General features: G+C 53.1%; 41 protein-coding genes (2 of these 41 only partly in view). 15 read left to right on the top strand and 26 right to left on the bottom strand.

Going from position 1 to position 57,671, the window contains the following annotated elements:
* Positions 1-941: the 3' portion of a M28 family metallopeptidase gene (locus Q4E93_RS30665; protein WP_303591761.1), read on the top strand. 520 nt of this gene lie to the left of the window's left edge; the window shows 941 of its 1,461 coding nt (coding positions 521-1,461); its start codon lies beyond the left edge, outside the window; it ends in the stop codon at positions 939-941.
* A gap of 22 nt (positions 942-963) precedes the next feature.
* On the opposite strand, the gene Q4E93_RS30660 is transcribed toward Q4E93_RS30665, so the two are convergent.
* Positions 964-3,240, bottom strand: a complete 2,277-nt coding sequence (locus tag Q4E93_RS30660; protein ID WP_303591760.1) for a penicillin acylase family protein — start codon at positions 3,238-3,240, stop codon at positions 964-966.
* A gap of 83 nt (positions 3,241-3,323) precedes the next feature.
* Here Q4E93_RS30660 and fdhD point away from each other — a divergent pair, with 83 nt between their 5' ends.
* Together fdhD and Q4E93_RS30650 are read left to right on the top strand one after the other, a co-directional pair.
* A complete protein-coding gene (gene fdhD / locus Q4E93_RS30655; protein ID WP_303591759.1) occupies positions 3,324-4,148 on the top strand; it encodes a formate dehydrogenase accessory sulfurtransferase FdhD in 825 nt (274 codons plus the stop codon).
* 14 nt (positions 4,149-4,162) lie between these two features.
* Entirely contained in the window at positions 4,163-6,472 is a 2,310-nt protein-coding gene (locus Q4E93_RS30650) for an FdhF/YdeP family oxidoreductase (RefSeq protein ID WP_303591758.1), read from the top strand.
* 59 nt (positions 6,473-6,531) lie between these two features.
* Here the strand turns inward: Q4E93_RS30650 and Q4E93_RS30645 are convergent, their stop codons facing one another.
* Complete coding sequence (locus Q4E93_RS30645) at positions 6,532-8,070, bottom strand: S10 family peptidase (protein WP_303591757.1); 1,539 nt, start codon at positions 8,068-8,070, stop codon at positions 6,532-6,534.
* An 89-nt stretch (positions 8,071-8,159) separates the two neighbouring features.
* Positions 8,160-10,670, bottom strand: a complete 2,511-nt coding sequence (locus tag Q4E93_RS30640; RefSeq protein WP_303591756.1) for a phosphocholine-specific phospholipase C — start codon at positions 10,668-10,670, stop codon at positions 8,160-8,162.
* Positions 10,671-10,852: 182 nt separating this feature from the next.
* Between Q4E93_RS30640 and Q4E93_RS30635 the strand changes: the two genes are divergently transcribed.
* Positions 10,853-11,245, top strand: coding sequence for a response regulator (locus Q4E93_RS30635; protein ID WP_303591755.1), 393 nt, complete (start codon positions 10,853-10,855; stop codon positions 11,243-11,245).
* A gap of 3 nt (positions 11,246-11,248) precedes the next feature.
* Here the strand turns inward: Q4E93_RS30635 and Q4E93_RS30630 are convergent, their stop codons facing one another.
* On the bottom strand, positions 11,249-12,151 hold the full coding sequence (locus Q4E93_RS30630) for an SMP-30/gluconolactonase/LRE family protein (RefSeq protein ID WP_303591754.1): 903 nt from the start codon (positions 12,149-12,151) through the stop codon (positions 11,249-11,251).
* Between the two features lie 116 nt (positions 12,152-12,267).
* Between Q4E93_RS30630 and Q4E93_RS30625 the strand changes: the two genes are divergently transcribed.
* Positions 12,268-12,867: a GDSL-type esterase/lipase family protein gene (locus Q4E93_RS30625; protein WP_303591753.1), complete on the top strand. Its 600-nt coding sequence runs from the start codon at positions 12,268-12,270 to the stop codon at positions 12,865-12,867.
* Positions 12,822-13,592 carry an esterase family protein gene (locus tag Q4E93_RS30620; RefSeq protein WP_303591752.1) on the top strand — a complete coding sequence of 257 codons (771 nt, stop codon included), beginning with the start codon at positions 12,822-12,824 and terminating at the stop codon, positions 13,590-13,592. Before Q4E93_RS30625 ends, Q4E93_RS30620 begins: the two co-directional genes overlap by 46 nt.
* Positions 13,593-13,598: 6 nt before the next feature.
* On the opposite strand, the gene Q4E93_RS30615 is transcribed toward Q4E93_RS30620, so the two are convergent.
* Positions 13,599-14,507 (bottom strand): SAM hydrolase/SAM-dependent halogenase family protein, encoded by a 909-nt coding sequence (locus tag Q4E93_RS30615; RefSeq protein WP_303591751.1) that lies wholly within the window; start codon positions 14,505-14,507, stop codon positions 13,599-13,601.
* A gap of 190 nt (positions 14,508-14,697) precedes the next feature.
* Between Q4E93_RS30615 and Q4E93_RS30610 the strand changes: the two genes are divergently transcribed.
* The 5 genes from Q4E93_RS30610 to Q4E93_RS30590 all read left to right on the top strand — a co-directional run bounded on the left by Q4E93_RS30610 (position 14,698) and on the right by Q4E93_RS30590 (position 20,921).
* The gene (locus Q4E93_RS30610; protein WP_303591750.1) at positions 14,698-15,099 is read left to right on the top strand and encodes a hypothetical protein; all 402 of its coding nucleotides are present in this window, start codon (positions 14,698-14,700) and stop codon (positions 15,097-15,099) included.
* A gap of 68 nt (positions 15,100-15,167) precedes the next feature.
* The gene (locus tag Q4E93_RS30605) at positions 15,168-16,097 is read left to right on the top strand and encodes a hypothetical protein (RefSeq protein ID WP_303591749.1); all 930 of its coding nucleotides are present in this window, start codon (positions 15,168-15,170) and stop codon (positions 16,095-16,097) included.
* Positions 16,098-16,239: 142 nt separating this feature from the next.
* Positions 16,240-19,494, top strand: coding sequence for a S41 family peptidase (locus Q4E93_RS30600; RefSeq protein WP_303591748.1), 3,255 nt, complete (start codon positions 16,240-16,242; stop codon positions 19,492-19,494).
* Between the two features lie 54 nt (positions 19,495-19,548).
* A complete protein-coding gene (locus tag Q4E93_RS30595; RefSeq protein WP_303591747.1) occupies positions 19,549-19,821 on the top strand; it encodes a MoaD/ThiS family protein in 273 nt (90 codons plus the stop codon).
* 17 nt (positions 19,822-19,838) lie between these two features.
* Positions 19,839-20,921 carry a WD40/YVTN/BNR-like repeat-containing protein gene (locus Q4E93_RS30590; RefSeq protein WP_303591746.1) on the top strand — a complete coding sequence of 361 codons (1,083 nt, stop codon included), beginning with the start codon at positions 19,839-19,841 and terminating at the stop codon, positions 20,919-20,921.
* A 184-nt stretch (positions 20,922-21,105) separates the two neighbouring features.
* Here Q4E93_RS30590 and Q4E93_RS30585 read toward each other — a convergent pair whose 3' ends face one another.
* The 7 genes from Q4E93_RS30585 to Q4E93_RS30555 form a co-directional block, all read right to left on the bottom strand.
* A complete protein-coding gene (locus Q4E93_RS30585) occupies positions 21,106-23,532 on the bottom strand; it encodes an ABC transporter permease (RefSeq protein ID WP_303591745.1) in 2,427 nt (808 codons plus the stop codon).
* 77 nt (positions 23,533-23,609) lie between these two features.
* Complete coding sequence (locus tag Q4E93_RS30580; protein ID WP_303591744.1) at positions 23,610-24,062, bottom strand: lipocalin-like domain-containing protein; 453 nt, start codon at positions 24,060-24,062, stop codon at positions 23,610-23,612.
* 61 nt (positions 24,063-24,123) lie between these two features.
* The gene (locus tag Q4E93_RS30575) at positions 24,124-25,470 is read right to left on the bottom strand and encodes a M28 family metallopeptidase (RefSeq protein ID WP_303591743.1); all 1,347 of its coding nucleotides are present in this window, start codon (positions 25,468-25,470) and stop codon (positions 24,124-24,126) included.
* A gap of 59 nt (positions 25,471-25,529) precedes the next feature.
* Complete coding sequence (locus tag Q4E93_RS30570) at positions 25,530-26,570, bottom strand: DUF4097 family beta strand repeat-containing protein (RefSeq protein ID WP_303591742.1); 1,041 nt, start codon at positions 26,568-26,570, stop codon at positions 25,530-25,532.
* A gap of 79 nt (positions 26,571-26,649) precedes the next feature.
* Positions 26,650-27,567 carry a hypothetical protein gene (locus Q4E93_RS30565; protein ID WP_303591741.1) on the bottom strand — a complete coding sequence of 306 codons (918 nt, stop codon included), beginning with the start codon at positions 27,565-27,567 and terminating at the stop codon, positions 26,650-26,652.
* An 87-nt stretch (positions 27,568-27,654) separates the two neighbouring features.
* The gene (locus Q4E93_RS30560; RefSeq protein ID WP_303591740.1) at positions 27,655-29,184 is read right to left on the bottom strand and encodes a M56 family metallopeptidase; all 1,530 of its coding nucleotides are present in this window, start codon (positions 29,182-29,184) and stop codon (positions 27,655-27,657) included.
* A gap of 3 nt (positions 29,185-29,187) precedes the next feature.
* The gene (locus Q4E93_RS30555) at positions 29,188-29,637 is read right to left on the bottom strand and encodes a BlaI/MecI/CopY family transcriptional regulator (protein ID WP_303591739.1); all 450 of its coding nucleotides are present in this window, start codon (positions 29,635-29,637) and stop codon (positions 29,188-29,190) included.
* 93 nt (positions 29,638-29,730) lie between these two features.
* Between Q4E93_RS30555 and Q4E93_RS30550 the strand changes: the two genes are divergently transcribed.
* Together Q4E93_RS30550 and Q4E93_RS30545 are read left to right on the top strand one after the other, a co-directional pair.
* Positions 29,731-30,612, top strand: a complete 882-nt coding sequence (locus Q4E93_RS30550) for a hypothetical protein (protein ID WP_303591738.1) — start codon at positions 29,731-29,733, stop codon at positions 30,610-30,612.
* Entirely contained in the window at positions 30,602-31,204 is a 603-nt protein-coding gene (locus Q4E93_RS30545) for a hypothetical protein (protein ID WP_303591737.1), read from the top strand. Before Q4E93_RS30550 ends, Q4E93_RS30545 begins: the two co-directional genes overlap by 11 nt.
* A 28-nt stretch (positions 31,205-31,232) precedes the next feature.
* On the opposite strand, the gene Q4E93_RS30540 is transcribed toward Q4E93_RS30545, so the two are convergent.
* The 14 genes from Q4E93_RS30540 to Q4E93_RS30475 form a co-directional block, all read right to left on the bottom strand.
* Positions 31,233-34,523: a family 43 glycosylhydrolase gene (locus Q4E93_RS30540; RefSeq protein ID WP_303591736.1), complete on the bottom strand. Its 3,291-nt coding sequence runs from the start codon at positions 34,521-34,523 to the stop codon at positions 31,233-31,235.
* Positions 34,489-36,663, bottom strand: a complete 2,175-nt coding sequence (locus Q4E93_RS30535) for a DUF2961 domain-containing protein (protein WP_303591735.1) — start codon at positions 36,661-36,663, stop codon at positions 34,489-34,491. Before Q4E93_RS30535 ends, Q4E93_RS30540 begins: the two co-directional genes overlap by 35 nt.
* Positions 36,663-37,955, bottom strand: coding sequence for a histidinol dehydrogenase (gene hisD, locus Q4E93_RS30530; protein WP_303591734.1), 1,293 nt, complete (start codon positions 37,953-37,955; stop codon positions 36,663-36,665). The genes Q4E93_RS30535 and hisD overlap by 1 nt, the downstream gene beginning before the upstream one ends.
* 26 nt (positions 37,956-37,981) lie before the next feature.
* On the bottom strand, positions 37,982-39,142 hold the full coding sequence (locus tag Q4E93_RS30525; protein ID WP_303591733.1) for a glycoside hydrolase family 172 protein: 1,161 nt from the start codon (positions 39,140-39,142) through the stop codon (positions 37,982-37,984).
* A 13-nt stretch (positions 39,143-39,155) separates the two neighbouring features.
* Positions 39,156-40,310, bottom strand: coding sequence for a glycoside hydrolase family 172 protein (locus Q4E93_RS30520; RefSeq protein ID WP_303591732.1), 1,155 nt, complete (start codon positions 40,308-40,310; stop codon positions 39,156-39,158).
* A gap of 8 nt (positions 40,311-40,318) precedes the next feature.
* Positions 40,319-42,448, bottom strand: coding sequence for a hypothetical protein (locus Q4E93_RS30515; RefSeq protein ID WP_303591731.1), 2,130 nt, complete (start codon positions 42,446-42,448; stop codon positions 40,319-40,321).
* Entirely contained in the window at positions 42,445-43,653 is a 1,209-nt protein-coding gene (locus Q4E93_RS30510; RefSeq protein WP_303591730.1) for a hypothetical protein, read from the bottom strand. The genes Q4E93_RS30515 and Q4E93_RS30510 overlap by 4 nt, the downstream gene beginning before the upstream one ends.
* 3 nt (positions 43,654-43,656) lie before the next feature.
* Entirely contained in the window at positions 43,657-44,469 is an 813-nt protein-coding gene (locus Q4E93_RS30505) for a glutamine amidotransferase (RefSeq protein ID WP_303591729.1), read from the bottom strand.
* A 7-nt stretch (positions 44,470-44,476) separates the two neighbouring features.
* A complete protein-coding gene (locus Q4E93_RS30500) occupies positions 44,477-46,270 on the bottom strand; it encodes a sodium:solute symporter family transporter (RefSeq protein WP_303591728.1) in 1,794 nt (597 codons plus the stop codon).
* Between the two features lie 8 nt (positions 46,271-46,278).
* Complete coding sequence (locus Q4E93_RS30495) at positions 46,279-47,472, bottom strand: glycoside hydrolase family 172 protein (RefSeq protein WP_303591727.1); 1,194 nt, start codon at positions 47,470-47,472, stop codon at positions 46,279-46,281.
* A 37-nt stretch (positions 47,473-47,509) separates the two neighbouring features.
* Positions 47,510-49,318: a RagB/SusD family nutrient uptake outer membrane protein gene (locus tag Q4E93_RS30490; protein ID WP_303591726.1), complete on the bottom strand. Its 1,809-nt coding sequence runs from the start codon at positions 49,316-49,318 to the stop codon at positions 47,510-47,512.
* A 20-nt stretch (positions 49,319-49,338) separates the two neighbouring features.
* Positions 49,339-52,485: a SusC/RagA family TonB-linked outer membrane protein gene (locus tag Q4E93_RS30485; RefSeq protein WP_303591725.1), complete on the bottom strand. Its 3,147-nt coding sequence runs from the start codon at positions 52,483-52,485 to the stop codon at positions 49,339-49,341.
* A gap of 151 nt (positions 52,486-52,636) precedes the next feature.
* The gene (locus Q4E93_RS30480) at positions 52,637-53,665 is read right to left on the bottom strand and encodes a LacI family DNA-binding transcriptional regulator (protein WP_303591724.1); all 1,029 of its coding nucleotides are present in this window, start codon (positions 53,663-53,665) and stop codon (positions 52,637-52,639) included.
* Between the two features lie 65 nt (positions 53,666-53,730).
* Positions 53,731-54,417, bottom strand: coding sequence for a DUF1345 domain-containing protein (locus tag Q4E93_RS30475; RefSeq protein ID WP_303591723.1), 687 nt, complete (start codon positions 54,415-54,417; stop codon positions 53,731-53,733).
* Between the two features lie 113 nt (positions 54,418-54,530).
* Here Q4E93_RS30475 and Q4E93_RS30470 point away from each other — a divergent pair, with 113 nt between their 5' ends.
* Together Q4E93_RS30470 and Q4E93_RS30465 are read left to right on the top strand one after the other, a co-directional pair.
* Entirely contained in the window at positions 54,531-56,717 is a 2,187-nt protein-coding gene (locus Q4E93_RS30470; RefSeq protein ID WP_303591722.1) for a xanthine dehydrogenase family protein molybdopterin-binding subunit, read from the top strand.
* Positions 56,714-57,671, top strand: partial view of a M1 family metallopeptidase gene (locus Q4E93_RS30465; protein WP_303591721.1) — the 5' portion only. The gene runs 587 nt beyond the window's last position; 958 of the gene's 1,545 nt are visible here — the first part of the coding sequence; its start codon is at positions 56,714-56,716; its stop codon lies beyond the right edge, outside the window. The genes Q4E93_RS30470 and Q4E93_RS30465 overlap by 4 nt, the downstream gene beginning before the upstream one ends.

Here is a 57,671-nt window from a genome sequence, read left to right as displayed (position 1 = left end):
CCCTGATCTCGCGGGGCGCGGCTGCCGTGATCTTTATTGCCGACTCCCTGGCCGAAGGCGGCTGGGCGCTTAACAACTCTTATTTCAGCCGGGGAAGCTACGATATCCCCGGAGGTCCGAACGAACATATTCCTCCCAGATCCCCCATATTATGGCTCCATCATGATGCACTGGATTGGATACGGCAGCCGGGCCTCTCCCTGCATGCCTCCCTCTACGTCCAACAATTCGAATACCCCTCCGTCAATGTGATAGGCATGATACCCGGCACAGATCCCTCCCTTTCCAAAGAATATGTCCTTTTCAGCGGTCACCAGGACCATGACGGCATCCACCCCTTCCCCGGCACAGACTCCATTTACAATGGGGCGGATGACAACGCCAGCGTCAGCGTGGCATTGCTGGCGATCGCCCGGGCCTTTAATAAGGCGCCCGGCCGAAGGTCCGCCCTCTTCGTTTGGCATGGGGCCGAAGAAAGAGGACTATTGGGCTCCCGGTGGTATGCCGCACATCCTACTGTACCCGCATCTGCCATCACTGCCGTGCTCAACGGCGATATGATCGGTCGCAACACGGGGGACAGCGCCGCCTTGCTGGGCGTAGTCCCCCCACACCGTAATTCCACCGACCTGGTCAAAATGGCGCTTTCGGCCAACCAGCAAGGGCCCCGCTTTCTCCTCGACACCACTTATGACAAGGCTTCCCATATTGAAGGCTGGTATTTCCGCAGCGATCATCTCCCTTACGCCCGCGCCGGCATCCCCGCGCTTTTCTTTACTTCGCTGCTACACCCGGACTATCATACGCCCCGTGACGAAGCCAGCCGCATCGACACGAAAAAGGTCGCCAGGATCGCAGAATGGATGTATAGGACGGGATGGACAGTAGCCAATACGGATGCCCGGCCGGCGGTAGATCCGGGCTTCAGGCTGGAGCGGTAATTATTTCAGCCCCTTTTAAGCCCTATTCCCCGCCCGGCCGGTAGCTTTTTTCCACGTTCTTCAGCACGTCTTCTTTATAGAAAAGGACTTCCTTGAAATGCCCGCTCAGGTAGCCCTCCGCCTGATCCGAGAAATGCGGGGAGGCAGGGTTGCTGCTCTCTCCCCCCGTCACGATGGTCCTTGCATGCAACCGCTTCCCAAACTCCACGGCAGCGATAAAACTATTGCCCGAGTAGGCATACCTTTTTTTCACACGGGCCATGACCCTGCTTTGCACCGAAGGCAACGCCCCAAATGCTGACGGCACCAATCCTACAGGCAGGCTGGGGCGCCCATCATCATAAGTCTCCGCGATCTCACCGGTCAACCGCTGATAGCGGCATACTTCTCCCCATTCCACTTTCCAGCTGCCATACCTTTCCGTCAGGTCAGCTACCACAGCCAGCAGTTCTCGCAATTTTTGATCGGGCGTAACATTCCGGATCTCATAGTTCACATTATTCACTGCATACGAACCATCCTCCGGCAACTTTGCAACAGGCGCATATTTTGCCATTGCTGTCCCCCATTCAATAGCCAGCGTGGTGGCAACAGAATGAACGCCGGATCGCCTGTCCCATCCTTTCAATGTATCGATCGCCTCCTTTACAGATGCCTTATCCGCATCGCCCGCAGCCTCATACGCTTCGAACAGATCAGGCAACAGCCTGTCAAAGGCCGTCAGGTAGCTGTCATAGCCCTTTGCGATAAGACTGTCCAGCGTAAACCCCTTTGCCGAACCCAGCAGCCGGACGGCATTCAATGCCCTGAAATTCTCCCCGTCAGGTGCCATATAATACGGATAGTCCCGCCGGCTGGGACTGCTGCTCCCTGAAAGACTAAAGGGAGTGGAATTACAATTCTGCATCCACCCGGTGGCGGGATTATACACATGCACGATCTCGTCCAGCTCATGAAGCCCCTTCCATTCGGTGCCGGATATAGAGCCGTCTACAGGTTGCGACCAGTCATAGGCCGTATCCCTGCGAGGCATAAAGTTGCCATGCCAGTAAGCAATATTCCCCTGATCATCTGCATACACCGTGTTGTTCGTCGTATTAGCCCGGAGGTCCATTGCCTTCTTATATTCACCAAAGCTTTTTGCCTTCGTGATCAGCCACGCCTCCAGCAAAGCATTCAGACTACGGTTATATTCTTTCAGGCTCAGCCATTTCCCTTCTCTGCTGGCAACCACAGGTCCGTGATGGGTATATAGCCCTGTGAATGGTTTCGACAGGAGCTGCTCGTCCTTCTTATACCATACGGTAAAAGGCTTGCTGCTCACAGTCCTCGATCCGCCTTCATATTCATATATCCAACCCTGGCCTCCCCTGCTCACCTTCTCCCGGTATAGATCGGCAACATCCGCATAGCTCGAAGTATGCATCCAGCCACAGTGCGCATTGAACCCCTGGTAAATGAAGAATTGCCCCCAGGTGACGGCGCCGTAGGCATTCAACCCTTCCTCGCTCACCAGGTGTACCTCCATCCGGAAATAATAAGGGACATGCGGATTGATATACAGCAGTGCATTCCCGTTTGCCGTAAGCGCCGGTGCAATGGCAAACCCGTTGGAACCATGCTCCTTTTCATCCTCCTCCGATGGCCCGGGTTCCGGCTCCTGCTTCGATGGCAGTATCCCCCGGTCCTCCAATACCATTCTTTCAACAGCAGAAACATGCTCGACCTTCTTTGGCCTGAGCGCGCCGGGCGCCCCATACTTATTATAAAACGCCCACACCTCATCCGCCTTCACACCGCCCGTGCTGGTGGCGGATACGCTCCCATCCGTGAACATAAGCGCATACCATGGCTCCCAATGCCGCAACACCAATGGCTTCACCCCCGGATGTTTATAAAGATAATAGTTCACGCCGTCCGCAAATGCATCCAGCAACGCATGCATCCAGGCAGGGCTTTTCTTATAGTCCGCCACAGCCTGGGCGCTGTCATAGATCAGGCGCATCATCACGTCATTATGTAAAAAAGATTCCCCGTATGCCTCCGCCTGCCGGCCCAGCATCTCCAGGTAATTCTTCTCCACCCTGCGGAAATCTTCCTCGCATTCAGCATACATCAACCCGAATACAGCCGACGCATCCGTCTTACCATAAATATGTGGAATACCCCATTTGTCGCGTATGATCTGCACCTGGCGGGCTTCATGTTCATAACGCTGCACCTCTCCGGCGGAAAAGTCCTGGGCAACACCGGAATAGGCCGCCAGCAGCAACATCCAGAAAGGGATGTGTTTTCTCATGCCGCCAAGATACTTATTTCTTTTTACTCCGCCTCCTGTCCGATTCCGGTTCGGACGGCAGACTTTTTGCATAACTTTACCCCATGACGCAATCACCGGGCATCGCCCACTTACCGATACAAAAGATACGGGACACAGGTGTCCTGGATGCCATCGACGAACTGGCGATCGAAGAGCCGCTGGAGATCCGTCTTCAACACGGTCCTGCGGCAGATCGCCGGGAACAGAGCATTTCCATCACCATGCGTACGCCCGGCCACGACGTACAGTTGGCAACGGGTTTCCTGTTCACGGAAGGCATCATCCCTGACGCCTCCGCCATAGACATGGTCTCGACCTATACAGCCAACTCCATACTCGTCAGCCTGCAAAAGAATATAGCCCTCGACCTGGGGAAATTACAACGCCATTTTTACACCACCTCCAGCTGTGGCGTCTGCGGAAAATCTTCCCTGGAAGCCCTGCGAACGGTCTGTCCACCACCTTCAGGGGCAGATTGGCAAATCGATCCGGAGACCATTCACCTCCTGCCCGCACAGCTTCGCCTGCAACAAGAGCTGTTTAGCTCCACAGGCAGCCTCCATGCCGCGGCCCTCTTTCACAAACAAGGAGATTACATAACGTTAAAAGAGGACATTGGCCGTCACAATGCCCTGGACAAGCTCATTGGGTCCAGCCTGCAGGAAGACATGCTCCCTCTTTCCAACCATATCTTATTGTTGAGCGGACGGGCCTGCTTCGAACTGATACAAAAGGCAGCCATGGCTGGTATACACGTAGTCGCAGCTGTCGGCGCCCCTTCCAGCCTGGCCGTCCAGCTGGCGCAGGAATATAATATGACCCTTATCGGCTTCCTGAGGGACCAACGCTTTAATATATACGCAGGGGCCCACAGGGTCCGGATCTGAATAAACCAATAGACATGTCCGAAGAGAAAGATCATCCCGAAAAAGCAGAGAGCCCCGATCAGCTAACCAACCTCCACACCGGCGATGTCAAAACAAAAGCCGTAGGCCTTCCCGCCATCGTGGCCAGCTTCCGGTATGCCATCGGTGAAGCAGGCCTTGCCAGAGGATTGAAAGCCCTCGCAAAGGTCAACCAGAAGAATGGCTTCGACTGCCCCAGCTGCGCCTGGCCCGACCCGGACGACGAACGCTCCGGGATTGCCGAATATTGCGAGAATGGCGCCAAGGCCATAGCCGAAGAGATCACGACCAAAAAGCTCACAGGAGACTTCTTTGCCAATAATTCCGTCTCCGCCCTTTCAGAACTGTCGGACTACCATCTGGGCAAACAAGGACGGATAGCCCAGCCGGTGTATCTTCCCAAAGGAGCTGGCCATTACCAGCCTGTCTCCTGGGACGAAGCATTCCAAAAAATAGCCGCATCCCTCAATTCCCTGGCTTCACCCGATGAAGCCATCTTCTATACCTCCGGTCGCACCAGCAACGAAGCAGCCTTCCTCTACCAGCTCTTCGCACGCGCCTTCGGTACCAACAACCTCCCCGATTGCTCCAATATGTGCCATGAGTCCAGTGGGGTCGCCCTCACCGAGACCCTGGGCCTCGGTAAAGGTTCCGTAACCCTGGACGACCTTCACCAGGCTGAGGTCATCATCATCATGGGACAGAATCCAGGCACCAATGCCCCCCGCATGCTGACAGCCCTTGAAAAAGCAAAGAAGAATGGCGCAAAGATCATTTCCATCAATCCCCTTCCCGAAACAGGATTGATGGCCTTCCGCAACCCCCAGCATGTAAAAGGCATCCTGGGCAGCGCCACCCCGCTCACCGACCTGTTCCTGCAGATAAAGCTCAACGGCGATATGGCCCTCCTGCAAGCCATCGAGCTTCTCCTCTGGCTCGACGAGGAAAGATCGCCCGGCTCCGTGTTCGACCATACATTCATTCAACAGCACACGGAAGGTTACGACGCCTTTATCCAACACCTGCAGCGGGCATCCCTTCCTGACCTGGCTGCCGCCTGTGGCATCAGCATTCAGCAAATAGGAGAAGCCGCCGCTTTCCTGAAAGACAGCAGGAAGATCATCGTTTGCTGGGCCATGGGGCTTACCCAACACAAAAATGCAGTGGACTCCATAAAAGAGATCGTCAATCTGCTCCTGCTGAAAGGCAGCATCGGCAAACCTGGCGCAGGCACCTGCCCGGTACGCGGCCATAGCAACGTACAGGGCGACCGCACCGTAGGTATTTGGGAAAGCCCAACGGAAAAGTTCCTGGATGCCATTCAGGAGACGTTTGGTTTCCCCCCGCCCCGCCGGCACGGCTACGACGTGGTCAATGCCATCAAAGCCATGCACGAAGGCAAGGCAAAGGTCTTTTTCGCCATGGGCGGCAACTTCCTTTCAGCCACCCCCGATACCCTATACACCGCAGAAGCCCTTCGCAGATGCCGCCTCACCGTACATGTCTCAACCAAGCTCAACCGCAGCCACCTGATCCACGGTGAAGAAGCCATCATCCTGCCCTGCCTCGCCCGCAGCGATAAAGATTCCATGAATGGCGAAGACCAGTTCGTATCCTGCGAGAATTCCATGGGCGTCGTCCAGGCATCCAAAGGGATGTTGTCCCCCGTATCCAGCCAACTGCTGAGCGAACCCGTCATTGTCTGCCGGCTGGCTAAAGCCACCCTCGCGGGGAAGCCCCCCATCGACTGGGATAAATATCTGCACCATTACGACGCCATCCGCGCCGACATCGAAAAGACGATCCCGGGCTTCGAAGCATATAACAAAAGAGTACGGGAACCAGGCGGCTTCTACCTTCCCAACGCACCCCGTGAAGGGAAATTCACCACACCATCCCAGAAAGCACAGTTCAGCATCGTTCACCCTGACCATATTACCCTGGCCCCGGGCGAGCTCATGATGATGACCATCCGAAGCCACGATCAGTTCAATACCACCATTTACGGAATGGACGACAGGTACCGGGGTATTTACAATGAACGAAGGGTTATCTTCCTCAATGAAAGGGACATGCATGAACAAAACCTCCAAAAAGGCGATATTGTAGACATCACCAGCCATTACAACAACGTCGAAAGGATCGCTCACCGCTTCATCGTCGTCCCTTATTCCATCCCGGCCGGATGCGCAGCCACCTATTACCCGGAGACCAATGTCCTGGTCCCCATCGACAGCGTGGCGGAAAAAAGCAATACGCCGGTGTCAAAACTGGTGATCATCCGTCTGACAAAGGAAATCCAATAATAAAACGACGCGGCGCCTAAAAAGGCGCCGCGTTTGAACATTTATGTAAATCCTAAATTCTAATACTTAGCCGGTTCCCCCGGCTTTGGCAGCGAAGCCTTGATAAACTTCCTCAGATTTTCCGTGGATGAAGCCAGGTCCGGCTTCCGCAGATACATCATATGCCCGCTGCGATATCCCTCCCAATGCAGGCGATCCTTCAGCTTCCCGCTGGGGTCCAGCTGCCAGAGGCTGTACTTCGCATTGAAATAATCACAGGCCCCATCATAATATCCCGACTGTATCAGCAAATGCATAAAAGGGTTCTCCGCAATAGCCTGCCGGAGATTCTCACCCGTATGATCATTCTGGTTATTCCAGGGTCGCACAGGTCCGAAAAGATAGTACTGAAGATCCGTCTTATAATGCAGCTCTTCACGCAGGTACACATTCATCGCCGGCATGAAAGCATGATTCCAGGAATTGAGCTCCGCATTATAATCAGGCCCTTCTCCGGCATCCTGCATATCCAGACCGCGATAGCGCGAATCCAGCCTGCCCACCGTAAATCCCTTGTCCCTCAGCAGCTCCTTCCAGAAAAAATTCGCAGGCACGATCAGATTAGACTGCAAAAGGAATCTTTCAGACAACCCCGTATAACGCGACATCTTCACCGCCAGCTCTTTCTTCTTAGCCTCCTCCAGGAATCCGCCTTTTGCCAGGGCAGGTATCAGCTCATTCACGGTAAAATCCTCCACCTCCGGCAGCATCTCCGTAAGATCCTTTTTCTGCAGGTCGGCCGGTAGGGCTTTATGGTACCAGGCCGTAGCCGCATAATAAGGCACTCGCAGCGATGCCTTCACAAACTCGCTCCTTTCGATCCCCAACTCAGTAGGGGACACCAGCACCACGCCGTTCAGGTACATCCATTGCGCCTCCTGTAATTCCAGCGCAAGCCCCGACGCCCGGGTCGTCCCATAGCTTTCACCGATCAGGAACTTGGGGGAAGCCCACCGGTTCTTACGTGACACAAATGTCGCGATCCACTGCGCCAGGTATTTGATATCTTCATTCACCCCAAAAAAACGGGAAGTAGGAATGTCCTTGCTCACCGCACGGGAAAAGCCCGTATTCACCGGATCGAGATAGACGATATCAGCCACATCCAGGATAGAATTCGGATTCTCCTTTACGCCATAAGGCTGAATGGGAAAACCTTCGTCGTCGATATTCAGCCGGCGGGGGCCCGTATAACCGATCTCCATCCAGACGGAAGGAGTACCGGGACCTCCGTTAAAAGAGATCACCAGGGGCCGCGCAGCACGGTCCTTGACATCCGTACGTTCGTAATAAGTATAGAAAACCCCGGCAACAGGCTTGCCCTCTTCATCCCAGACAGGCATGGCGCCGGCCGTGGCATCATAAGGAACGCGCACGCCACCGATCGTGACCTCCGCATGCGTGATGACGGCAGAATCGATATTCAACGCCCGGCTTCCAACAGGCAGCTTTTCCACCGGAGGAGTAGGAGGAGCAGAAGGGGCGGCATTCCTTTGTGCATGGACGTTACCCCATCCGGCCATCGTAAGCGTAATTAGCAGTATACGGAATTTTCTCATATGTCTGTTTGACTCCTGCGAATATAAGGCATACTGAAAAACAACCCTTCATGTAGGCAAATATTAATCCCGGCTCACCATATATTAACCTACCCCATCGCGGGATCGCTGATACTATCCTTCCCGGTCTCTATCCTCCCGGCATATCTCCTCTCATACCCGTCGAATCCTTCTATCAGGACGCTGAGATCATACCACCCCGACTGCGCGCGCGCATCCAGCATAATAGAAGGACTGCCGCTCTCCGTTCCGCCTGCGCCCAGCTCTCTGGTTCTCAACTTGACGCCATAAGCATTATCCCTCACCTGGACCTTATAACCACGTCCCCCATCCGTATTCACGACGCGAAGAATGAGGCGGCCAGTCAGCCGCTGATCCTGGTTGAATTCATAATCCAGGTTGAAGACTACGGGCGGATCATCCTTGCTGCCCGCAAATGCCCGGTAAAAACCATTGGGGCCATGCACCCTGAGATCATATTTGCCATCTGTGAAAAGCCCCAGCGAAACATCATCCGTCAGCTGGTCTCCCGCGGCAACGGCATAATTCCTCACCGCCCACTCCTTACCACGAATATAGGCGGTGAAAGGACTGCCCGCTGAATGGTCGCCAAATGCCAGCTTGTCTGCATGCAGGTTAAGCGCAAGGGCATTCCTCTCTTCATTCAGATCAGCTTCGGCATATAGCTCATAAGGCAAGGCGCACGAAGGACGTGTACCCTTTTCCTGACCCGGCATCAGCGTCGATGCAGATCGGTCCCGCCGGATTTGCTCGATATCTTCTTTGGTCAGCTGCTTATATCCCGCCGGTAATTGCCGGAACTTCGCCTTATGGATGCCTTCCACCAGCTCGTTCTTCGCCAGGGGCTTCGGCGTCGGTATCCTCTCCCCATTATAAGGTCGGAACACGGAAGTAAGATCTCCGCACACTGTCCGTCGCCAGGAGGAAATATTAGACTCCACGATCGTCTTGCCGCTTTTATGACTGAGGAATTTCTCCATGAATTGAAGGATGGAAGTATGGTCGAACACCTGGGAGTTGACAAACCCGCCCCTGCTCCAGGGCGAGGCGATGACCAACGGCACACGATAGCCCAGACCGATAGGACCGCTCCTGGCATCTTCAGCCTTACAACGCTGCAGGTCCTGCTCCCGCGTCACCCACTCCACTCCCGTATCGATATTTTTAGACACCTTGCCCGTATCCTGCCGGGAAGGATCAGGCGCCGTAAAAGGAGGTACATGGTCGAAATAGCCGTCATTCTCATCATAGCAAAGAATGAAGATCGTCTTCTTCCAGACTTCGGGATTATGCGTCAGAATATCCAGCACCTCGGAAACATACCATGCCCCATACCAAGGAGAGCCGGGATGATCGGAGAAGTTCGCAGGCGGCACCAGCCACGACACCGTTGGCAGCTTGCCATTCCGCACATCCTGTCTGAACTGGTGCAGGACATCGCCCTTGGGCACCTGCATCTCCCGGGCGTTGTCACCGTCCTGGTAATGCAAGGTGGTCAGATTATGAAAATACAGGTCCTCGCTGTTACGGGTGAACGCCCTGGTATGCAGCGACTGCTGCCTTGGCGTCAGCTTATCGTAATGATCAGGAGTGATATGCTTTTGTTCCTTTTTCAAGACCTCTAAAGCCGATTTCTTTTCTTCCAGCTTTCTCTTCAAAAGATCATCGGAAGGCGACGCATCCGCCTGCTGCTGCAGCTCCGCCACCTCCTTGGTCGCCTTCTGTATCAACACGGGGATAAATGGCATATAAGCACGCGAGTACCGGACATTATATTGGGTAAACCACTCCAGGGGATTGTCCGTAAAATTCGCCAGCCAGTCTTCTTCCTCACCTTTGAAGGCAGGATGCAGACTGATCTCATTCTGGTAGACCCGCCAATCGATGCCATGGTCCTCCAGCCGCTCGGGAAAAGTGGTCCAGGATGCCTCTGTCCCATAATCTGTGTCCTCATTGCGTACCCGGGCCCGCGTAGCAGCATCTTGCTGGTCCCGGATCGTGCCTGTCCACAAATAAAGCCGGTTGGGAGTGGTGCCCGTCAAAGAAGAACAGAAGTTCTGGTCGCAGACGGTGAACGCATCCGCCAAAGAATAATAAAAAGGGATATCCCTCCGGTCATAATAACCCAGGGTCAACGGCATATGCTCGTACTCCCTGTTACCCGAAGGCTTTGCCTGCAGCCATTTATCGTACCTGCCCTCATTGCGGGCGTCAATTTGATTACTCCAGGAATGTGGCAGAGACCCCATCCAGGTGGCATTGGTATCTTTTATATCAAGGCGGAAAGGAGCATAGGTCTCCCCCGCTGCATTGGTCTGCAGCCATACAGGATTGCCGTCCGGCAGCTCAATGGCCCGGGGATCATGATAGCCCCGCACCCCCCGTAAAGCACCATAACAATGGTCAAAACTCCGGTTCTCCTGCATGAGGATCACCACATGCTCCGCATCCAGCCAGGTACTGCCCGTCGGCGGGTTGATGGCAAGGGCTTTCTGTATCGAAGCGGGCAGCACCCCCGCAATACCGGTGGCGCCCGCAATCATGGCCGCTTTTTTGATGAATTCTCTCCGACTATCCATTGTTTGGTAAGGGTTGTTAATGGGTAAATCTATGTAAAATAGCGCCAATACACACCATCCAGCAAATTATAGGTATTAAACAAATGTAAATTATACGAATGTCAGCCACAAAATCCGTGGAATTATTTCCACATTTTCCCGGGAATCAAAAAAATCACGCCCATTAAAAACATTTTGAACGGATGAAATACACCAACATTTTACTGGTAGACGACGATATGGATGACAGGATGCTTTTCCAGCAAACCCTGGAAGAAATAGATCCGGCCATCCGTGTGCACGACGTGGAGAACGGTCTTGACATGGTGGACTGGCTGAACAATTGTTCCGATAATGACCTCCCCGACCTGGTGATCCTGGATCAGATCATGCCGAAAATGACGGGTAAGGAAAGCCTGATTTTTCTAAAGGAAACCCCCCGGTATAAGTATATACCAGTTATTCTTTACTCGACTTTCCAGATGAAAGACTTTTTACATTCCTGCCGGGAGTTGGGCGCGCTGGACGTTGTCGCCAAGCCTGATACCATCCAGGCCTATCGCAATATGATCGAGCAGTTCATATTGGCCGTCTGATGTTTATTCGACACCTTTCACCCGCATCGGCAGCACATAGATGGACTCGACCGCTGTGATGAAAAGGTCCTTTTTGTCCCTTCCGCCAAAACAGAGGTTGGAGGCCGACTTCACGGAGACGGGAATATGTGCGATCTTCTCGCCGGCAGGGCTGAATACCGTGACGCCATTGCCCGTCAGATAAAGATTACCCCGCTCATCCAGCGTTATGCCGTCGGAACCCATCTCCGCAAACAGCTGCCGGTCGCTCAGCGTGGCATCCGGGTTGATCCGGTACCTATATGTCTTTTTGTCTTGTATATCAGCCACATAGAGAAATTGGCCGTCGGGCGTCCCGACGATCCCGTTAGGTCTCACCAGGTTGGCTGCTACTTCCACCGCCTGGTCCTTCCCCTCCGGCAGATAATATACCTTCATGCCGTCGATATCCGGCTTTGTTCGCGTCCAGTAAGGTCGCTGATAATAAGGGTCCGTAAAATAAATGCCCCCCTTCCGGTCGATCCAGACATCATTCGGGCCATTCAGCTGATGCCCGCCAAGATCCTTCATCAACACCCGCACTTTCTTACCAGGACTGATAGACCATAGCTCCCCCCTCTCATCAGCGCAAGTCACCAGGTTGCCCTTCCGGTCGAAATAAGTGCCGTTGCTTCGACCTGCACTATCCAGCCACAACGTCAGCCGCCCCTTTACATCGTATTCCCATATCTTGTTATTTGGCTGGTCCGTAAAAAAGACATTCCCCTTCCGATCCACAGACGCCCCCTCGGTAAAGCTGAACTGACTGGCGATCAGCCGGGGGACAGCCCCGGGAACAACCAGCGTATCCCTGTCGAAAAAATCCGTCTGGGCCCGCACCGCAAATGCAGCAGCCATAAAGGCAATGGCAAGAAAGTAATGCTTCATGTCATAAAGCTATAAGATATTCCGTCTCGCCGCGCCTGTTATTTTATTTTTATCAATTCAACTTTCTGTCTTATATCGCCTGCCCATCATTAAATTTGAAGGACCAAAGCCCCCCCATGATCTGGTACGAAAATGAAGTACAACGCTTAGAGAAAGAAAAAACCGCTCTGGAATACGAGCCAAAAATGGTATTTTACGGCAGCTCGTCCATCAGGCTCTGGGAAACCCTCTATGAAGACTTTAAGGAGTATTCGCCTGTGAACCTCGGCTTCGGCGGATCAACGCTCGCCGCCTGCGTCTGGTTCTTCGAACGACTGGTCACCGGCTATCGCCCCCAATCCATTCTACTCTATGCAGGCGACAACGACCTGGGCGATGGCAGACACCCCGAAGAAGTATTCATCTTCTTCCAGCAGATGGTAGCCCTTACCCGGCTGCATTTCGGAGATATCCCGCTGGCTTTCATTTCTATCAAGCCCAGCATTACCCGGTGGAACATTGTCGACAGCATTCGCTATACCAATACTCTTATTGAGAACGAGATCCGTAAACAAGGTAACAACCTGCACTACATCGACATCTATCATAAGATGACGGACAAAGCTGGCTATCCTAAACGAGAATTCCTTGACCCGGATGGATTACACATCAGCGAGAAAGGCTATGCTTTATGGAAGGATATCATACAACAACACCTGTCCGCCTTCATTCGATGAAAAGAGAATATCATAAGTGGTACAGCCCGGCCTTACAGCGGGAAATGGAATTGCTGGTCTTCGGCGAAGGCGGCGAGCCCATCCTGTTCTTTCCAACAAGGACAGCTCATTTCTACGATTACGAGGACTGGCTTGTCATAGACGCGCTAAGCCGCAAGATCGAAAGCCGCAAGATCCAGGTATACTGTCTCGACAGCATTGATAAGGAAAGCTTTTACGCCAGGAATGTCCCTCCCCCGGATCGGATCCTCCGCCATCTCCAGTACGAACAATACCTGCTGCGGGAAGTGGTCCCCCTTGTAAAACAGAAAAACCCCTCCCCCACCCTGGTGGCCGCAGGCTGCAGCCTGGGCGCCTACCATGCCGCCAACCTCGCTTTCAAGTACCCTTCGCTGTTCCACAAAGTGGTCGGGCTAAGCGGTCGCTACGACCTGACCACGTCCATGCCGCATTTTGAAGACCTGTTCGAAGGCTATCGCGATGAGAATATCTATTACAATATGCCCGGGCAATTCATCCCCAATCTGTACGACGAGCATTTGATCCGGCTGCTGAAATCGCAGGAGATCATCTTTGTGGTGGGGGAACATGATGTTTTCCTGGATAATAACCAGGCCCTTAGCAACGCTCTATGGAGTAAAGGTGTTTGGAATGCGCTGCACCTCTGGGACGGAGAATCCCATAAACCACGTTACTGGCGGCACATGGTGCAGCTCTACTTGTGATAAGCCTTATTTTTTCGTCACCTCCACGCTCCATTCATTGCCGCTGGCAATCTTATTGACTTCCGCAAAGCTCCCCTGGTTAAGCGCAAAAGAAAGTTGCAGCAAACTGTTCAGATAGACCAGTGGCTTACCCACGGCCACAGCCCCGAATGTAGCGCTGTAAGGCATGTCCCCCTGATAAACCATTTGTCCATTGTGAAAGATCTTTACGGACATCAGCTCCCCAAATGCGACATGCAGCTGCTTAAAAAGATCGTCAGGTATGTTCGTCCAGATATTTCCATATTGTACATCCAATACGGGTATCGTTCCCCTGATCACTTTCCCGTTCAACTCGGCTTTTTGATAAGGAATGCTTACCACTTCCTGTTTGGCCAGCAGGGGCCCCACCTCTTCAAAGGTGATTGCGCCGGCAGCAAGCCGGGCTGCCGTATAGGCATACACATCACGTCCATGAAAAGTATAGGACTTCTGCGAATCCCGGCGACGGTTGACAGCTTCGTTGATCTCCCGGATCTCTCCGATCCCAAGCGCCTCGGCCACCAGCGTCAGCGTGCCATTGTCAGGCGTTACGATAAACTGTCCCGTCCGGGTCCGTAAGACGACGGACTTACGATCCGTGCCCACACCCGGATCAACGACAGATACAAATACGGTTCCGGACGGCCAGTAAGGTACGGTCTGCCGCAAACGATAGGATGCCTCCCATATATTGTAGGCCGGGATCTCGTGCGTAAGATCAAATAATTTCAGATCGGGGGACACCCCCATGGCCACCCCCTTCATCTCGGACACCGCACCATCTTTCAGCCCGAAATCCGACTGGAACACCACCACCTTGCTTTGAGCTTCCACTCGGACAGCCCAGAATATCAGTACCACCGGCAACAGCATGACACTAATGAATTTTCTCATATACGATCGCATCTATTTGTGCAAATGTAACACTTTCAACGTTTTCGGGCTTCCCGTCCCCCCGGATTTCCAAACACTTCGCCTCCGCCGGTTTGTTAACGGGTCGTTAACCGGCAAACTGGATTAAATTTTTATTAAAAGGATTCGTCATACCTGTGATTGAATTTCATTTTTAACTAAAATCAACCACATGAAAAAGATCACGATGATGGCCATGGCCGTACTATTCTTTCAAATGATCGCCAGCGCTCAAAGAACGCCTCACACACGTCATGATATCCACCATGACAGAAAGGATATCAGGCACGACAAGAAGGACATCGCTTCAGATCGCAAGGATATCCACCAGGATAAAAAAGACATTGCCGGAGACAAAACAGACCTGCAACAGGATCGCAAGGAAAGGAATGCGGACCTGAAAGCACATGATTACAAAGATGCCCGGCAGGAACAAAAAGACATCAACAGCGATAAAAAGGACATCAACGGGGACAGGAAGGACCTCCACCAGGACAGGAAAGACCTCTCTAAAGATAAAAAAGACCTGCACAAGGACAAAAAGGACCTTCAAAAAGATAAGAGCTCAAATTAATCCCAATGCCCCTGACAGCGCTCTGTCGGGGGCATGTTTTTTATATCGGGAATATAACATCTAACCTTATGCGTAAAACATCCATTACCATTGCATTCCTGACCTCCGTCATATCCCTGCGGGCCCAGGACGAAAGACAACTCCCGGCAACTCCTTCAGATTCACTGCATGTCGCTGCAACCACCGACTCACTGTCGAAACATCACCGCCATACCTATCTGGAAGCTACCCTGGACTACCAAAACAACAACGTCTACATGGGACGGAAAGATTCTGCCGTACTACCCTATTTTACACCGGGCTTGAGCTATTATCATAAGTCCGGTTTCTATGCCACGGCATCCGCCGCCTGGCTAAAAAACGCCGACATCAGCCGCATAGACCTCGTAACCATCGCATCGGGCTTTCGTTTTTCCGCAGGTAAATACGACGGGGACTTTACAGCATCCAAGTACTTTTACAACACCCAAAGCACCAGCGTCACATCGGAGATCCAGGCATCCATGTCCTACTCTTCCAGCTATGACCTCGGATGGATCAGAACGACGCTCTCAGGTCAGCTGAACATGGGGAACAATACGGATATGGAAGCTTCCCTGGGCATGGAACATAGTTTCGACCTTATGGATGACGCCCTTGAAATAACACCCACCCTCACCGCCAATGCAGGTACCTTGAACTATTACAGCAACTACTACAAGACCCGGAGGTTTAACAGGAAAAATGCAAAAAAAGCCGTATCCGGCACCGTAACGATCACTGGGACGGTGGTGAACCCCTCTGCATTCAAGGTCCTGGACTACGAGGCAAGTTTGCCCATTTCTTTCACCGCAGGTAAATGTACTTTCAGCGCAACACCGGCCTTTTCCATCCCCGTCAACCCTGCTCGAATTAACCTGCAATACGCCTATTCCACCGGCGCCACCGCCCTCCGCCAGCACGTGGAAAAAATAGAGAACACCTTCTACTGGACACTGGGCGCTGCCTACCGCTTTTAACAGGGGCCGGCGCCAGACGCCGCCCCTCTTCACCCCTTTCCACACATCCCTGATTTACCCGCTTTGGACCTATTCCCCGCCCGCATATTTCCTATTTTCACCTAAATTGTCCATCTATCATCAGCCATCAAACTTCATTACTATGCGAAAGCTCGTTTTAACCCTTCTTACTGCTACAGCCATCGCCTCATCCTTACATGCCCAGATCAATGCAGCCCTGCTGCGTTTCCCCGACGTCTCCGCCACACAGATCGTATTCACCTACGCCAATGACCTCTGGATAGTCCCGAAAGAAGGAGGGAAAGCACAGCATCTTAGTTCCCCGGCCGGAGTGGAGGCCTTTCCCAAATTCTCCCCCGACGGTCGTACCATCGCCTATACAGCCGACTACGACGGCAATAATTCCATCTATACCATCCCCTCCGAAGGAGGTCCCGCAACACGCCTCACCTGGCATGGCTCCCCGGAAAGAGTGGTCGGCTGGTATCCGGATGGGAAACACCTCCTGTTTGCCTCCGGCAGGGAAGCCGGACGGGAACGTTTCGACCAGTTCTTTAAGATTGACGCAGCCGGAGGCCCGGCTCAAAAGCTTCCCCTGCCCTATGCAGAGTTCGGCACCTTGTCCCCGGACGCCAGCCAGGTCGCCTTCACATTTAAGTCGCAGGTATTCCGCAACTGGAAACGCTATAGAGGCGGATGGAACGGACAGATCCATCTATTCAACCTGACCAATTATTCCTTCGAGAATATATCCTCCACCGATGCCGATGACGAACTCCCCATGTGGCACGGCAACAGCATTTTCTTCCTGTCCGACCGCGGACAGGAAAAAAGAATGAACCTATGGGAATATAACATCTCCTCCAAAGCGTTTACACAAGTCACTAACTTTACAGACTACGACGTCCACTATCCCTCCCTGGGACCACAGGACATCGTCTTCGAATACGCCGGTAAGCTCTACCTGTACAATCTCTCCTCCCGCAAGTCGGCGGAAGTGCCCATCCAGGTGGTCACCGACCTGCCCGCCCTGCGCCCCACCATCCAACAGGTAGAAAAGCTCATGACTAACTTCCAGCTTTCCCCCGACGGCAAACGCGCAGTGATAGAAGCACGGGGAGACATCTTCTCGCTGCCAGCGGAAAATGGTGCGGTAAAAGATCTCACCCAATCCTCGGACGTGTCGGAAAAATTCCCCGCATGGTCACCCGATGGAAAATACATCGCCTATTGGAGCGACCGCTCCGGTGAATACGAGCTCACCCTGAAAGAGACCACAGGTGACGGCAGCCAGGAGAAAAAGCTCACCTCCTATGGTCCTGGCTACAGGTACAACCTTTACTGGTCCCCCGATAGTAAAAAGCTGGCCTTCATCGACAAGGCCATGAAGATCTACATTTACGACAGGACAACCAATCAGACCACTTACATCGATCATGGTCTGCGGATGTTCGAAGGCAACCTGCAGGGATTCTCCCCCAGTTGGTCCGCCGACAGCCGGTGGCTGGCCTATGACCGCGACCTCGCCAATGGACACAGGGCCGTATTTATTTATGATTATACGAATAAAGCGCTGCACCAGGCCACCAGCGGCTACTACTCCAATGCCAATCCCGCTTTCGACCCCGGAGGTAAATACTTGTTTATCACGACCAGCCAGTCCTTCAACCCGGTGTACAGCGACATGGATAACACTTTTATCTATCCTAACTCGACAAACCTGGCAGCCATCGTGCTGAAAAAAACCACCCGCTCTCCGCTCTATCAGAAAGATGACACTGTCGCATTACAACAGGAAGAAGCTCCCACTCCGGCAACGCCTCCCGCCGCACCGGCGGCAGCCGCAAAGGCAAAACCCAAAGTAACGCCGGTTGACATCGACCTGGATGGACTGGAGTCCCGCGTCATCCTCCTGCCGGTGGATGCAGGCAATTACGGAAATGTCTATGCAGTCGAAGGCAAGGTCATCTACCAGAAATTCCCCAACGCGGGCTCCAATGATAAAGAAAAGCCCATCCTGTTCTATGACCTCGACAAACGTAAGCAGAAGACCATCACGGAAGATGCCGGCGGCATGGTGCTCTCCGCCGACGGCAAACACATCCTGGTCCTGAAAGACGGCGGGGCTTACATCATCGCAGTTGACGAGAACCAGAAGCTGGACAAGCGGTTACGGACAGCCGAAATGCAGATGTGGGTCGATCCCCGCAAAGAATGGCGCCAGTTGGTGACGGAGACCTGGCGGTTGGAAAGGGATTATTTCTATGACCCCGGCATGCATGGCGTGGATTGGAATAAGGTAAAAGAAAGATACCTGAAAATGCTGGATGGCGCCGTCACCCGCGAAGAGGTCGATTTCATCCTGGGGGAAATGATCGGCGAGCTCAACGCGTCCCACACCTATCATGGCGGCGGCGTGGGAGAAACGCCCAAACGCGCCGCAGTAGGCTATCTCGGCGTAGACTGGGAGGTGGATGGCGAACACTATAAGATCAAAAAGATCATAAAAGGAGCCCCCTGGGATGCAGAGGTGCGGTCACCCCTCAGCCTGCCGGGCATGCAGATAAAGGAAGGAGACTACATCCTCGCCGTCAATGGAGTTCCGCTGACGACAAAGGCGGAACCTTACGCATTGTTCGGTAACCTCGCCGGCAAACCCGTCGAGCTGACCTACAACAGCAGCGCCTCCTGGACGGGAACGCACACAGCGCTGGTACAGACGTTAAGCGACGAATCGAGACTGCGCCACCTCGCATGGATCGAGCACAACAGACAGCAGGTGGACGAAGCTACTGGCGGCAATGCCGGCTATATCTATGTCCGCAGCACAGGTCTCGACGGACAGAACGAGCTGATCCGCCAGTTCAGCGCCCAATTGGATAAAAAAGCCCTGGTGATAGACGAACGCTTCAACAGCGGTGGACAGATCCCGGACCGCTTCATAGAAATGCTCGACCGCAAACCCCTCGCCTTCTGGGCCACCCGCGACGGCGTCAACTGGAGCTGGCCACCCTCCGGCAACTTTGGCCCCAAAGTCATGCTGATCAACGGATGGAGCGGATCAGGCGGCGACGCATTCCCCGACTATTTCCGTAAAGCCGGCCTGGGCCCGCTCATCGGCTCCCGCACCTGGGGCGGCCTCATCGGCATCAGCGGCGCCCCTCCCCTCATCGATGGAGGTAATATCACCGTCCCCACCTTCCGCATGTTCAACCCCGACGGCACCTGGTTCAAGGAAGGTCACGGCGTCGACCCCGACATCTCAGTGCCGGAAGACCTCACCCAGGGCGCAAAAGGCATGGACAATCAATTGGATCGGGCGATCAAAGAGATCAACGACCTGTTAAAAAAGAAGGGATTCACGCCACCCGCAAGGCCGGCGCCAGAGTCAAGATAAGAGAATATTATGTAGCTTAGTAGTCCATATACGGCGCCACCCAAAATCATTGCAATGCCAACGGTAAAATTTACCCCCGCGCTAAAGCGATTTTTTCCCGGTTTGAAAAACACGCCGGCTAAAGGGGCTACGCTGGCTGAGATCTTAGGTGAACTGGAGCTCAATTATCCCGGCGTCCGCTCCTATCTGCTCGATGAACAGGGGCACCTGCGAAAACATGTCAATATCTTCATTGACGGCACGATAATAAAAGACCGTACCGCTTTAAGCGATCTGTTTACTGAGAACAGCGAAATATACATCATACAGGCTTTATCAGGAGGGTAACTTAAAACGTTAAACTGATGAGATCAACATTGCTTTTAGGCACCCGCAAAGGGTTTATTGCCTATCATACGCAAAACAATTATTGGCAGATAGAGAATATCTCGTTCGAAGGCATGCCGGTTTCCATCGCGTACGCCGATCCCCGCAACAGCACCTGGTGGGCCTGCCTCGACCACGGGCATTGGGGCGTCAAGCTTCACCGCTCGAAAGACAGGGGTAATACATGGGAGGAGGTAGTGGCTCCCGCATACCCGGAAGGAGAAGAAATTAAAGATGGCCTGCCGGCTGCCACCCGCTATATCTGGTCAATGGCGCATGGTGGTAAAAACTTTCATTCAAAATTATGGGTAGGCACCGATCCCGGCGGTTTGTTCCTCAGCGAAGACGGAGGGGATAGTTTTCAGCTGGTGGAGTCATTGTGGAAACATCCCACCCGTAAAGAAGGCTGGTTTGGCGGGGGCCGCGATCAGCCAGGCATTCATTCTATTGTAGTAGATCCGCGGGATGAGAACCATATTCACGTTGCCATCAGTTGTGCCGGTGTATTCGAGACCGTAGACGCCGGAAAAACATGGGAAATACGTAACAAAGGTTTAAGAGCCGACTTCCTTCCCGATCCGGCTGCTGAAACAGGACATGATCCGCATATTCTCGTGGCTGCGCCGACCAACCCCGATATACTCTGGCAACAAAATCACTGCGGCATCTTTCGTTCCAAAGACGGCTCAAAAAGCTGGGAGGACGTAAGCCAGCCACAAGGCCCTGCCCGGTTCGGTTTCGCTATTGCTGTTGCGGACGACAACCCCGACCAGGCATGGGTCGCTCCTGCCCATAGTGATGAGAACCGCACCGCCATCAAGGGCGCCCTGAGCATTTGCCGCACCGACGATGGTGGCAAAAGCTGGAAAGATTGTAGGAATGGCCTGCCCCAAAATGCGTGTTTCGATATCGTTTACCGCCATGCGCTGGCCAACAGCGCTGACAATGTAGCATTTGGTACAACCACAGGTAATTTATTTTTTTCACCGGACAGGGGCGAAAGCTGGCAGGTGCTCAACAACTATCTGCCAATGATATATTCGGTTCAGTTTGCAGATTGAGATCTTACAATTTGGGCCTTTGCATATTGTAGAGAATCCTTCGATATAAATTCCGCTATCTCATTAATATCTTTAATTGCTCTGGGAGACCAGATTACTTTAGCCATTTCTTGAGTCTTTTCTTCGCTTCTTCAGTACTTAGGTTGCAGCAAATTTCGTACAATTTACAAAAAATAATGGCAATCTACTCACTCCTCAAACTCCTCACCGGATTCGCCAACGCCGCTTTAAAAGCCTGAAAACTAATTGTAAACAACGCAATCCCCCCAGCCAACACAGCCGCCAGGCCAAACACCTGCCACCCTATACTGATCCTGTAAGCAAAATCCTCCAGCCACCGGTGCATCGCCCACCATGCAAAAGGAAAAGCGATCAACGCTGCCACCAAAACCAGGACCAGAAAATCCCTCGACAGTAAACTTACAATATTTGCCACCGTAGCCCCCATCACCTTCCGTATCCCGATTTCCCTCGTACGCTGCTCCGCCGCATACGCCGCAAGCCCAAACAATCCCAGGCAGGCAATGCAGATAGCCAATAACGAAAATGACAATGAGATCCCTCCCATCCGTCCTTCCGCCTTGTACTGTGCATTGAAATCATCATCCATGAAAGAATAGCTGAAAGGCTGTCCCGGCGCCATCGACTTCCATTTATTTTCTATCTGCGAGATCAGACGAGGAATATTTTCGCCCCGTACCCTCAATGCCAGACTCCCTCTATCTTCCCGCATGTACAGCGCCATCGGCGTCACCACTTCCCTGAGACTGTTGAAATTAAAATCCTTCACGACGCCTACAACATGCCATTCCCGGATTTTTCTGGTCTTTATATCATCCACTTGATAAAGCCTGGCCCCGAGTGGATTCCCTGTTCCCAGCATGCGCGCCGTCGTACTATTGATGAGGATCCCGTTGGAATCCGTAAGAAAGGACCGTGAAAAGTCGCGCCCCTGCTCCACATGCATACCCAATACAGAAACGTAATGCTCATCCACTGGCCAGGTTTGCATGAGGATCGCATCCCTCTGGTCCAAAGCCGGCGTGCGAAAAAAAGCATCGGAGTTACGGTCGGAAGCCGTAGGCAGAAAGCCTGTCATCGTGGCGCCAGCCACACCCGGCATCTTCAGCAGGTCCTCCCTGAAAGCCCTGGCCTGCGAACCCAATGGGCCCAGCGTTCCCAGCACCAGCACATGGTTCCGGTCATATCCCAGGTTCTTACTCCGGATAAAACCCAGCTGCTGATAGATCACTGCAGTCCCCACAATGAGGAATATGCTGACGCCAAATTGAAAGATTACCAGCGCATTGCGCAGCCAGCCCGTCTTAAAGCCGGCGCTGAGGTTGCCTTTCAGCACGGCGATAGGGCGGAATGCCGACAGGAAAAAGGCCGGATAAGATCCCGCCAGCAATCCCACCACCACACCTAGTATCAATAATGAGGGTACCAGCCAGGGCCTGGCTAAAAAACCAAGTCCGATTTCCTTTCCCGCCAGCTGATTGAACCAGGGCAGCATCAGGGCGGCTATACCCACCGCCAGCAACAGCGCCATAAAACTAATGACCGTGGACTCCACAATGAATTGTATGATCAGCTGTCTCCGCAGCGAACCCATCACCTTCCGGACCCCCACTTCCTTCGCCCTGCTGGAGGACCTGGCAGTGGAAAGGTTCATAAAGTTGATGCAGGCGATCAGCAGGATAAAGGCGGCAATGCCGGAAAATATATACACATACTGGATATTGCCATTGGCATTCAGTTCCGACATTCGGTTGCTGTGCAGGTGAATGGAGGTGAGGGGTGTAAGCGAAAACCTAAGGATCCCGCCGCTTTTTGAAAAATCCTTCATATCCAGGTTGACCACGTGCTTTAGCAAAGGGGCCATATATTTTTCCACCATCCCCGGAAGCTTGGTCTCCAGCCTGACAGCATCAGCTCCTTCTTTCAATACGATATAGGTGTTATAGTTGTGGCTTAGCCATTCATCCGTTGCCCTGCTGGACTTCAGCTGCAGCATGGGCAGAAAGATATCATAGCGAAAGTGGGATTGTGATGGCATGTTACGGATCACGGCCGTCACCTTGTATTGAATGCTGTCATTGATCACCAGGATACGCCCCGCTACATCGACCCGGTTAAAATACTTCCTGGCGATCTTCTCAGTGATCACTATGGAATGAGGAGTGTTAAGCGCCGTTCGGGCATCCCCGGAGAGCAGGGGCATCGTAAACACATCGAAGAACGATGAGTCCGTATAGATCACGCCTTCCTCACGGATATTCATACTACCCTTCCGCACCAGCAGGCTGCTGGCATAGCGAAAGCGGGTATACTGCTGCACCTCCGGATAGTCCTGTAGCATGGAAGGACCCGCCAACGGAGGCGCTACTGCCAGGAACATGTGGTTGCCGCCAAATTTTATTTCCGCGTCCAATCGGTAAGTGCGGTCAGCTTTGACATTCCATTTGTCAAAGCTCAACTCATCCGTCACATACAGGACGATCAGCAGACAGGTGGCCAGCCCGACGGCGAGGCCTAGAATATTGATAGCCGAAAAGCCCTTGCTTCTCCATAAGTTACGCAGCGCCGTCTTGAAGTAGTTTTGGAACATAGTGGAAGGTTATCCACCTGTGACGTTTATGCCGTAATAAAGGTTACACAACGCCCCCTCATTATCTCTTCATCAGATCATTTTCTCAGTTTAAAAACATACTCCAGAAAGCCCGGGGTTATCCCGTTATACAAAGTGGGGCGCTGGTGACTGAATACAAACGTAGTATCTGTTAAGGTAACAATTTTGCATTCCTCGGGCTGTGACGGAACATGCTCATTCACCAGGGTAAAGGCGGTGTCGCCATGTAATCTATAAGTACCGCTCTCCCCGATAGGAGTGACATCGGGAGCCAGGTTTTCCACCCAGGTAAAGTTGGTATTGAACTGAAAATAGTAATAAGACGGTTCCGTGTAGACAGTGCCGTCATTGATAGCCTTCCCCGTTGAGTCTCGTGGAATGACAGTCACTGTGATTATATTCCACTTGCCTGTTATTTTCTTAGCCTGGGGGGAGGGCATACCCGGATCATCCCTTCTGCACGCCGCAAAAGCCGTAACAAATAAGATGGGAAGGAACATTATCTTCATATAGCACCTTTTAGTAAGTGCAGAACGATCCCTTTTTACAAAACGTTGCCTCGGCCCATACTTATCGTCCCGGCACCGGCACCACCGGCAAACTTTCACTACCCCCTTCCGACACCGCCTGCACTGCAAAAAAATAATTATCCTTCGAGAACGGAAGCTCCATCTCCATGGCCGTCGTATAAAATTTCTTCTGCCATACAGCACTGGTCGTCTCCCGGACAAGTACAAAATAACCCTTAGAAACCCCATTCACAGGCGCCTTCCAGCGAAGCAGCGTGCTATTCGTAAGATTCCTCACTTCGATTGCCACATCGACAGGCACACCGGGCGCCTTGGCCAGGTTCGCAAGAACAGCAAGATTAACCCCCGTATTCCTACGCAGGTATTCAAAGTCCATGAACTCCGGCAGGTCGCCATACACAACACCGTTTTCGGTCCTGACGTCCTGGTGCTGGTGGTTGAAATTCTCATTCATTTCCGTGATCCGGACGGCAGCATAGCCATTATCCACATAGGGGATATGATCGCCGCCCCGCAGAAAACGATCGGGACGATACACCATCATCACAGTGAGGTTATCTACATACCGCTCACCCGTCTCTTTTACATAACGGGCCAGCTGCCGGGCTTTCCCGTCATTCTCCAGTCCCAGCTGGCGGATCGTTTTAGACTGCTTGTCCAGCTCATAGGCAGGCAACCCTTCGCTGAAGACCCGCACCCGCGTGTTGTCGATGATATGGGTCTGGTTGCTATTGTTGCTGCCGATAATATCATTGTTCAACACAGCCGCTATATTCCAGTTGGCAGCCTTCGCCTTCTTAGCCATATAGGTAGACCCCAGGAGCCCTTGTTCCTCGCCGCTTACGGTCACGAAGATGATGGTAGCCGGGAAAGCATGCCGGCTCATGATACGTGCGCATTCTAATACCGCCGCGCTGCCGCTGCCGTCGTCATTGGCTCCCGGTGCTTCGCCCACCCCGTCCAGGACATCCGTGCGCCGGCTGTCGAGATGCCCGCTGATGATAAAGATCCGGTTATCATTGGGATCGGTGCCCTTTAAAGTGGCTACAGTATTGCCCAGGTTGATATTGCTTTTCACACGGTTGCCGTCAGCGACATAGATGGTGGTGTCGACAAAGGCAGACAGCCGTCCCGCTGATCCCACGGCAAATTGATTGAATTTGGCCAGCACCCAGTTACGGGCGGCGCCGATCCCTGCTCTACTGTCCGTGGTGGAGCTGACGGTGCTGCGCGTCTTGAATGACACCATAGCCTTGATATAAGCCTGCAGGCTGTCCGCATTGACCTCTTTCACCATCCGCTCGATCTCTGGGTCTCTATTGACGATAGTTTGTCCATCACAGGCACACCCGATACATACCGCTCCGATAAAAATGAGTTTCTTCATGACCTAAATGTAAAAAACCGGGCGTTAGCCCGGTCATTCACATGCAACTATCTCTATACTTATTTAAAAGTTAGTGTCACGTCTCCGCTGCTGTTACTCACTTTCACAGGTATCCCACCCCCGTTCATTGCCCCATCGATATGCTTCTCGTCGGACTCTCCTTTGAAATTGGTCAGAGTGTTGACCCGGACCTTGTCCCCGGAGATCCGCAGGTCCATTCCCTTGCCTTGCGGCAGCTGCAAACTGACATTGCCGCTGGAATTAGTGAGATCCAGAAACTTACCCATCTCCTTAAGACTTACGTTGATGTCTCCGCCGCTGGTGGATGCACTTAAGCTGCAGGTAAGGTCCGTTAGACGGATATTGCCGCCCGAGGTGCTGGCATGCAATTCGCCATCGATCTCTTCACCCCTGACAGTACCGCCGGAAGTGGTAGCCCGTATTGTCCCTTTCAACAGCCGGAGCTTCAGGTCACCGCCGGAAGTGCCAAGATGCAGGTTCCCTTCGCAATGCGTAGCTTCGATGTTGCCGCCACTGGTCACCAGGTCGATCTCGCTCTTGGAATCCGATATGTTCACATTACCCCCCGAAGTCTTTCCGGTGATCCTCCCCGTAAGCTGGTCGATATCCAGGTTACCGCCACTGGTCCTGAAATCCTGGGTGCTTCCCGAGAGCTTTTTCAATGAGATATTTCCGCCGCTGGTCCGCAGGATGGTAGTGACGCTCTCAGGTGCATAGATCTTGAAAGATATGCTGAGGCTTTTATTCCAGTTGATATTGCGCTTGGGACGGGCGATGGCTCTTACCTTATGATCATCCGTGCTGACAGTGAGGTCGAATTGCTCCTCCAGCCGCCGTCTGGCATCTTCACCACTGAGTTCTTCCCCATGATTGCCTCGTACATAGACTTCCACCCTTGCTTCCGCATCCGGCACACCGGACACGTAAATATTACCTCCCGAGGTCTCCGCCGTCACCTCCCTGATAGACAAGCCTGCAAGGGATTTCTGTAAATAAGGTCGTGTGCCGCCGGAAGGGGATTGAGCCGCTACTGCCAGGATCTGTAGACCGGATAATATTAAGAGGGATAATTTTTTCATGATCGCAACATTTATTTCCCTAAAGTACACTCCCCTGTCCAAAATGTTGCATACTTTCCGAAAATTCCCTCTTCATCCCCTACTGCTCCACCTGGCCGATCCGCATCGTCCCATCATGGAAATGAATACTATATCCCTCCTTTTTAATGAATTTTGCCTTGAATTTCTGGTGTAGCTCATCGGACTGTTTCTTCCCATTGACATAGAATACGGATTCATCCAATTGAAGGGACCTGACACTTTTTTCATCCGGGACAAGGCCTTCTCTTACCACTTCCGCTTTTAGGCTTTTCACCAGGGCCTTGTCCTCTTCAGCCTGTATCTTATCCCGTTTTGCCTGTTCCATATCCCTTGCAGCTTGTTCCCGATCCCGCATGGCCTGCTCCCTGTCCTTCCCGGCCTGCACCCTATCCCTGGCTGCTTGCTGCACATCCCGCTCGGCCTGCTGTTTATCCCGCACAGCCTGTTCTGCGTCCCTTTCCGCCTGGTGCTTATCGCGTGCCGCCTGCTGCGCGTCCTGTTCGTACTGATGCTTTTGCTTCTCGGCCTGCTCGGCATCCCTTTCCGCCTGCTCCTTATCCCGTACTGCCTGTTCGGCATCTCTCTCAGCCTGCTCCTTGTCCCGCTCCGCCTGTTTCCAGTCCTCCACCGCCTGTGCCTTGTCCTGCTCGATCTGCGCTTTCAATTTCTGTACGAGCCAGTCATACACGTAGAAGCTGTCGGTGGGCACCGGCTTCCCATTGACATACAAGCTCGCTATCTTTCCATCACTGAGAACCATATTGTACAAGGCCTTGCTCTTATAGGTGACCATCGTCTGCGGTGGCTTCACCGAAGAATCCTCCTCTATATTGAGATATTCATGCTGCACGCTCCCGCTCATCGCGCGGGGACGGGCGGCGCTGGCCCGGTGGGCGGGCTGCTGCGCATGCGCAGTTAAGGTCAAAGAGAGGACTGCCAGGGCTAATGCGCCCCGGAATAAAATTGTCTGTTGCATGTTGCTTTAAATTTTTAGGTTAACAATAGGGCAATACGATCCCCTTCACTTCCGGAGTGATTTTTTGAAACTTCATGTATGTATTAGCTAATATCCCCTATGTGTATCCGTGACCTGCTCAGCATAGGTGGCCCGACGTGCACTCGTGGCCTGATGCGGAGCCTTCGGCTGAACAGGATTTACTCCGGCAGCATCTTTTGCCGCCTGCTGCCTGTCGAGCATGGCCTGGTGGACGTCCCGCTCAGCCTGCAGCTTATCCCGGATGGCCTGCTCCGCATCCAGCTCGGCCTGGTGCTGGTCCCGGTCCGCTTGCGCTTTGTCTCTTTCTGCCTGCTCCCTGTCACGTATAGCCTGCTGCGCATCCCTTTCTGCCTGCGCTTTATTCATAACGATCTGCTCAGCATCCCTTGCCGCCTGGTCTCTGGCCTGTTGCCGGTCTTCATCCAACTGCTGTACCTGGGTCTCCCGGGCAACGATCACCGCAGCCTGCAGGGGTATGGTCTTCCTCACCGGCCTCTTTTTATTCACCGCCCGCCGTTCCATTTCTTCCGCCGGTTCCTTCTCATCAATAGTCACTTCATGCCCCGGAACCGCCGCCGGAGTGCCGACGATGACCCTGTTGGTTCCCCGTGGCATTTGCGCCGCTAACGCCCTCCCCGGAGATCGATCGGCGGCCGCCACCAGCAACGAGACAACGGCAAAGCTCATGACCAAAAATATTTTCTCGGTAGTATCCAATGTCTTGTTGGTATTGTGCGCAATACGGGAGACCCTTCTCAACAGCTGGCTCTTTCTGGCCGGGAAAGCAGTAGCCAGCTGCGCCATACGGAGATCATATTCCTTAAAATCGATAAGGGCCCGGATGAACTGCACCCGGTCGCGGGTACAGGCGATCGCTATGTCGTCACAGCAGTTTTCCCTTTCATCCCGCAGTAAGGCAGACATCCAGAGAAAACCCGGGTTAAAGAACAATAGATTGCCAGCTACATGCTGCAGGAAATTGATAAGGTAGTCGTTCCGGCGGATATGAGCCAGCTCATGCAGCAGCACAGCTTCTATCTCCCCTTCAGGCAAGCCGGTCAGCAACCCCAGTGGCATAAAGATCACAGGCCGCCAATGTCCGGCGACCAACGGCATCTTCACGATCCTCGATTCCACCAGTTTTACCACCTTTCTGATACCCAGCTGCCGGCTGAGATCTTCCACCTTCTGCTGCCAGCCCGCAGGCGCCGCACTAATGCCATAATGCCTGAGCCTTTGCGTATACAGTAGGCTGCCCAGCATCCGCAAGGACTTCACCATAAAGACAAACAACCAGGCCCAAACGATCGGTACCGCATGTTCCGAACAATAGCCGGCCAAAGCCACCGTCCATTCCCTGGCCCCTCCCACGAAAACCACTGCACCAGGAGCAACAGCCTCCCCGGTTACACCCCTTTCATACAAAAAAGTACCGGCGCAGGCAAGCAGGAACAACAGGAACAGTCCGCACATTATATTATAGCGTATAGCCGCGCTCGACCGCTGCGTCAGCAACATCACCACACCCGTGGCCATGGCGAAAAGCAAACCCTGCCAGAGGGAATGGACCAGCGTCCAGCAGATGGCTTGTATCATATATTATTTCTTTTTTTCAGCTTTACCCAACTTGTCCACTTTCCCCTGCTCGTCCACCTTCTCCATCTTATCCAGGAGCTCCCGCAGCTGCTGCAGGTCCTTCTCGCACGTCTTCTCGTTGCCCAATAAGGCCACCATCATATTGCCCACGGAACCATGATACAACGTGTCGATGACCCTGTTCAGCAACTGCCCCTTAGTCCCCCTCTCCTCCAACGCCGCACGATAAATATGCTTCATGCTCGATTCATCCCTGGACAACATCCCCTTCTCAGTCATCAGCTGCATCAGCTTCAACGTGGTAGTATACTGCGCCGCCTCCTTCCCCTCGTTCAGGGCATCATGTACAATTCGTACGGTCGAAGGCCCTTGCTGCCACAACACCTGCAATACCGCCAGCTCGGCTTTCGTAGGCTCCTGCCCTTCACCCCCCTCCTTCTTAAATCTTTTCATATCCCTAAGGTACGTAAAAAAACGTACGTTAAAAATTATTAGGAACTTTTTTTGAAAATTTGCTACCTCAGAGGCACCGACTATATTCGCTTGATGAAAAGGCCTCTTTTCTCCCTGCTCTCCGTCTTACTCTTTGCGCTCACCACCTTGGGAGAACCCGGCCACTCCACCCAACAGGAAGCGCTTGCATTCCTCCAGGAATTAAAATTGCCCGACTCAAGCATTTACTGGCCCAATGCCCGGTCCCGTTTATTCATGGAAAACCTCCGCCACAACGTCCAATACCCCCTCAGCATGTACCAGGGCAGTAACACGAATTTTTGCGGCTATGCAGCCCTCTCCTACCTGCCCCTCAATAACGATCCGCTCCAATATGTGAAATTCATGGCTGCCCTGTTCCTGGAAGGCAAGGCCACCTGGGGCAGGATCCATTTTGATCCCGCTCCCGAAGTAATGCGGGCCGCCGGCACCCTCCGGTTCAAAGGCGTCCTGGATATCCATCCCGCCGACCAGATGTGGTTCCTTGTCCTGGCAGATCACTTTAGAAGCTACCTGAATTTCTTTTTCCGGAAGTACCATGCAGGCTCCGAAGATTCTTTTTGGGCAGCATGCAACCTGGGCAAGTTTAATCGCATCGTCACCCGCCTGCTGGGCTATAAAATAAGGGCCGTCGGCTCAGACCTGATCCGGCCCGGCATAAAAGACCTGTACGCCTACCTCCAAAAAGCCATACAGGCAGGCACCACCTTCCTCTATGTCAACAACACCTACCTGCACGTAAAAAATCATGATAAATCAAAGTTCGGCTTCCCCACCCACTACATTGTATTGTCGGACATCCAAATGAAAGACGACATCTTCACCATCATCTACTGGGATTACGGCGGCAGGACCCTCCGGCAGGTAACACCGAAATTTTTGAAAAAGATCCTCTATGGAGTCACCTACACTTTAAACAATGGCCATGAGGAATAAACCAACCCATATCCTTCTGTACGCCGCCTTCGCATTGCTCGCATGCGCATGCAAGACCATGAACATATCCCGGTACTACCGCTACCACCAGTCCGTCCTCGACAGCATCGAGCTCGTATATAAGCAATCATACAAGAACAAACCTTTCTCGATCGAGTTCACCGATCGCGCCTTCGACCGCGTGTCGTTGGAACTGACGACAGATACCCTCACCTACATCTACGAATTCTGGGTGGGGGAAGACCGTATGAAGGATACGCTGAGAAAATATGGATTCGACATCCAGGTGGTCAACAATCTCATTACCAATATGCGCTCCGTGGATTGCACCTGGATCAATAACCTGGATTACTATACGGACGAACGCAAGCATTCGCTTGTCTACGTCACCCTATGGCCGCGCGCATTCAACTTTCCTTTCGTCAACAAGAAATATTACATCCTCACCTACTTCCCCCAGCCGCAATATTTCGATAGCGACGGCAACCTTCTGATGGGCCGCAAGCTTCGCCGCATCCGTAAGATCAACGCGGAGGTCTTCCGCCGCATCAATGATAAAGTATGCTATACCCTTTCTGCCAGGTTCCGGTAATACCGCAGGGGGATCGTTATTGTCTTAACTACTTCACCACAGGCCACCCCTTCTCATACGCCACGGGACTTATCATCAGTACCCTCCCGGCCGGCTTCACCGGCCCCGCACCCGTAGCCACCGCATGATATGCCATATACACCCGCCCCTTCTCATCCCGGAAGATGGAATTATGCCCCGGAGCCGTCCATTCACCGCTCTTCTCCAGTATCACGCTGCTCCCGCCGGCATTTGTTTGCCCCAATCGTTCAAATGGCCCAAAAGGATGCCTGGACCGTGCAACCATGACAGCATAATTCGCCGATGCCCCGCAGCAATTGTCCCCCGAATAATATAAATAGTAATATCCGTTTGCATAATCTATCCAGGTGCCTTCCACCAGCTTGTCATATTTTCCCTCCTGGCCAGGATATAGCACCGCCACCGGCTTACTGCCCCGCTTGAAAGTCTTCCAGTCATCGCTCAGTTCCTGCACCTGGATAGGATGAAAGTCCGATCCCCAATACAACAGCTTCTTCCCGCTTTTCGGATCGATAATAGCGCAAGGGTCGATATCCTCAAACGCCTTGCCGCTGATCAGCGGTATTCCCGTATCTGTAAAAGGTCCGGCCGGGCTGTCCGCAAACGCCACCCCAATACACTTCCCCGTACTGTCGGTCTTACTCTCCGCCGAATAATACATCACGTATTTTTTCAGCCGCGGATCATAGATCACATGCGGCGCCCAATAATCCCTGCTGGCCCAGGCAGCGCCTGCCGGTAAAGCATCCCCCATATCTTTCCAATGCGCCAGGTCTGTCGAGGTGGCTAATTGTATATGGGCATACTTCCCGTTGACCACCGTATTGGTGGCATACCCATAGTAAGTATCCCCCACCCGTATCACGGTGGGATCGGGAAAATCATGGTTCAATACAGGGTTCACTGCAGGCACACTGTCATTGCTGAGCTCATTGCGCACAACCCGCAGCTCAGGGCTTTTTTTCCACTCCATCGGCGCCAGGAACAAACCTTTCTTGTCCCAGCCGGTATTCGAGATCCACCAGCCCTCTTTCTCATCATAGATAACCTCCGCAGCATGGACAGGCAGCGTGCAAACCAAATTTTCCCTGGGAAAATTTTCAGGGTCGGCAGACCAATATACATCCGTCTGGTTGTACTTCGTAATAGCCCGGCAGATGAACAGGTAAAATATCCCCTTCCGCTCGACTACAAAAGGACTTTCAGTATCCCCGCCCCAATCCATTCCATAAGGCTGCACATGTACGATCTTCGGCCCGCTCCAGTGCGTGAGGTCTGGTCCCGTCCTCACCGCCACCACACTCCGGTGATCCACCTCGTTGAATGTCCGGCTATAGTAGTAATAATACTTGCCCTTATATTTCATTACATAGGAATCCCGCGCATGCCCGGGATCACTGAACAAAGGATTCAATGGATGTCGCTCCCAGCTATTCAGATCCGGGCTCGTCGCCAGGCACAGCTGCCCCCAGGAAGCATAGTTGGGCGCATCCTTTTGCATGTTGCCTGTGTTGTAGAACATATAGAATGAATCCCTCTCCGGCACGACATGTGGCGCCCACAACACCCGCTCTACACCTTCCCTGGCCGTCATAGCATATCCATGGTCTTCCCACTTCCCCTGTCGAAGTGTTCCCGCCGTAATGTGAAAGAACTTCGTCTCCCCTTCCCAGGGCCTGACAGGATGATGGCCGATGATGCCATATGCATGCCAGCTCCCATCCTTCCCCTTCACGAACGTATGATCATTGGTATACCACGTTGTATCTTCAGCACGCCGCGTTTCATTAGGGTCAAAAATATGCGTGAACGCCCCGGTAATGACAGGTGTTTCATAATAATGCTGCTGCGTCATCGCCGCCTCCCCCATCGCAGGATATGCATTTTCCACCGGCCACCTATCCGTACGGAAGGGTGCCAACGGCAGACCCTCCTTACTGAAAATATTACCCATGGCTGTATTGCTGAACCCATAACGGACAGCCACCGGCCGCTTGACAGCCGCGCTCTTCACAATGATCCTGTCATTTTCCACTACGGCCTCCGCCGGATGGAACACGCTGTCTTCCCCAGCTACATACAGCTCCGTCACCTGTTTGCCCTTTACCATCAATCCCCGAAGCGCATTGTCCACATACACGGTAACCCTGTCCCCTTTGACTCGCCAGTCCCGAAACAAAGGGCTGCGATAAACACTCCCCTGCTGGTGATAGGTCCGGGCCAACGCCCAGTCAGCGAGCCTCCATCCTACATCATGCTTATCCGAAGGATGAACATTCCCGACATCCGTCACCAGGTCCGTGGTTACCACCATACCTACATTGTCATACGCCATACACGCTGCCTGCGCCTCACGCATCAACGCCCCTACATTGGCAAGCCGATACCGGAATGGAGCTACCTGCACATAATAAAAAGGCAGGTCCCTGGCCCATGCCTTCCGCCAGCTGTTGATCAGGGCCCCAAACAGCCGGGGATATACGCCCGCCGTCATCGTATTGTTCTCTCCCTGGTACCAGATGACTCCCGCCACCGTATAGGGTGTAATGGGCGCGATCATGGCATTGTAAGCATACCCGGGCAAATGCGGCACCTGCCCATTGGGCAATACTTTCATTGCCGCCTCCTTCAACACTATATCGCGGTTGATCACGCTGTCTGGCGTCCACACCTCCGCGGAAGACCCCGACCAGCAGGACTGGATCAGCCCGACGGGAACATGCAGCGAATCATGCAGCCGCTGCCCAAAGAAATAAGCCACTGCGCTAAAACTCGGCAAACTATTGCTGTCACACATCTCCCACGTTCCACCACAATCGTTCTGGGGCACGCTGGCAGATGATTTAGGTACTTGAAAAAGCCGGAGCCCCGCAAGATGTGCCCTGGCATATTCAGCCTTGACGTCCTGCAAACCCCACTGACCGCACATCTCCATATTGCTCTGACCGCCGCAAACCCACACTTCGCCGATCATGACATTCGATAGAACGATATCATTTATCCGGATCGTATAAGGCCCGCCCGCCGCAGGCGTCCGGATGGACAATGCCCATTCCGCATTTCCCGTCACCGTCACTGCCGGATAGGTCTTCTCATCCCACGACGTAACAATGACCACCCGCTCATTAGGCTCTCCCCATCCCCAAAGCCTTACCTCGCTTCCCTGCTGCAGGACCATATTGCTCCCCAACACGGCAGGCAGCCGTACATTGCCATAGGACGAAAATGCAATAAACACTAACAATAGGGCAGGCCACGACCTGTTATTGGCCGCCCACCGTAAAATTTGGTATAACATAGCTATATACATCATATTTTAATTCACTCCAGCAGCTTTGCTTTGGAAAATCATGCCCCGGATACAGCTGCTGTTGATCCGGCAAACACTTTATCCGTATCTGGATCGATGACAACCCCTTCGTCAGCCGGGCCGGTATAAGGAACTCGTCATCACGCAGCTGCCGGTTGGAAGTCTGCACATGGTACCCCCGCTTACCCAGCTCTTCCCGGGGCCCCGAATACATACATGTATTGGACCCCGCCAGGTACCACACCCCCGCAAGTTTCCACGCTGCGCCTGCCCTGACATATACTTCCGCCGTTTGGTTGGGATAACTATAATCCAATGTTCTGCGCAACAACACCCCCTCATTCGCTGGTTGCAGCCTGGCCCTGAACTCCGATACACCACTGGTATGCCTCCCATCCTCCTCCTGCGCGGGATAGACCTCTGCACCCACGTTGTAGCCGGGGATCTTACGCACATCATAACCCCAGGCGCCCCGCGGCAAAGAATCCGGCCCCCATTCATACCGGGAGACCACCTTTTCCACTGGAGAGGCATCCGGTGAATGATATCCATGGGCCGCTTCATCTGCCACATTTCCGACATCGATGGAATCCGTCTTGACCAGGGAGGGGGCCGGCAGCCCGTACCAATAGCTGACAGCCTCATAATGCTCGCGGGATACATTCTCGCTATGCTCAAAGCGGATCTGGGCACGCTTGCCAAATGGCATCAGGTCCGCCATGAGAAATCGGTACCCGGATTGAATAAGATCCTTTTCATTCACAGCCGACCGCTTGTCTTTCGATCCGCAGGGATGCCCGGCAAACGGAAGGCTCATATTCTCCCCTCCCCAATAATCTCCGCCCCCCGCCCATTCCTCGGTCCCCGTGCCATAAGCCTGCGGCGTCCGGGCATCGTCAAAAAAGAACCTGGGGTCGCCTTCCAGCGTATATAGATCCGCATTATGTGAAAAGATGAACGAGGTCCCGAGAAAGCTGCCCGACCAATCCGCTCTGCCCTCGACTCCCCTCGTATCCAGCCACACCATGTCCTTCCCCAGTTCCGGCTCGGGTATATCCACATAAGTTGCGTGGAAATAGCTGCTGCGGGCGGCAGGCATCCTTAAAGGCTCATATCTTATCTCATAGTCCACCGGAACACCCGCGGATCCCTCACCCACCAGTTCAAACTTTGCGTTCTTAAAAAATGGCATAGGATAATAACAGGCCAGCGCTACTTTATTGCCGGGATAATCACAACGGATATTGATGGGCAGCCCCTTCACAAAAAACTCTTTCTTCTCCCGGTTGAAAAATGTTCCTGCCCCAAAGAAAAGGCACAGCGGCGCGTCCACCGATGGATGCACGGCATCATCCCAGGTGATACGCAATCGTATTCTCTCCATCTCCTCAGCCTTGTCCAGCGGCAATATCAATTTAAACGCCCGCACAACAGAGGCCTCCCTTGCCATCGAAGCCAGCAATACGCTTTCTTTCCCCATTACCACTTTCCCCCACACCGTAGCAATGCCCTTCGGAGCAACGTCCGTACCGGCCCTGCCGATGAATGCCGCCACATCCCTGCCAGCACCCCCCTTCTCCTTCCCCCCCATCTCATTGGCAAAAAGATGATAAATGTAGTAACCCGTTCCATAATACGTCCGGGAATACGCTATCCTCATCGAATCCCGGAATGACATAGGTGTCCAGATCAGATCTGCCCCCTTTGTCGTCGTCCATGTCCAATCCAGGGGCTCTCCAAAAACCTCACCGGGAATAAATTTCGCCTCCCTCACCCTTTTCACAGCATTGACAGGACTATCCGTTGCCGTCTCCCTGACCACCTGGTCCCGCCCATCCATCACAAAATGCCAGGGACTGCCATGCCAATGGTTCGCCCGGAAAAAATACAGCACCCCTTTCCCCTTTACATCCAGCGTGATATTCTGATCCTCCCCATTCATGAACAGGAAATGCCCCGCATCCCCACCCCTGCTCATCCGGTCGTACGTACTGCGCATGTAGGCCCGGATGCCGATTCGCTGCTGTGGCAGCCGATCCCATTTACGGTAAGCATCCAGGCCAACAGGAATATCCTGCGCGCTCAGCGCAATAGGGCAACACAGTATTACTAACCACCGGAACATCATTATTTACTTGTTTTTAATGTAGACGTATACCTTCTCACCCGCAACGCAGCCTGCTCCCTGTGCCCCGCAAACCCCTCCAGTTCACACAACCGCATCGCATACGCGCCTATCATGACGCTTGCATCAGGTGTACAGCGCTGATACGTGCAATTCTTAATAAATTTTCCCACCCACAACCCCCCGGTATACCTGGCGGCCCCCATGGTGGGCAATGTATGATTCGTACCTATCACCTTGTCCCCATATGCCACATTCGTCTCTGGCCCCAGGAACAATGCCCCGTAATTGGTTAGATGATCGAGGAAGACCTGCGGGTCCCGCGTCAGCACCTCTACATGCTCATACGCTAATGCATTCGCTTCCTGGATGGCCTCCTCCTCGTCTTCCACCAGGATGATGGTACCATATTGCTCCCATGCAACCCCAGCCACATCGGCCGTCGCCAGGAACTGCAGCTGCCGCTGGATCTCCGACAAAGTCTCCCTTGCCAGCTTCTCCGAAGTAGTGATCAATGCCGCCGGGGAGGTCGGCCCATGCTCCGCCTGCCCCAACAGGTCACAAGCCACCATCTCTGCATCGGCCGTTTCATCGGCAATGACCAGTATCTCGGTAGGTCCTGCAACAAGATCGATCCCTACCCTTCCGAACAGCTGCCGTTTGGCTTCGGCCACATACGCATTTCCAGGTCCTACGATCATATCCACTGGCGCCATCGTTTGGGTACCGATGGCCATCGCACACAACGCCTGTACGCCGCCAAGGATATAGATCTCATCAGCGCCCGCAAAATGCATCGCACACACCGTGGCATCAGGGATCTCCCCGTTGATGGGCGGCGTACAGGCGATCACCCGCTGCACGCCGGCAACCTTGGCCGTAAGTATGCTCATATGCGAAGACGCTACCATTGGATATCTGCCGCCGGGTATATAGCACCCCGCACTGTTCACCGGGATATTCTTATGCCCCAGGAAAATACCTGGCAGCGTTTCTACTTCAAGATCTGAAATGGTAGCCAGCTGCCGCTCCGCAAAGAACCTGATCTGCTTTTGCGCAAACAAGATGTCACTGATCACCTGCTTAGGCGTACGGTCGATGATCTCCGCGATCTGCTCCTCTGTCAGCCGGAAAGCATTGGGCGCCCACTTGTCGAAAGCCATCGAATACTTCCTGACCGCGATGTCCCCGCTGTCCTCGATATCCTTGATAATGATCTCTACGGTGTCCCTCACCCTCCCATCCGCGGCTTTGATCTCAGTTACACTCTTTCCCTTTTTTAAAAACCTTGCCATTCCTGTATTTTTTGTAATGAACGAAACTAATTCCCCCAGAGCTTCGGATCCCCACCCTTCTGCTTCCTCCACGCATCGCGCCATCGATGGATGTCAACGGGACCGATCATACGTTTCGGCTGCCTGCCTTCCACCCCTGGTATGGCAGGTATCCGCGAAGCCTTATCCTGGTACCAGTATGCCACGCTCGCCAGGTCAAGCGTCAGCACATTGTTACTCCCATGCTCGATGGTGAACCTTAATGATTTGTCAAAATAGATGGGATCCGCTATATTAAATCTGTATATATGGGTCTTTCCCAGAAATCCTATATCTCCATTCACCTTCGCATATCCAAAATAAGGAGTGCAATAGGCAGCCCGGGGCGCCCCCCATGATGTGTTGAAATAATCCTCCGTCCCCGTGCCGCTCAGGGTCGGCACCGTATCTCCATCAATGAATATCATATCATCCCCTTCTCCATACCAATATGGCGTAGGTGAGTGCACATAATAGTTCACCCCCGCAAAATGCCCTTTTCCTTTTACATCAGCTATGATATAATTACCTCGTCCATTTTTATTACTCCGGTTCGCACCGAACATCCAATGCTCATTCTCCACACTATCCACAGGCATGGTCAATTGCCTGTTGTACCAGGCATGGAACCTGCCCGTATGGGCCGGCAGTTGCTTCATTGCTACATAATCCACATAAAAATAAAATGGCCGGATCTCCCCGCTGGCCTGGTTCTCGATCTCTATCCTGGCGCCTTGCCCAAAAGGCATGGCAAAATAGCTCACCAGCCCCTGCCCGTTGTCAGGTGTGGCAGCCAATGGCGCCGACGTAAACAGGTAAGACTCATTCCATCCCTGCCCAAAGAAGGGTCCTATCGGCGATTCCACCGACGGATAATCATTCCCATCCCAATACATCCGGATGATGATATCATTCCGGCTCAATACATGAGGCGCTGGCCCCATCGTGATCCAGATATGGTTGATAATGCCGGCGCCCTTTACTTCAAAAATAGTCCGGCGCTCCCCCTTCTTAATAAGCCCGATATTATCATGGTTGTCCCCGCTCCTGTCCCAGCTGCTGACTCGCCTCGACTTCACCCCCTGTTTTATCCTTGTCAGTTCCATCATCTCCTGGGCGCTCACCCGGACTACAAACCCCAACACAAAAAAGATCATCCATGCTCTCATAAATTGCTGCATTTTAATTCCCCCATAGCGCCGGGTCATTCCCCTTGCTCTTTCTCCACGCATCCCGCCACCGGTGTATGTCGCCAATGTTTATAAATGGTTTAAGCTTCCGGCCCTCCTTATTTGGGATTGCCGGTATAGGTGATGCTTCGCTCTGATACCAGTAAGCCACACTGGCGAGATCAAGGGTAAGCACATTATTATGGCCATGCTCGATGGTGAATTTGAAATCCTTGTTGAAGTACAGCGGATCGCTGATATGGAATCGGTATAAATGCGTTCTGCCCAGCCAGCCGATATCATTGTTCACCCGGGGATACCCATAATAGGGATTCGAGAAAGCAGTCTTCGGACACCACGCCGTATTGAAATAGTCTTCCGTTCCCGTACCTCGCAGCGTAGGCTCCTTCGCCCCATCTATAAAGATCATGTCATTCCCTTCCCCATACCAGACAGGTGTAGGCGAATGAACATAATAATTCACCCCCACAAAATGCCCTTTCCCCTTTATATCTGCTATGACATAGTTATCCTTTCCCGTAAGATTATTTCCCGGCTTGCCGAGTATACCCCATTCATTCTCGCCTTCTTCCACAGACGCCCCCGTCACCTGCCGGTTATACCAGCCGTGGAACCTTCCGGCATTGGCAGGCAGCTTATCCATGGCAGTATAATCCACATAGTAGTAAAAATGATCGATGTCCCTTCCAGCCTGGTCCTCTATCTCTATCCTGGCGCCCTTCTCAAATGGCATGTTGAAATAGCACACCATACCCCTTCCCTCCACCGGGCTTGCCGACAAGGGTAAGGAATTGTAATTATATGCCTCATTCCACCCCTGCCCGAAGAACGGGCCTATCGGCGACTCCACCGAAGGATAGTCCTTTCCATCCCAATACATCCGGATGATGACATCATTCCTGCAAAGCACCGATGGGTCGGGCGCCATAGTGATCCAGATATGATCGATCACACCCGCGCCCTTTACTTCGAATATCGTTTTCTTCTCGCCATTCCCAATACGGATAAAATCATTTCCCCCGCCGGTCTTATCAGCACTGCTCACCCGTTTGGACATCACCCCCTGCTGTATCATCGACAAGGTCGAAAGTTCCTGACCCCGTACACATAAAGCACTTCCTAATAGTAAGGTCAATATAGCCCGCATAAAATATATTATTTCATCATTGTCTCAATAACGGCCTTAGCTACAGGCCCCATACCTGATCCCTTCGTCAGATCCCAGAAGCTTTGATTTTCCTGGATCTGCACCTGCGTGGTGACGATCCAGCTCTGTATCCAGCCTGTCAACGTACACCAGGCGCCCCACCCGGCATCAGAATTGGATGCCCAGTAATCCCATTTTCCATAATCGAACGCCCTGAACCAGGCCCCGTCCAGGTCCTGATGCTTTACACTTCGCACCTGTATCCGGGTCAGGAAATCCGACAGCCTGGATGTAGCAGCCTTATACTTTTCATTGCCCGTAGCAAGCGCGGCTTCATGTAAACTAAAAAGAGCAAAATTGTTGGTATACAGCATGCACGATATTGCTTCCCCATTCTTAAAGATCAACGATCCTTCATCGGAGCCATAATCAGTGTTCTTCTTCAGCTCCTTGAACATACCCTTACCCTTTCCGATCTCTTCCCGGATAGCGCCGCAGGCATCCTGGTAACCCAACATATCCGTGACCATCCGGTCAAGCCAGCGTCGATGCTCCTCTGTATCCTCCAGCCGGACCAGCCACGCCAATGGCAATATCATCCGCGCCCGCTGTGTTTGCATACTGCTACCCCACCGCCATTTATCAGGATAAGCATCCATAGTGATGCTGATGGCCTCTTTTGTCCGTGCCAGCAACGGCGCATACCCCGTCTTGCTGTACAGCCATAGATAACAGGCCCACATCCATGATTCGAAATGAGGTGACGGATGCACCAGGTCACGGTTGTAATAATAAGGCCATCCATTCTTGATGATGTCCCCCTCTTCCAGTCGCTCGCCCCTGAATCCCTGCTTACCCGTTGTCCGGAAATTACCCATAATGGCTTCCGCCAGGTCCTTATCCCATTTATCCGTGTGCAGATAGGCAGATGCCGCGATGGCGCCCAGGATCGCCCTGGAATTGTCATCCCCGTAAAAGGTTCCGGCATTGCTGGTCGCCCAGCCAATAAGCCCGTAAGCCGGACTGGACGGATCATTCTTCGCGCCCGCCCGCATATTGCTGCTCCGGAATAAATACTGCAGCAAATGCGCCGATTTCTGTTTATATGTTTCGTCATTCAACACTCTCCCAGCGGCAGCCAACGCCATGCTGGCCTCTCCTTGCACATCCGCCCGCATCCAGTACCGGTACTGCTGCCGCCCGTCATAATAAATGGTAGAAGTATGCCCTTCCAGGATCCCGAGACTTCCATCCCCGACAGCTTTATCCTCGCCCACAGGCGGCCCCACAGGCTTTAGCCCATTGCTGCCGTATTTTTCCCAATCTCCCTTCCAGCTGGCATCTACGAAGAACCTGCCGTTGTCAAACCACCGCGCGCCCTTTTTAATACTGTTCAACCGCGCCGTTGCTGGCAAAGCCCCGCTCCTGCCAAACATAGGTTGTACATCCTCCCGCCAATGCTTAATGACAAAATGCTTATTCCCCACCACCCGTCCCAGAATATAGCTCCACAATACCCTCACCGACGCCGAAGGTCCATATCGGCCCGTTTGAAAATTGCTTAACCCCGTCATGCTCACCAATGCATGGTCCCGCTCGAAAAGCAAAGGATAGACCTTGGTGTCAGTCAGGCCATATTCCGCCCTGTCCACGCCCACCACCTTGGCCAGCACGATCAAAAGACTGTCTGCCTCCACAGGTAATACATGGCAGTTGTGAATGCCCAGCAATCCCATGGATGGCAGCTTCTTCCCAAACACATCGCTGGTGACCACTCCCCGCTCCAGTTGCGTCTCCACCGCCGTGGCAGGCACATCCAGCCCCGGGAACCGCGCAGGATATTCTACATAGAGCCTTAACCTTTTTTTATTTGCCTCCTCCAGCAGCGCTGGTGTAATCACATTTGCCGTATCCACCTTCGGATACCCATCTCCGATAATGAACACGCCCGACCCCGCAACAGCAGCTTTCACCGCCGCCCCGGGACTGCCATATCTTTTCACCGCATACCCTTCCCGCCGCAGCAGCGCGTAAAGATCGTTATGCTCATTCCCATAAAAATACAGCGACTGCCCCCTGACGGCGCCTGCCCCGACTAAGATCACTATCCATAAAGAATATCTGATCAATTTTTTCATATAAGCTCCTCCAATAATTTTAAGCCGGTACGATAGATCACCTCATCCGCGCCCCTTTGCAGGAACGACCATTTGCCCGGACCGACTTCGTAGCCCCCCTGGGCAAAAGCGGCGTCAGTAGGGATATAACCTATATTGTTTTCACCAAAACCCGCCACGATGGTATGCTCGAAAGGCGATGACCGTTCTATTGCCAGCGCTATTTCCACAAAAGGTTCTCCCGGCAGGAATAAAATAGCCAGCGTACCTATGCGAAGGGCGGTGAATCGGGCCAGCGCATCCCCCATATTGAGCACATTTGCTTCCGGTCGCACGCTAAGCTGCACCTCACGGTAGGATGCCTTGAAAACAGCAGTGTCCGCCGCCTCTTCGCCGTCGCGCCTCCCGGCTATCCGGGCCAGCGCCCGCCCATGCCGGCGTGCATATCCGGGCCCCAGGCTCACAGTTGGCGGATTGGTGTCGCCTGCAGCTCCATTTAAAAAGAAAGGTATTCCGCCTTCCGCTGACCGCTCCATCTCAAGACACATCTCTCCCGGGAAGTCGGCGGAGATATGCGGGAGGCACATTTCATGTACGGGATGACAGATGGCATGCACCAACGTTGCTATGCCTTCCCCCGAAAGCGCTGTCAGCCGGATCGTCCGCACCCTCCTGTCCACAGGCCCCCGGTTCATCAGCTCTTCGGAAATTGGCTGCACCGCATCGGACATGATAATGCCATTCGCCACGGGGATGCGCCGCTGCAAAGAATAACCATTCAGCAACGCAGTTCCGAATGTCACCGAGCACGGCCTCAACCCGGCCACCGCGCGCCTGATCCCCTCCCCGATGGCCCGCTGTACACGGATCAGCCATGCCTGGTACGCTTCGGTCAGGTATAAACCCGACAGCCCCACGGATTCCGGCGCATTGTGTGTATGCGTACAGGTGATAACGATCCTTTCGGCAGCGATCACATCCGACATGCCTTCCTTAAAATCCTGCCATCCGCCTACGGAAGTATCGTTTAACGCCAGCAGGTCCATCGAGACCAATGCCGCCATTTCATGGCCGGACCTTAACACCAGCACCCGGGCCTTCAATGGCAACCTCACTGATTCGAATGCCCCGTATTCCCCCCTGACAGAAGAAGTAAGCAAGCCGACCTCGAGTGGCGGCGTGATATCCACCACCGATGCCCCAGCCTTTAATGGAGTTGAATGCATCGCTTATTTTTTCTTTTTTACCCAGTTGAACGCCTGTTGCCAGAAAGTGTCATACGCTTCCCACAGCTCGAAATTGATCCCCCAGTGCGGAGCCGGGTCCGACATATACGTCAATAGCCGGCCCTTGCCATACTCCCCGGTGACCACCAATGGATGACCCGTCTCTTTCACGCGCACCAGCACTTCCCCATCTATCTTTCCCTTCACCTCATTGTAACCGAAGATCGGCGGGAACTTTTCCCAGGGCAGCCCCTTCACGGCCGGATGCTGTGGCGCCAATACCTCCGCCGTAAATCCCGCGGATGATTCCACCAGGTCTTCCACCTGCAGACATTCCACCGGCAGCACCTCCTGCAGCTTGCTCCTCCCCCACCCGGATTTCCCCTGCACGCCGCTGAAAGACAACCATCCCCCCAGCATCATCATCCCCCCTCCATCGCGGATCCAATCCTTAATGACATCCAGCCTGTCCGGGAAGGTCACGATTCGTTTCTCACGCCGCGCCCTGTCAAAAAAGCTGGGATACAAATGAAAGCACTTCGCCTCCACATCGCTGATGATCAGGCACGCTGATTCCTCCAGGTACGCTTCCAGCTTACCCGGCTCCAGCCGGTAAAGCTCCCAGTTCGCAAGAGGCGTGACATCCGCCTGGTATTCTAATGCTTCCGTCAGCCGCTCGCCATAAAAATGCAGATCCGCATCCTTGGTCTCCGTACCAAACGGCGTTTCAATGAACGTAGGCCCGACATGAAAGACCCAGTCCCCCAGATAAAGTACATGTTCGTCTTTTGTCCTTACTTGACTTTTTGCTCTCATAAAATTTTTATTTTCGATTTGTACGATCTTCCAAAAAATCGAGGAACGATCGCGAGGTCCTTCTAAAAAGAATAAACAATACCACGGACGCCAGCACCTCTGCCACGCCTGCCATATACCTCCCGAACCACGCCTCTGTCAATGCCTGAATGAACAGGCTCGTAGCCGCAAAGCCCACCACCGCCACATACAATCCGCGAAAGATAGGCCTGACATCAACAGAGATCCGGTTCTTCCGGTACGGCCCCCACCAGCCCAATGGCCGCACCTTCTCACAGAACGCGCTCAGCATCCTGTCCGGATCCGGCGGCGTAAGTAAAGCCACACTCACCCAGAGCACAGTGGTTAGCCCCATCACCAGCAGGGTGGACCAATACCACGGTAATACCAATTGCTGCGCCCACCCGGCGCCCAGCCACGACAATAGCTGTGGCCCCAGTACCACCAGACAGAAGATGGCCGCTCCCCCAAAGGAGGCCGCTACACGCGCAGCCCCGTTAAATCGCCACCACCACCATTGCGCCCAGTTGGCAGGTAATTCCGCCGCACTGAGCTGCAGCATGAAGATGGCCACATTCGTAATAATGCTGACATTGAATACGACAGCGACAGCAATGCTCACGATAATCCCCATGGCCACCTTTCCCATCATTAAATAATGCTGCTGTGTAGCCCCACGCACAAACCACCGCCGGTAAATATCACTCACCATCACCTGGCTTCCGAAATTCAGGTTGTCCCCCACCGTGGACATCGTGGCAGCCATCATCGCCGCCACCAGTAACCCCATTGCACCGTGCGGCAGCATCTCCTTCATCAGTCGCCCATACACCAGCTCCCTGTCCGCACCCGCACTCCGTAGCTCAGGCCAGATAGCAGCAGCCGATATGCTTGGCAAAGTCACCAATAGCAAAAGCACAAACATGCTGATCGCCGTCACCACATACATCGTCAACGCTTCTGACGGCGTGCGCGTGGAAAGGATCCGCTGCCCCTCCATAGCGCCCCCCATAGGCGCGGCATCGCCGCCATACCCGATGCTTTGGCCGAATAGCCAGGCCATGGCCGCCGCCAGGGGAAAGACGTCATGCCTGGCAGGCGGCGTCATTTGCAGCACCTCCGGGTGCGTCCTTCCAAACATATCGTTCAGCGTAGCGCTCATCGCCACAGGCCCTCCGAAATGAGCAAGGGTGAGACCTGCAAGGACGACTGCGCCAACAAAAAATATGATCATCTGTATCAGGTTGGAGATCACCACCCCCTTATATCCCGAGAAAAAAACAAAAAGAAAAGATATAGGCACCACCAGGTACATTGTCTCCGCCTTGGTCAATCCAAACGCCGGCCCCATGATCTTATAGGCCGCCAGCAGCGTGATCCCCGTCCACGCAGGCATCGCAATAAAAGAGGTCCTCACCGCTATCCAGATCCGCATCGCCGCAGCCGCACGGGGAGGAAAGCGCAGATCATAGAACTCCAGCGAAGTAAAAAGATTCAGCCGCCGCCAGAAGCCGGAGAACAATACCCCTCCGATAAAGAGCGCCAGCCCAAACCTGCTCAGGTACCACCAGGAGATAAAAGCCCCCGTCACCACAGCAAGCCCCCCATACCCCGTCGCAGCATCCGGGCTCACCAGCGCAGCCGTATACGATATGCCATTCAGCCATCCGGGGATCTTTCTTCCTCCCAGAAAAAAGTTTTCAAGGTTGGCGGACGCAAATCGCTTATGCCATAACGACATGCTAAACATGATAAGCAAATAAGCCGCAACGATCCAAACATCCGGTTGGTTCCAGTTCATATGCATATCTATAGTCCTTTTAATCTGTTGGCTAATGGTACAAGGGCCGGCAGGTTGCTCTCGGGTTTATCAAGATAGAAATAGGCCGTTGCCGAATAATCATCCACCCGGTAAAAATTCACCCACTCATCAGCAGGGAAAGAAGGATCGAATAGGTCCGGATAGCCTGGCGTCTCCAACAGCTTGATCAGCCCCTTGGATGTCATCACACTGACAGGTTTCACCCTGCCGCCGGCCTTCGATATCCCCCGGATAAGGTCCCTGCCGGCGCCGCCCATCTGCTGGATCGTCACGCTGCAGTTCTGTTGGAAATAAATAGGATCAGGCACATGATACCTGTAAAATGCATATTGCTTTTTCACTTTGTCCACAATGGGTGCGCCCTGGTACAAATTACTGAAAGACCCAAGATTCCAGGCGGAACCGATATAATCCTCCGTCCCCGATCCCACCAGCGTCGGATATTGTCCATCATTGTCAAGGTAGGCCTTCACCTCTCCTTCGCCAAACCAGGTATTGCCGTATACGCTGTCGGCTACGACACTCACGTTGGTCCCCAGGAACCGGCCCCGTCCATTTACCCTGGGCATGATTTGAAAATCCTCCCCCAGCTTTGCCCCTTCATTGTTGCTCCAGTAGGCGTGAAAGTAAGCGATATCCTTCAGAGGCGTCTTCAAGGTAGAAAGATTGATGTCATAGAACAGCAGCTCGTCCTGCTGCGACTCATTGATAAAAACGATCCTGGCCCGCTTCTTAAAAGGCATGGGCACATAGCAGTTGAATGACCTCCCCTCAGGATCGGAGAACAACGCACTTTGAAAAGCAGCCATCCTCCCAAGGCCTACACCAAAAAAATCACCCAGCGGCACAGACACCGCAGGCTTCTTCGCATCGTCCCAATACATCTGGAGAACAATGGACCGCAATGCCTTAGGGTTCCTGTCGATAATGGTCATCCAGATCCTGTTGATGACGCCCGCACCACGAAGATCCGCGATCTCCCGGCTGGTGCCGGCCTTGATCCATTGGCTGGCATTACCTTTAGCTCCATGGTTCTCCATCCCTCCTCTACCTTTTTCTCCGGTAGGGTTTTCAAAACTGACCCAACGGCTGTCGGTTCCCTGCGGTATCTCATAAAGCTGCTGTGCATAAAGCCCTGAAGGCAATAGCCAGAGCATAAACCCAATGACTCTTAATATCATATAGTACGACTTTTAAAAAGAACTACCTGCCACAATTCTACCAGCCATAATTCTGCACCAGTTTGGGGTTCTTGTCCCGCTCTCGTTGCTGCATCGGCCATAAGTAATGCTTCTTTTCAAAAACACGCTTCTCCACCAATACCCTTTGAAAAAAAGCAGGGTCTGTCTTGGTATCACCTGCAAAAATATTCAGGCCGAGGATGTCGCCTCCTTCCGTCTGTTCGGCTATCTTCCACCGGTGTGCATCGAAATACCGGTGCGTCTCATAAAATAATTCGATGCGGCGTTCATGATGTATCCGCTCCCGCATCTCGTCTTTCGAAAGCCCCGCCGGCAGCCCTGGCAGGCCGCTGCGATCCCTGATCAGGTTCACATATTTATAGACATCTCCCCCCGGCCCCTGCGCTTCATTCAGCGCCTCTGCATAATTCAGGTATTGCTCTCCCAGCCTGAAAAGTATCCAGGTACGCAGCACCTCATGCTTAGGCACCCAGGTAAAGCTGGGGTCGGAGCATTTCTTGGGCAAATAACCCGTTTTCGTATAGTTACCCGCGCCTGCGCCCAGCTTACCGTCAGCGCCTTTATACCAGAATTCAAGCCCGGGACTATTCTTCCAGGGCTGACCGGAAAAATGGATGCTGGCATAAAAACGAGGCTCCCTGTTCACATACATATTACTCGTCCCGGCCGCATAATTCCCATTGGGATCCGCAGCCGCCGCAAAACCGGTCTCCGTATAGCTGGAAGCGGGGTTGATGATGGGCGTGTAATCGGCATTATAACCCAGGATCGGCCGCGTGCCATCCGCCATCTCATAGTCGTCCACGATATTCTGCGTAATGCTGTTAAGCGTGAACCCCGAATAAGTGCTCCTCGGGTCACTGTACACATCATTGTCATTAAAAAAACCCGCATTATTGGCAAACAGCACTTCCTTGTTATTATTCACATAGAAGATTTCCTGGTAATTTTTTACAGGGTCATTGCTGGCGCTCCGGTATAACCCATACCCGGCCGACTCCGCCTGGTCAATACATGCTTTCGCGGCATTCGCGGCAGCCTGCCACCTGCTGGCATCCCCATCAGGGAACAGCCGGGTGCCGTCGTCGTTCTTAATATCCTTATAGTCCGGGTTGCCATTCCACAACGGACTTGCCATATACAACAGCACCCTTGCTTTCAATGCCAGGCAGACGGCCTTCGTAGGCCGGCCATAATCCGTCGCATTCGTAATATTGGCGGGCAGGAGCGCAGCTGCCTTGTCGCATTCGGCAGCTACAAAAGCCGCGCACTTATCGACAGGGGCCCGGCGAATGGCTTTAAGGTCATCGGTAAATGCCACGCTATGGTCGGAAATAGGTACGGCGCCATATACCCGCATAAGCAGGAAATGATAGTAGGCGCGTAAGAATAAGGCTTCCCCTTTCAGCTTCGACCGCAGGTCCGAAGTAAAAAAATCATCCAACGGCACCTTATCCACGTTCTCTATGAAAAGATTGGCTTTACGGATGCCGACATAATTGGCTGTCCACGGGTCGATCGTATAGGTAGTAGGCCCCCACGATCCGGCATTCATGGAATTGCTGAAGCTGGGCGGATACATCTGCTCCATATCGTCTGAAGCGCCGACAAATGGATTGCCGTTGGGATCGTTATCAACCATACGCCGTTCTACAGGCAGGGAAGTATAGATATTACTGAGAAAATTCATGGCGTAATCCCTGTTGGCAAATACCTGGGTTAGCGTAAGATCGTCATCCGGCGCCTTGTTCAGATAATCTTTTTTGCAGGCAGCCGACAGGAACAACAGCAGCACCCCGGCAATCGTTCTTATAATCGATTTCATGATGGAATGATTTGATGGTTTTAAAATGTCACTTGCGCCCCGAAATTGATGCTTCGCTGTAAAGGATAGTTCTCATTCGGTCCGTCATCCTCAGGATTCACGATCCTGATATGATCCCATAGGCCCAGGTTCGATCCGTTGATAAATAGTCGGAAATTGCTGATATGCACCCGCTGTGTCAGGTTCCTGGGGAAATTATAGCCTACTTCCGCTGACTTGACGCGCAGGTAATTGCCGTTCCTGAGCCATTGGGTGCTGGTGTTGAAATTATTGGTGGATTTCACATCCAGGATACCCGGGTATTCGGCTTTGGAATTATCGGCGCCCGCTATCCAACGGTGATCGAAATACTCCCTGGTCACATTGTAAACGCCTACCCCATCCGCAAATGCCCAGGTGCTGCGCCCCGACATGTACATGCTGGTCCGCGCAGCCCCCGCAAAGAAAATACTGAGATCGACTCCCTTGTAGGCGATGGTGCCTCCAAAACCAAACATGATCTCCGGTGTACGGGAAAATCCGATATAGGTCTGATCGTCCGCATTGATCTTGCCATCTCCATTCAGATCCTTGTACCTGATATCCCCGGGCCGGATCACCGTCTGGAGATACGTCTGGTCAGGCCCCTTGGCGACATCCGCCTGGTCCTTATACAATCCATCCGCGACAAAGCCATAGAAACGTTTGATGCTCTGTCCTCTGGAATTCTGATAGGCAAACGGCTTCGTCGGGCTGTTGTCCTCTACGATCTTATTCCGGGCAAACGTGAAATTGCCCTGGAATGAATAATAAAACCCTCCCTTCGTCCTGTTACGGATCTCTATATTGCCTTCGATGCCATGGTTGTTCACCACTCCCAGGTTGGCATAGGGAATGTTGGAGCCGGGGTAGCCGGCAGAGCTGGGTATCTGCTGCAGCTGCAGGAGTATGCCCGTCCGGTGCTCCCTGAAAACATCCACGGTCAGCGTGACCCGGCCATTGAACAATTCCATGTCCGTCCCGATATTTGCCTTCTCCGAGACTTCCCACGATATATCATTATTACCGATCCTCGCCTCGGCAAAGGCGCCCGTCGTAGTGGTCTGGCTCTGTCCGAAAAGATAATTCGCTGCATTCTTGTTGATGGTCGTTTGATAAAGGAACCTCGCCCCGCCTATCTGATCATTCCCCGACTTGCCATACGAAGCCCTGAATTTTAAATAATTGATGACATTCACATTCCAGAATTTCTCCTTGGAGGGGACCCAGCCAACAGCCACGGAAGGGAAGAATCCATATCGCTTTCCGGGCGGAAAGTTCTCCGATCCATTATAGCCCGCATCAAATTGCAGCAGATAACGGGTGTCATAATCATAAGTCACCCGACCCGCCAATCCCTGCCTTCTGAAAGGAATATTGTCGATGGAGTTGGCGGCGGTGAGATCGACATACTCCCTCCTGTTACCCAGCAAAAGCCCGTTCACCGTATGCCTGCCAAACGTCCGGTCATAGTTCACCGACGCTTCCAGGTAATAAGCCCTGTTGCTGACATTATATCTCGTATAGCCCAGCGGGCTCTCCGTCAGGATCAGTTTATACTTGTCCTGCCCGTTGGCGTCCTTGCCCAGGTACTGGTACGTCTGCGGCTGCTTTGGCCTGCCATTACCCTGCACATCATAAAAATCATAGGCAAAGAGGCCCTTCAGGTACAACCCCTTTGTCACGATGGAGGAGAGGTCCCACTTGGTCCCCAGTGAACTCTGTATAGTGCTCCGGAACTCCTTGGTATATCCCGACTGCGTCGTCTTCGAAAAAGGGCTCATCCCGAGAAAAGTCCCCGACCCCGGAATAGATCCGTTCGGATTCCTCACAGGATACGCGTTATTCGGAGTGAGATTGATGGACTCCATGATCAGGAAAGCCCCATTGCCCGGATAATTCCCGTTAGACGTGATCCCTCCCAGGTTCAGCGACATGGAGAGGCTCTTGCTTAGATTGACATCCACGTTGCTCCTGAAATTATATCGCTTATAGCTGGTATTCGTGGGGTACGGGATGGTCTTGTCCTCATTGTAAAGCCCTTGTTGGACCGTATATCCCACATTCGTGTAGTACTTGAACGTCTGATTACCGCCGGTGAGGCTGAGATTGTTGATGGTCTGGAAGGTATGTTTCCTCAAGACCACATCCACCCAGTCCACATCCGGATAAAGGTAAGGGTCGGAATGGTCCTTGTATCCCTGCACCTGCGTAGGCGTATAGAAGGGTTGCGGCGCCCCGCCCCGTGTGGTAGCCTCGTTGGCCAGCGACGCATACTCATAGCTGTTGATGAATTTCGGCAGGCGCAAGGGGGACAACTGGGCGTTCTCGGTCCGGAAGCTTACCCTGGGCGGCCCCGACACACCTCTTTTGGTGTTGATCAATATCACTCCATTGGCGCCCCTGATGCCATACACAGCCGTTGCCGACGCATCTTTCAATATCGAAAAACTTTCTACCTCCTGCACATTCAGCTGGTTCATGTCCCTCTCCACACCATCCACCAGGATCAGGGGACTTGTGTTGCCCGTAAAGGTTCCCAATCCCCTGATAAATACATTGGCCGCGTCATAGCCCGGCTCTCCCGATGTCTGCCTTGTGATGATCCCCGGTAGCCTGCCGCCGATGGCATTGGACAACGAGGGCGTGGCCACTTGCTGCAGATCGCCCACCTTCACCGTCGCTACAGCCCCCGTGATCGAATTCTTTTTCTGTGAGCCAAAACCTATCACCACCGATTCGTTCAGCTTCTGCCCCTCCTTATCCGGCTCCATCTTAATGACGACATCCCTTCTGCCGCCCAGGTTCCCAATCCTCATTCGCAGCTGCTTATAGCCCACAAATGTCACGACGATCGAATCCCCCTCGCTTTCCGCTTCCAGCAGGAACTTCCCATATACATCCGTCGTTGCGCCTTTCGAAGCAGATCCGATCACCGCGATGTTCGCCCCCGGCATCGGTTCGCTCCGCTCGTTGACAATGGTCCCGGAAAGCACAAATGAAAGGACCTCTGCTCTCACCTCCAGCAAACCACAACACAATGCCAGCAGTAGGAAGAAACACCGGAGACCGGTATGGCGCCTCCCATCCCGGTTGAAGAGATCACGGAAGACAGACCCCGTGATCCTCTTAGTAGCAGCAATTCTCATAAAACTGATAGTTATTGGTTAAAAAATAATTTCCCTTTTTACCAAGTCCCAATCAAGCCCGGCTGGCAATCGTCTTTTTTAAAAACCGCTATTAATCAATGCCTGGTATAAAATGACTACGTATTCAAAAAATTAGAGGACAAAAAAAAGATCATTTCCTCGACCGCACGGAATTCCTGACTACCAGGTGACCCTTCATCATCACCACCTGCATGGGAGCGTCCTTCTCATTGATCTCTTTAATCATCAATTCCACGGCACTGTCCACCATCTCTTCCAAAGGTTGCTCCCAGGTCGTCAGCGCATAAGAAGGCCATTCCGACATCCGGATATTGTCAAACCCTACCACCGAAACATCCTCGGGGATCCTCAAACCAATCGTCCTGATAGCATCCATTACCCCCAACGCTATGATATCATTGCCGCAAAAGATACAGTCGATATTCTTATTCCTCGTCATCAGCTCCTGCGCAGCCCTGTAACCGCTCTCGAAAGTGTAATTCCCCGGCTCGATCGTCAGGTCCTTTATCTTCCTGTCATCCAGAACCTCCTTGAACCCCTTCAGCCGGTCGATCGTGGTGGACGTGTCCGAGGGCCCGGAAACAAAAGCGAAAGATTTATGCCCCATCTCTACGAGGTAAGCCGCAATCTGCTTGGCTGCCAGGTAATTATCGCAAAATACAGCACTACTTTCCAGGTGTTCGGTGTACCTGTTGAACAATACCACCGTAATGCCATACCGCTTGAACTTCTGGCTGGCCGACGAAGACAATAATGCATCGGTGATGATCACCCCCTCCACATTGTATTCCAGCAGCTGCGTGATCTCACTCTCCTGGATCTCCTCATTCTCTGAATTGATGAAGATAAGATGATACCCCCTGGCCGATAACCTGTTGTGAAATATCTCCAGGACGGCTGAATAGAAAGGATTACGGATATTACGCATCACGATCCCGATCATCATCGTCTTACGCGTGATCAGGCTCCTGGCATGGGCATTCGGCTTGTAATCCAGCTTCGCCGCCGCCGCCAGTATCTTCTTCCGCTTCTTTTCTGACACATTCGTATTGCCGGCAAATACCCGCGAAACCGTGGACTGCGAAACCCCCGCTATCGCCGCAACATCCTGCGATGTGTAATTTTTTTTCAAGTCGGTCTTGGTTGGATCTATTGTCATGAATACGTAATCATTTTCAAATATAAATAATCCCCTTTATAAAAAAAATAATTTTTGGTTTTCTTTTACTTCCCCTGCAGATCCACCACCACATTGATCGTCAACGCCACGATCACCGTGTTGAAAAGGAAAGATATCAACCCATGTATGAGCACCAGTCGCCGCATACGTTTAGACGTGATCTCGATGTCCGACACCTGGAAGGTCATCCCGATGACAAAAGCAAAATAGGCAAAGTCCATATAGTCAGGCGCCTCATCCCCGGGAATATCCAGTCCCTTGGCGATCTGGCCTTTTTGACTGGGATGGTTGGCATAATACAGATGGGCATATTTACTGGTGAAAAGCATATGCAGCAGCAACCACGAAAATGTCACGCCGGTAATATAGATGATGGTCTCCAACCATTTAGGCAACAGCCATCCCCCCTGGTTCTTCAACAACAGCAATACCCCGCCCAGGCTTCCAATAATAGCAACCACCACGATAGTAAAAACCACGGGCCGGCTCTCATCTTCGCGGCTGGCCAGCACCCGCAGCTGTTTCGGACACACTGCAGAAAAAATAGCAGCATAGATGACGATCATACACAGGCTGAAAACATCCCAGCCCAGCATGGTCCTGGAAGCCCCCTCCATTTTCACAGGCAGCAACAAAAGGAACACCAGGACCGCCACTCCCAGACAGACCAGCAATTTATAAATTGCCTTGATCCGGTAAAACCAATGAGGAGCTTTAACATATTCCGCCATATCTGCAATTTAACCGCTTGCCGGCACTACTCAAAAAATTAGTCTCGCTATCCCCGCCTGCCGCCCCGGGTCGGTCCCCCTAAAATTCAGTATATTTAAGTAAATTTTCCCGTATGTCTGCCACACAACCAATGCCGCGCAGGGAATTTCTCAAAAACACCGGCCTGACCGGCATCGCCCTCATATTGGGATTCTCCGCCGCAGACGCCGCCGGTACAGCACGCCTCACCAATCTCAGCGGCCTCCCGGGGCCCGATCCCTCCGAGCCCTTCGGACTGACGCCCTACCTCTCCATCGACAGGTCCGGTAAGATCACTTTCTTCAATCCCAAACCAGAGATGGGCCAGGGCACCTACCAGTCCGTCACGGCGCTGGTGGCAGAAGAGCTGGAAGTCCCCCTGGATATGGTGCACGTCATCACCAGCTCCGGGCAAAAAGGCATCGACAGCCAGTCCGCCGGCGGCAGCTCTTCCATAAGAGGAGGCTATACCAAATTACGGAAGGTCGGCGCCGCTGCCCGGGAAATGCTGCAGTCTGCCGCCGCCAAACAATGGAATGTCCCGGTGTCGGAATGCGCTGCGGCAGGCAACGCCACCATTGTACACCAGCCCTCCGGTAAGTCACTGGGCTATGGCCAGCTCGTAGAAGCTGCCGCTATGATAGCAGTCCCCGCCAATCCCACACTGAAGGATCCTAAGGACTTTAAAATACTGGGCAAACCCTCCGCCAGAGCGGATGTCCCCCTCAAGGTGAACGGTTCTGCCATGTTCGGCATCGACGCCTCCCTTCCCGGCATGGCCTTCGCTTCCGTGGAACGCTGCCCCGTCCTGGGCAGCAAACTGGTCAGCTTCGACGACACCGCCGCGCTCAAAGTACCCGGCGTGCTGAAAGTGGTCAAAGCCCTGCGCGTCCAAGGCAAACACAGGGACGAAGGCGTTGCCGTGGTGGCGGAAAATTACTGGGCCGCCGTCAAAGGAAGAAAAGCCCTCAAAATACAATGGGATCACCAGGGTCTGGACCAGTTCAGCACCACAGGATTCGAACAGCACCTGCGTGAACTGGCAAAGTCCGATGGTCTCATCGCACACAACAGCGGGGACTTCGACAAAGCCATGCAGGAGGCGCCTAAAAAGCTGGAAGCCCTGTACGAAACACCCGTCGTATCCCATTCTACCATGGAGCCGATGAACTGCCTCGCCCACTGGAAAGAGGACGATAAGGTAGACATATGGACCTCGTCCCAGGGCGCCTCATTGATCAAAAGAGAGCTGGCTCAAACCCTGGGCATACCCGAAGATAATATCACACCCCACATCAATTTTTTAGGCGGAGGATTCGGCCGGCGCCTGGCCTCCGATTTTGCATCCGAAGCAGCTTTCATCTCGAAAGCTGCAGGCAGGCCGGTAAAAGTGATCTGGACAAGAGAGGATGACACCCGGATGGGCCCCTTCCGGCCCATGACCTTCTCCGCCATGCGCGGCGCCTTGTCCGCTGACGGAAAAGCACTGGCTTTCCAGCACAAGGTCGTCTCCCCTTCCATCAACGCCACCAAGAACGACAAGTACGATAAGACAAAGCCGGATAGATCCATGACGGAAGGCATCAGCGATCAGAAATATGAGATCCCTAACATGAAGAACGCCTATGTCTTCGCGGATATTCATATTCCCATGCAGGCCTGGCGCTCCGTCACGAGCTCCACGCTGGCCTATGCCCACGAATCATTCATCGATGAAATGGCCGTTGCCGCCGGCAAAGACCCCATGGCCTTCCGCCTGGAAATGCTGTCAGCCCCCTCCGATACCAAAAAAGTGCTCCTCAAATTAAAAGAAGTATCCAACTGGGATCAACCCCTTCCAAAAGGCTGGGGCAGAGGCGTCGCCCAATATGAATTTTTCGCAGGGCTGGCCGGCAACGTGGTGGAAGTCTCCTCCACATCCGGCGGCGGCGTCAAAATAGAAAAAGTGTACGCCGTCATCGATCTGGGCACCGTCGTCAACCCCAGCATGGTAGAGGCACAGGTGGAAGGCGCCATCGTCATGGCCATCACGGCTGCCACGAAAGACGCCATCCGGTTTGAAAAAGGCCAGGCCATCCCCTCTAATTTTCATAACAACCGCATGCTGCGTATCAACGAGATGCCGCCGGTGGAGGTACATATCCTCGCCGAAGGCGGCGCCGTCATCAAAGGCGTGGGAGAACCGGGTCTTCCTCCCGTCGCACCCGCCCTATGCAATGCCATCTTCGCGGCAACAGGAAAAAGGATCCGTCGCCTGCCCTTCGACATCAACAAAATATGAACAAACTTTTTTGGCTGCCGCTGCTCGTCCTATCACAAACGACCCTTGGCCAATCCTACAACCCTGCAATCGATGTCCTCCATTATGACTTTTCTATAAAGGTCAACGACGACAACAACAGGATCGCTGGCAACGCTGCCATCATCCTGGAATTCAAAAAAGCAGCCGACAGTTTCCTCCTGGACCTGTCAGGCATGTCCGTCTCTTCGGTAAAGATCGACAACAAACCCGCAACCTTCCGCCAGACACAAGCCCATCTCATCATCTACGGCGCCGGCAAACCCCACCAGCAATACACCTGCGACATCCGGTACGAAGGCGTCCCCGCCGACGGCCTGATCATCTCCAATAATAAATTCGGTCATCGTGGCTTCTTTGGGGACAACTGGCCGGACCGCGCACATAACTGGCTGCCCTGCGTAGACCACCCTTCCGACAAAGCAACCGTAGATTGGCGGATCATCGCGCCCGATCATTACACCGTGGTAGCCAACGGCGCCCTCCTGGAAGAAAAATCCCTGCCCCATCATCTGAAAGCCACTCATTGGAAAGAGTCCGTGCCCCTTTCCCCCAAGATAATGGTAATAGGTATCGCCGATTTCGCCGTCGATCATCCGGGTGACGCCGAAGGCATCCCCGTTTATAATTACGTCTACCCGGAAAATAAAGACACAGGCTTCCATAGCTATGCCCATGCCCTGGAGATCCTCCCCTTCTATATCCATCACATCGGCCCTTACCCCTTCGAAAAATGCGGTAACGTTCAATCAAAAACGCGCTTCGGAGGCCTGGAGAATGCCAGCGCCATCTTTTACTTTGAGAACTCCGTCGGTTCAAAAAGCATAGCATCCCTGATGGCGCATGAAATAGCGCATCAATGGTTCGGCGATGCAGCCACCGAGTCGGAATGGCAGCACCTCTGGCTCAGCGAAGGCTTCGCCACCTATATGACCC

The organism is Flavitalea plasmicola (assembly GCF_030546645.1).
Lineage (GTDB): Bacteria > Bacteroidota > Bacteroidia > Chitinophagales > Chitinophagaceae > Puia.
Note: the sequence above shows the minus strand (reverse complement) of the source record. Positions and strands in the feature narration are given on the sequence as shown.

Coding starts and splice junctions, on each gene's coding strand:
- fdhD (WP_303591759.1), top strand. CDS start 3,324: ATGACGCAATCACCGGGCATCGCCCACTTACCGATACAAAAGATACGG.
- Q4E93_RS30520 (WP_303591732.1), bottom strand. CDS start 40,310: ATGCGGGCTATATTGACCTTACTATTAGGAAGTGCTTTATGTGTACGG.
- Q4E93_RS30625 (WP_303591753.1), top strand. CDS start 12,268: ATGATCTGGTACGAAAATGAAGTACAACGCTTAGAGAAAGAAAAAACC.
- Q4E93_RS30540 (WP_303591736.1), bottom strand. CDS start 34,523: ATGTTATACCAAATTTTACGGTGGGCGGCCAATAACAGGTCGTGGCCT.
- Q4E93_RS30645 (WP_303591757.1), bottom strand. CDS start 8,070: ATGAGAAAATTCCGTATACTGCTAATTACGCTTACGATGGCCGGATGG.
- Q4E93_RS30510 (WP_303591730.1), bottom strand. CDS start 43,653: ATGCATTCAACTCCATTAAAGGCTGGGGCATCGGTGGTGGATATCACG.
- Q4E93_RS30635 (WP_303591755.1), top strand. CDS start 10,853: ATGAAATACACCAACATTTTACTGGTAGACGACGATATGGATGACAGG.
- Q4E93_RS30605 (WP_303591749.1), top strand. CDS start 15,168: ATGCGTAAAACATCCATTACCATTGCATTCCTGACCTCCGTCATATCC.
- Q4E93_RS30515 (WP_303591731.1), bottom strand. CDS start 42,448: ATGAAAAAATTGATCAGATATTCTTTATGGATAGTGATCTTAGTCGGG.
- Q4E93_RS30610 (WP_303591750.1), top strand. CDS start 14,698: ATGAAAAAGATCACGATGATGGCCATGGCCGTACTATTCTTTCAAATG.
- Q4E93_RS30535 (WP_303591735.1), bottom strand. CDS start 36,663: ATGATGTTCCGGTGGTTAGTAATACTGTGTTGCCCTATTGCGCTGAGC.
- Q4E93_RS30595 (WP_303591747.1), top strand. CDS start 19,549: ATGCCAACGGTAAAATTTACCCCCGCGCTAAAGCGATTTTTTCCCGGT.
- Q4E93_RS30565 (WP_303591741.1), bottom strand. CDS start 27,567: ATGCAACAGACAATTTTATTCCGGGGCGCATTAGCCCTGGCAGTCCTC.
- Q4E93_RS30505 (WP_303591729.1), bottom strand. CDS start 44,469: ATGAGAGCAAAAAGTCAAGTAAGGACAAAAGACGAACATGTACTTTAT.
- Q4E93_RS30575 (WP_303591743.1), bottom strand. CDS start 25,470: ATGAAGAAACTCATTTTTATCGGAGCGGTATGTATCGGGTGTGCCTGT.
- hisD (WP_303591734.1), bottom strand. CDS start 37,955: ATGGCAAGGTTTTTAAAAAAGGGAAAGAGTGTAACTGAGATCAAAGCC.
- Q4E93_RS30550 (WP_303591738.1), top strand. CDS start 29,731: ATGAAAAGGCCTCTTTTCTCCCTGCTCTCCGTCTTACTCTTTGCGCTC.
- Q4E93_RS30590 (WP_303591746.1), top strand. CDS start 19,839: ATGAGATCAACATTGCTTTTAGGCACCCGCAAAGGGTTTATTGCCTAT.
- Q4E93_RS30525 (WP_303591733.1), bottom strand. CDS start 39,142: ATGAGAGCATGGATGATCTTTTTTGTGTTGGGGTTTGTAGTCCGGGTG.
- Q4E93_RS30475 (WP_303591723.1), bottom strand. CDS start 54,417: ATGGCGGAATATGTTAAAGCTCCTCATTGGTTTTACCGGATCAAGGCA.
- Q4E93_RS30620 (WP_303591752.1), top strand. CDS start 12,822: ATGGAAGGATATCATACAACAACACCTGTCCGCCTTCATTCGATGAAA.
- Q4E93_RS30650 (WP_303591758.1), top strand. CDS start 4,163: ATGTCCGAAGAGAAAGATCATCCCGAAAAAGCAGAGAGCCCCGATCAG.
- Q4E93_RS30555 (WP_303591739.1), bottom strand. CDS start 29,637: ATGAAAAGATTTAAGAAGGAGGGGGGTGAAGGGCAGGAGCCTACGAAA.
- Q4E93_RS30560 (WP_303591740.1), bottom strand. CDS start 29,184: ATGATACAAGCCATCTGCTGGACGCTGGTCCATTCCCTCTGGCAGGGT.
- Q4E93_RS30585 (WP_303591745.1), bottom strand. CDS start 23,532: ATGTTCCAAAACTACTTCAAGACGGCGCTGCGTAACTTATGGAGAAGC.
- Q4E93_RS30660 (WP_303591760.1), bottom strand. CDS start 3,240: ATGAGAAAACACATCCCTTTCTGGATGTTGCTGCTGGCGGCCTATTCC.
- Q4E93_RS30630 (WP_303591754.1), bottom strand. CDS start 12,151: ATGAAGCATTACTTTCTTGCCATTGCCTTTATGGCTGCTGCATTTGCG.
- Q4E93_RS30500 (WP_303591728.1), bottom strand. CDS start 46,270: ATGAACTGGAACCAACCGGATGTTTGGATCGTTGCGGCTTATTTGCTT.
- Q4E93_RS30600 (WP_303591748.1), top strand. CDS start 16,240: ATGCGAAAGCTCGTTTTAACCCTTCTTACTGCTACAGCCATCGCCTCA.
- Q4E93_RS30545 (WP_303591737.1), top strand. CDS start 30,602: ATGAGGAATAAACCAACCCATATCCTTCTGTACGCCGCCTTCGCATTG.
- Q4E93_RS30470 (WP_303591722.1), top strand. CDS start 54,531: ATGTCTGCCACACAACCAATGCCGCGCAGGGAATTTCTCAAAAACACC.
- Q4E93_RS30480 (WP_303591724.1), bottom strand. CDS start 53,665: ATGACAATAGATCCAACCAAGACCGACTTGAAAAAAAATTACACATCG.
- Q4E93_RS30640 (WP_303591756.1), bottom strand. CDS start 10,670: ATGGATAGTCGGAGAGAATTCATCAAAAAAGCGGCCATGATTGCGGGC.
- Q4E93_RS30490 (WP_303591726.1), bottom strand. CDS start 49,318: ATGAAATCGATTATAAGAACGATTGCCGGGGTGCTGCTGTTGTTCCTG.
- Q4E93_RS30495 (WP_303591727.1), bottom strand. CDS start 47,472: ATGATATTAAGAGTCATTGGGTTTATGCTCTGGCTATTGCCTTCAGGG.
- Q4E93_RS30485 (WP_303591725.1), bottom strand. CDS start 52,485: ATGAGAATTGCTGCTACTAAGAGGATCACGGGGTCTGTCTTCCGTGAT.
- Q4E93_RS30580 (WP_303591744.1), bottom strand. CDS start 24,062: ATGAAGATAATGTTCCTTCCCATCTTATTTGTTACGGCTTTTGCGGCG.
- Q4E93_RS30570 (WP_303591742.1), bottom strand. CDS start 26,570: ATGAAAAAATTATCCCTCTTAATATTATCCGGTCTACAGATCCTGGCA.
- Q4E93_RS30615 (WP_303591751.1), bottom strand. CDS start 14,507: ATGAGAAAATTCATTAGTGTCATGCTGTTGCCGGTGGTACTGATATTC.